General features: G+C 68.4%; 61 protein-coding genes. 35 read left to right on the top strand and 26 right to left on the bottom strand.

Annotation, left to right across the window (positions count from 1 at the left end; translation table 11 throughout):
- The first annotated feature begins 327 nt into the window (after positions 1–327).
- From QRN67_RS18675 to QRN67_RS18665, 3 genes are all read left to right on the top strand, one after another.
- The gene (locus tag QRN67_RS18675; RefSeq protein ID WP_081271497.1) at positions 328–612 is read left to right on the top strand and encodes a DUF427 domain-containing protein; all 285 of its coding nucleotides are present in this window, start codon (positions 328–330) and stop codon (positions 610–612) included.
- Complete coding sequence (locus QRN67_RS18670) at positions 609–1,364, top strand: 2OG-Fe dioxygenase family protein (RefSeq protein ID WP_106935093.1); 756 nt, start codon at positions 609–611, stop codon at positions 1,362–1,364. Before QRN67_RS18675 ends, QRN67_RS18670 begins: the two co-directional genes overlap by 4 nt.
- A 141-nt stretch (positions 1,365–1,505) precedes the next feature.
- Entirely contained in the window at positions 1,506–1,946 is a 441-nt protein-coding gene (locus QRN67_RS18665) for a universal stress protein (protein WP_007833935.1), read from the top strand.
- Positions 1,947–1,954: 8 nt separating this feature from the next.
- Here QRN67_RS18665 and QRN67_RS18660 read toward each other — a convergent pair whose 3' ends face one another.
- A complete protein-coding gene (locus tag QRN67_RS18660; protein WP_285413060.1) occupies positions 1,955–2,626 on the bottom strand; it encodes an RluA family pseudouridine synthase in 672 nt (223 codons plus the stop codon).
- Between the two features lie 206 nt (positions 2,627–2,832).
- Here QRN67_RS18660 and QRN67_RS18655 point away from each other — a divergent pair, with 206 nt between their 5' ends.
- On the top strand, positions 2,833–4,038 hold the full coding sequence (locus tag QRN67_RS18655) for an MFS transporter (RefSeq protein WP_081271499.1): 1,206 nt from the start codon (positions 2,833–2,835) through the stop codon (positions 4,036–4,038).
- A 14-nt stretch (positions 4,039–4,052) separates the two neighbouring features.
- Here the strand turns inward: QRN67_RS18655 and QRN67_RS18650 are convergent, their stop codons facing one another.
- The 3 genes from QRN67_RS18650 to QRN67_RS18640 are packed head-to-tail and all read right to left on the bottom strand — an operon-like array spanning position 4,053 to position 4,790.
- On the bottom strand, positions 4,053–4,340 hold the full coding sequence (locus QRN67_RS18650) for a 2Fe-2S iron-sulfur cluster-binding protein (RefSeq protein WP_081271500.1): 288 nt from the start codon (positions 4,338–4,340) through the stop codon (positions 4,053–4,055).
- A 10-nt stretch (positions 4,341–4,350) separates the two neighbouring features.
- Complete coding sequence (locus QRN67_RS18645; RefSeq protein WP_106935091.1) at positions 4,351–4,644, bottom strand: VF530 family protein; 294 nt, start codon at positions 4,642–4,644, stop codon at positions 4,351–4,353.
- Positions 4,641–4,790, bottom strand: a complete 150-nt coding sequence (locus QRN67_RS18640) for a hypothetical protein (RefSeq protein ID WP_172839976.1) — start codon at positions 4,788–4,790, stop codon at positions 4,641–4,643. The genes QRN67_RS18645 and QRN67_RS18640 overlap by 4 nt, the downstream gene beginning before the upstream one ends.
- Before the next feature lie 87 nt (positions 4,791–4,877).
- On the opposite strand from QRN67_RS18640, the gene QRN67_RS18635 reads away from it, so the two are divergent.
- The 3 genes from QRN67_RS18635 (at position 4,878) to QRN67_RS18625 (ending at position 7,080) form a co-directional block, all read left to right on the top strand.
- Entirely contained in the window at positions 4,878–5,396 is a 519-nt protein-coding gene (locus QRN67_RS18635) for a GNAT family N-acetyltransferase (RefSeq protein WP_081271502.1), read from the top strand.
- Between the two features lie 11 nt (positions 5,397–5,407).
- The gene (locus QRN67_RS18630; RefSeq protein WP_285413058.1) at positions 5,408–6,091 is read left to right on the top strand and encodes a PepSY-associated TM helix domain-containing protein; all 684 of its coding nucleotides are present in this window, start codon (positions 5,408–5,410) and stop codon (positions 6,089–6,091) included.
- Positions 6,092–6,171: 80 nt separating this feature from the next.
- Entirely contained in the window at positions 6,172–7,080 is a 909-nt protein-coding gene (locus QRN67_RS18625) for a DUF808 domain-containing protein (protein WP_081271504.1), read from the top strand.
- 37 nt (positions 7,081–7,117) lie between these two features.
- Here QRN67_RS18625 and QRN67_RS18620 read toward each other — a convergent pair whose 3' ends face one another.
- Together QRN67_RS18620 and QRN67_RS18615 are read right to left on the bottom strand one after the other, a co-directional pair.
- A complete protein-coding gene (locus QRN67_RS18620; protein WP_106935089.1) occupies positions 7,118–7,330 on the bottom strand; it encodes a hypothetical protein in 213 nt (70 codons plus the stop codon).
- A gap of 29 nt (positions 7,331–7,359) precedes the next feature.
- Complete coding sequence (locus QRN67_RS18615) at positions 7,360–8,556, bottom strand: YncE family protein (protein WP_285413057.1); 1,197 nt, start codon at positions 8,554–8,556, stop codon at positions 7,360–7,362.
- Positions 8,557–8,663: 107 nt separating this feature from the next.
- Between QRN67_RS18615 and QRN67_RS18610 the strand changes: the two genes are divergently transcribed.
- The 3 genes from QRN67_RS18610 (at position 8,664) to QRN67_RS18600 (ending at position 10,242) form a co-directional block, all read left to right on the top strand.
- Positions 8,664–8,936 carry a DUF2164 domain-containing protein gene (locus QRN67_RS18610; protein ID WP_081271507.1) on the top strand — a complete coding sequence of 91 codons (273 nt, stop codon included), beginning with the start codon at positions 8,664–8,666 and terminating at the stop codon, positions 8,934–8,936.
- A 138-nt stretch (positions 8,937–9,074) separates the two neighbouring features.
- Positions 9,075–9,428, top strand: coding sequence for a hypothetical protein (locus tag QRN67_RS18605; protein ID WP_285413056.1), 354 nt, complete (start codon positions 9,075–9,077; stop codon positions 9,426–9,428).
- A 16-nt stretch (positions 9,429–9,444) separates the two neighbouring features.
- Complete coding sequence (locus QRN67_RS18600; protein ID WP_285413055.1) at positions 9,445–10,242, top strand: enoyl-CoA hydratase/isomerase family protein; 798 nt, start codon at positions 9,445–9,447, stop codon at positions 10,240–10,242.
- A 22-nt stretch (positions 10,243–10,264) separates the two neighbouring features.
- Here QRN67_RS18600 and QRN67_RS18595 read toward each other — a convergent pair whose 3' ends face one another.
- Together QRN67_RS18595 and QRN67_RS18590 are read right to left on the bottom strand one after the other, a co-directional pair.
- Entirely contained in the window at positions 10,265–11,368 is a 1,104-nt protein-coding gene (locus QRN67_RS18595) for a M14 family metallopeptidase (protein WP_285413054.1), read from the bottom strand.
- 41 nt (positions 11,369–11,409) lie between these two features.
- Complete coding sequence (locus tag QRN67_RS18590; protein ID WP_285413053.1) at positions 11,410–12,732, bottom strand: MFS transporter; 1,323 nt, start codon at positions 12,730–12,732, stop codon at positions 11,410–11,412.
- 134 nt (positions 12,733–12,866) lie between these two features.
- Between QRN67_RS18590 and QRN67_RS18585 the strand changes: the two genes are divergently transcribed.
- Positions 12,867–13,769, top strand: coding sequence for a LysR family transcriptional regulator (locus QRN67_RS18585; protein WP_081271512.1), 903 nt, complete (start codon positions 12,867–12,869; stop codon positions 13,767–13,769).
- On the opposite strand, the gene QRN67_RS18580 is transcribed toward QRN67_RS18585, so the two are convergent.
- On the bottom strand, positions 13,766–14,413 hold the full coding sequence (locus tag QRN67_RS18580) for a glutathione S-transferase (RefSeq protein WP_285413051.1): 648 nt from the start codon (positions 14,411–14,413) through the stop codon (positions 13,766–13,768). The genes QRN67_RS18585 and QRN67_RS18580 overlap by 4 nt on opposite strands.
- Positions 14,414–14,493: 80 nt before the next feature.
- On the opposite strand from QRN67_RS18580, the gene QRN67_RS18575 reads away from it, so the two are divergent.
- From QRN67_RS18575 to zigA, 5 genes are all read left to right on the top strand, one after another.
- Positions 14,494–15,363, top strand: coding sequence for a helix-turn-helix domain-containing protein (locus QRN67_RS18575; RefSeq protein ID WP_285413050.1), 870 nt, complete (start codon positions 14,494–14,496; stop codon positions 15,361–15,363).
- A 44-nt stretch (positions 15,364–15,407) separates the two neighbouring features.
- Positions 15,408–15,551, top strand: a complete 144-nt coding sequence (locus tag QRN67_RS18570; protein ID WP_285413049.1) for a hypothetical protein — start codon at positions 15,408–15,410, stop codon at positions 15,549–15,551.
- 27 nt (positions 15,552–15,578) lie between these two features.
- Positions 15,579–16,307 carry an SDR family oxidoreductase gene (locus tag QRN67_RS18565; RefSeq protein WP_285413048.1) on the top strand — a complete coding sequence of 243 codons (729 nt, stop codon included), beginning with the start codon at positions 15,579–15,581 and terminating at the stop codon, positions 16,305–16,307.
- Between the two features lie 128 nt (positions 16,308–16,435).
- Positions 16,436–17,149, top strand: a complete 714-nt coding sequence (locus tag QRN67_RS18560) for a DUF899 family protein (protein WP_285413047.1) — start codon at positions 16,436–16,438, stop codon at positions 17,147–17,149.
- Between the two features lie 69 nt (positions 17,150–17,218).
- Positions 17,219–18,412: a zinc metallochaperone GTPase ZigA gene (zigA, locus tag QRN67_RS18555; RefSeq protein ID WP_285413046.1), complete on the top strand. Its 1,194-nt coding sequence runs from the start codon at positions 17,219–17,221 to the stop codon at positions 18,410–18,412.
- Positions 18,413–18,422: 10 nt separating this feature from the next.
- Here the strand turns inward: zigA and QRN67_RS18550 are convergent, their stop codons facing one another.
- On the bottom strand, positions 18,423–18,911 hold the full coding sequence (locus tag QRN67_RS18550) for a Fur family transcriptional regulator (RefSeq protein ID WP_106935079.1): 489 nt from the start codon (positions 18,909–18,911) through the stop codon (positions 18,423–18,425).
- A 168-nt stretch (positions 18,912–19,079) separates the two neighbouring features.
- Between QRN67_RS18550 and QRN67_RS18545 the strand changes: the two genes are divergently transcribed.
- Positions 19,080–20,069, top strand: coding sequence for a Bug family tripartite tricarboxylate transporter substrate binding protein (locus tag QRN67_RS18545; protein WP_285413045.1), 990 nt, complete (start codon positions 19,080–19,082; stop codon positions 20,067–20,069).
- Between the two features lie 12 nt (positions 20,070–20,081).
- On the opposite strand, the gene QRN67_RS18540 is transcribed toward QRN67_RS18545, so the two are convergent.
- Positions 20,082–20,390 (bottom strand): hypothetical protein, encoded by a 309-nt coding sequence (locus QRN67_RS18540; protein WP_159053632.1) that lies wholly within the window; start codon positions 20,388–20,390, stop codon positions 20,082–20,084.
- A gap of 145 nt (positions 20,391–20,535) precedes the next feature.
- On the opposite strand from QRN67_RS18540, the gene QRN67_RS18535 reads away from it, so the two are divergent.
- The 7 genes from QRN67_RS18535 to QRN67_RS18505 all read left to right on the top strand — a co-directional run bounded on the left by QRN67_RS18535 (position 20,536) and on the right by QRN67_RS18505 (position 25,948).
- Entirely contained in the window at positions 20,536–21,198 is a 663-nt protein-coding gene (locus tag QRN67_RS18535) for an alpha/beta hydrolase (protein ID WP_285413044.1), read from the top strand.
- A 13-nt stretch (positions 21,199–21,211) separates the two neighbouring features.
- Positions 21,212–21,529, top strand: a complete 318-nt coding sequence (locus QRN67_RS18530; RefSeq protein ID WP_285413043.1) for a putative quinol monooxygenase — start codon at positions 21,212–21,214, stop codon at positions 21,527–21,529.
- Positions 21,530–21,704: 175 nt separating this feature from the next.
- Complete coding sequence (gene gshA / locus QRN67_RS18525; protein WP_285413042.1) at positions 21,705–23,270, top strand: glutamate--cysteine ligase; 1,566 nt, start codon at positions 21,705–21,707, stop codon at positions 23,268–23,270.
- 197 nt (positions 23,271–23,467) lie between these two features.
- Positions 23,468–23,848 carry a response regulator gene (locus QRN67_RS18520; protein WP_081271524.1) on the top strand — a complete coding sequence of 127 codons (381 nt, stop codon included), beginning with the start codon at positions 23,468–23,470 and terminating at the stop codon, positions 23,846–23,848.
- 142 nt (positions 23,849–23,990) lie between these two features.
- On the top strand, positions 23,991–24,920 hold the full coding sequence (locus QRN67_RS18515) for an SDR family NAD(P)-dependent oxidoreductase (protein ID WP_285413040.1): 930 nt from the start codon (positions 23,991–23,993) through the stop codon (positions 24,918–24,920).
- Between the two features lie 127 nt (positions 24,921–25,047).
- A complete protein-coding gene (locus tag QRN67_RS18510; protein WP_081271526.1) occupies positions 25,048–25,470 on the top strand; it encodes a nuclear transport factor 2 family protein in 423 nt (140 codons plus the stop codon).
- Positions 25,460–25,948: a MerR family transcriptional regulator gene (locus QRN67_RS18505; protein WP_285413039.1), complete on the top strand. Its 489-nt coding sequence runs from the start codon at positions 25,460–25,462 to the stop codon at positions 25,946–25,948. The genes QRN67_RS18510 and QRN67_RS18505 overlap by 11 nt, the downstream gene beginning before the upstream one ends.
- Here QRN67_RS18505 and QRN67_RS18500 read toward each other — a convergent pair.
- Entirely contained in the window at positions 25,935–26,294 is a 360-nt protein-coding gene (locus tag QRN67_RS18500; protein WP_285413037.1) for an HPF/RaiA family ribosome-associated protein, read from the bottom strand. The genes QRN67_RS18505 and QRN67_RS18500 overlap by 14 nt on opposite strands.
- Before the next feature lie 116 nt (positions 26,295–26,410).
- Positions 26,411–26,839: a CBS domain-containing protein gene (locus QRN67_RS18495; protein ID WP_081271529.1), complete on the bottom strand. Its 429-nt coding sequence runs from the start codon at positions 26,837–26,839 to the stop codon at positions 26,411–26,413.
- 348 nt (positions 26,840–27,187) lie between these two features.
- Here QRN67_RS18495 and ylqF point away from each other — a divergent pair, with 348 nt between their 5' ends.
- Entirely contained in the window at positions 27,188–28,150 is a 963-nt protein-coding gene (ylqF, locus tag QRN67_RS18490; protein WP_285413036.1) for a ribosome biogenesis GTPase YlqF, read from the top strand.
- Between the two features lie 6 nt (positions 28,151–28,156).
- On the opposite strand, the gene QRN67_RS18485 is transcribed toward ylqF, so the two are convergent.
- Together QRN67_RS18485 and QRN67_RS18480 are read right to left on the bottom strand one after the other, a co-directional pair.
- Positions 28,157–28,996, bottom strand: a complete 840-nt coding sequence (locus tag QRN67_RS18485) for a hypothetical protein (RefSeq protein WP_285413034.1) — start codon at positions 28,994–28,996, stop codon at positions 28,157–28,159.
- 120 nt (positions 28,997–29,116) lie between these two features.
- On the bottom strand, positions 29,117–30,760 hold the full coding sequence (locus tag QRN67_RS18480) for a DUF4139 domain-containing protein (protein WP_285413033.1): 1,644 nt from the start codon (positions 30,758–30,760) through the stop codon (positions 29,117–29,119).
- A 196-nt stretch (positions 30,761–30,956) separates the two neighbouring features.
- On the opposite strand from QRN67_RS18480, the gene QRN67_RS18475 reads away from it, so the two are divergent.
- The gene (locus tag QRN67_RS18475; protein ID WP_081271546.1) at positions 30,957–31,382 is read left to right on the top strand and encodes a PaaI family thioesterase; all 426 of its coding nucleotides are present in this window, start codon (positions 30,957–30,959) and stop codon (positions 31,380–31,382) included.
- Here QRN67_RS18475 and QRN67_RS18470 read toward each other — a convergent pair.
- Positions 31,312–32,535, bottom strand: a complete 1,224-nt coding sequence (locus QRN67_RS18470; RefSeq protein WP_285413030.1) for an acyltransferase family protein — start codon at positions 32,533–32,535, stop codon at positions 31,312–31,314. The two genes, QRN67_RS18475 and QRN67_RS18470, sit on opposite strands and share 71 nt — an antisense overlap.
- A gap of 154 nt (positions 32,536–32,689) precedes the next feature.
- Between QRN67_RS18470 and QRN67_RS18465 the strand changes: the two genes are divergently transcribed.
- The 5 genes from QRN67_RS18465 (at position 32,690) to QRN67_RS18445 (ending at position 37,563) form a co-directional block, all read left to right on the top strand.
- Positions 32,690–33,592 (top strand): LytTR family DNA-binding domain-containing protein, encoded by a 903-nt coding sequence (locus QRN67_RS18465; protein WP_285413029.1) that lies wholly within the window; start codon positions 32,690–32,692, stop codon positions 33,590–33,592.
- Positions 33,593–33,744: 152 nt separating this feature from the next.
- Positions 33,745–34,947, top strand: coding sequence for an ammonium transporter (locus QRN67_RS18460; RefSeq protein ID WP_285413028.1), 1,203 nt, complete (start codon positions 33,745–33,747; stop codon positions 34,945–34,947).
- Positions 34,948–34,977: 30 nt separating this feature from the next.
- Positions 34,978–36,180, top strand: coding sequence for a Fic family protein (locus tag QRN67_RS18455; RefSeq protein WP_285413026.1), 1,203 nt, complete (start codon positions 34,978–34,980; stop codon positions 36,178–36,180).
- A gap of 38 nt (positions 36,181–36,218) precedes the next feature.
- Positions 36,219–37,154 (top strand): M14 family metallopeptidase, encoded by a 936-nt coding sequence (locus QRN67_RS18450; RefSeq protein ID WP_285413025.1) that lies wholly within the window; start codon positions 36,219–36,221, stop codon positions 37,152–37,154.
- Positions 37,155–37,167: 13 nt separating this feature from the next.
- Entirely contained in the window at positions 37,168–37,563 is a 396-nt protein-coding gene (locus QRN67_RS18445; RefSeq protein ID WP_285413024.1) for a DoxX family protein, read from the top strand.
- Here QRN67_RS18445 and QRN67_RS18440 read toward each other — a convergent pair.
- From QRN67_RS18440 to QRN67_RS18425, 4 genes are read right to left on the bottom strand one after another with little or no spacing between them, the layout of a single operon-like run.
- Positions 37,560–37,781: a HepT-like ribonuclease domain-containing protein gene (locus tag QRN67_RS18440; protein WP_106935066.1), complete on the bottom strand. Its 222-nt coding sequence runs from the start codon at positions 37,779–37,781 to the stop codon at positions 37,560–37,562. The genes QRN67_RS18445 and QRN67_RS18440 overlap by 4 nt on opposite strands.
- The gene (locus tag QRN67_RS18435) at positions 37,778–38,068 is read right to left on the bottom strand and encodes a nucleotidyltransferase family protein (protein ID WP_285413022.1); all 291 of its coding nucleotides are present in this window, start codon (positions 38,066–38,068) and stop codon (positions 37,778–37,780) included. Before QRN67_RS18435 ends, QRN67_RS18440 begins: the two co-directional genes overlap by 4 nt.
- Positions 38,069–38,107: 39 nt before the next feature.
- The gene (locus QRN67_RS18430; protein WP_285413021.1) at positions 38,108–39,019 is read right to left on the bottom strand and encodes a M23 family metallopeptidase; all 912 of its coding nucleotides are present in this window, start codon (positions 39,017–39,019) and stop codon (positions 38,108–38,110) included.
- Between the two features lie 39 nt (positions 39,020–39,058).
- On the bottom strand, positions 39,059–39,610 hold the full coding sequence (locus QRN67_RS18425) for a pseudouridine synthase (RefSeq protein WP_106935064.1): 552 nt from the start codon (positions 39,608–39,610) through the stop codon (positions 39,059–39,061).
- A 44-nt stretch (positions 39,611–39,654) separates the two neighbouring features.
- Between QRN67_RS18425 and QRN67_RS18420 the strand changes: the two genes are divergently transcribed.
- Positions 39,655–40,005, top strand: coding sequence for a hypothetical protein (locus QRN67_RS18420; protein WP_285413020.1), 351 nt, complete (start codon positions 39,655–39,657; stop codon positions 40,003–40,005).
- A 63-nt stretch (positions 40,006–40,068) separates the two neighbouring features.
- Here the strand turns inward: QRN67_RS18420 and QRN67_RS18415 are convergent, their stop codons facing one another.
- Entirely contained in the window at positions 40,069–41,883 is a 1,815-nt protein-coding gene (locus tag QRN67_RS18415; RefSeq protein ID WP_081271539.1) for a glutamine--tRNA ligase/YqeY domain fusion protein, read from the bottom strand.
- A gap of 147 nt (positions 41,884–42,030) precedes the next feature.
- Between QRN67_RS18415 and QRN67_RS18410 the strand changes: the two genes are divergently transcribed.
- Positions 42,031–42,378: a hypothetical protein gene (locus QRN67_RS18410; RefSeq protein ID WP_081271540.1), complete on the top strand. Its 348-nt coding sequence runs from the start codon at positions 42,031–42,033 to the stop codon at positions 42,376–42,378.
- An 84-nt stretch (positions 42,379–42,462) separates the two neighbouring features.
- On the opposite strand, the gene QRN67_RS18405 is transcribed toward QRN67_RS18410, so the two are convergent.
- Genes QRN67_RS18405 through QRN67_RS18385 form a run of 5 tightly spaced genes read right to left on the bottom strand, consistent with a single transcriptional unit; the run spans position 42,463 to position 46,178 of the window.
- On the bottom strand, positions 42,463–43,299 hold the full coding sequence (locus tag QRN67_RS18405; protein WP_285413018.1) for a LytR/AlgR family response regulator transcription factor: 837 nt from the start codon (positions 43,297–43,299) through the stop codon (positions 42,463–42,465).
- Positions 43,300–43,308: 9 nt separating this feature from the next.
- Complete coding sequence (locus QRN67_RS18400) at positions 43,309–44,322, bottom strand: sensor histidine kinase (RefSeq protein ID WP_285413017.1); 1,014 nt, start codon at positions 44,320–44,322, stop codon at positions 43,309–43,311.
- Between the two features lie 53 nt (positions 44,323–44,375).
- The gene (locus tag QRN67_RS18395) at positions 44,376–44,672 is read right to left on the bottom strand and encodes a 2TM domain-containing protein (RefSeq protein WP_285413016.1); all 297 of its coding nucleotides are present in this window, start codon (positions 44,670–44,672) and stop codon (positions 44,376–44,378) included.
- On the bottom strand, positions 44,669–45,625 hold the full coding sequence (locus QRN67_RS18390; protein WP_285413015.1) for a sterol desaturase family protein: 957 nt from the start codon (positions 45,623–45,625) through the stop codon (positions 44,669–44,671). The genes QRN67_RS18395 and QRN67_RS18390 overlap by 4 nt, the downstream gene beginning before the upstream one ends.
- Positions 45,626–45,656: 31 nt before the next feature.
- The gene (locus QRN67_RS18385) at positions 45,657–46,178 is read right to left on the bottom strand and encodes a DUF6622 family protein (protein WP_285413014.1); all 522 of its coding nucleotides are present in this window, start codon (positions 46,176–46,178) and stop codon (positions 45,657–45,659) included.
- Between the two features lie 258 nt (positions 46,179–46,436).
- Between QRN67_RS18385 and QRN67_RS18380 the strand changes: the two genes are divergently transcribed.
- The gene (locus QRN67_RS18380; RefSeq protein ID WP_106935060.1) at positions 46,437–47,948 is read left to right on the top strand and encodes an efflux RND transporter periplasmic adaptor subunit; all 1,512 of its coding nucleotides are present in this window, start codon (positions 46,437–46,439) and stop codon (positions 47,946–47,948) included.
- 54 nt (positions 47,949–48,002) lie between these two features.
- A complete protein-coding gene (locus tag QRN67_RS18375) occupies positions 48,003–51,119 on the top strand; it encodes an efflux RND transporter permease subunit (RefSeq protein ID WP_285413013.1) in 3,117 nt (1,038 codons plus the stop codon).
- The last annotated feature ends 84 nt before the right edge of the window (positions 51,120–51,203 follow it).

The following is a 51,203-nucleotide window of genomic DNA, read 5'->3' as shown; positions in this document are numbered from 1 at the left end:
CGCAGACGTAGGCGGGATCAGGGCCGCAGCTGTTTGAGCGAAGCGAGTTCTGCGGACCCCCGTCTACGTCGAGCACCGCAGGTTGCCCGCAGCGAAGCGAAGGGACGCAGACAGCAGGGTCGCCTTTTCTTTGGCTACTTTCTTTTGGCGAAGCAAAAGAAAGTAGCTCGGCCGCCGGGCCGAGACCCGGCCCCGGGAAAAAACTGCACAACCAGCCCAGATACGACCCCAGAAAAAGCTACCGTCCGAAGCAGCGGCACAATACCCAAGCCCCGTGCGGCAGCGCAACGGCCAGCGCCCGCAACCCCTCCCCTTGGAGACCAAGACATGAAAGCAACCTGGAACGGCGTCACCATCGCCGAAAGCGACGACACCGTGCTCGTCGAAGGCAACCACTATTTCCCGATGAGTTCGCTCAACCGCGACGTCGTCACCTTCAGCAACCACAAGACCACCTGCCCCTGGAAGGGCACCGCGAGCTACTACTCGTTGCTGGTCAACGGCGAGCTCAACACCGACGCCGCCTGGTACTACGCCGACCCCAAGCCCGAAGCAGAAGAGGTTCGCGACCGCGTCGCGTTCTGGAAGGACGTGAAGGTCAGCGCGCAGTGACCGCGGCTGCCTTCACACCTCCGTTCATCGCCCCCGCCGACCTGCCGGACGCACTGCGCGGCCAGGGCTATGCGGTGCTGAGCCCCCAGGGCGTCAGCGAATGGCTCGGCGCACCTCTGTCGCAGCTCGAGGCGCTGCACGCCGACTGGAACGAACTCCCGCCCGATGAATACCTGAAGGACGGTGGCCGCTACCGCACGCGGCGCCATGCCTGCTTCACCGTCGAGGCCGACGACCACGCCACGCTGGCGCGGGTGCCGCATCGCGCGCACTGGCAGCCGGTCGAATACAACGCGCTGCACGGCGGCATGCAGCGCTGGTTCGCTCCGATGCTCGACGCCACCGTGGCGCAGCCTGTGTGGCAGCGCCTGCTGCAGCAACTGGGCAAGACCAGCAGCGACATGCGCGGCGCGCCGCAGCGCTGGTTCGTGGAAGCGCACCAGTTCCGCATCGACACCGCCGGCGGCATCGGCCGCCCGACGCCCGAGGGCGCGCACCGCGACGGCGTCGACCTGGTGGCTGTCGCACTCATCGGCCGCCAGGGCATCAAGGGCGGCGAGACGCGGGTGTTCGAGGCCAACGGCCGGCGCGGCGAACGCTTCACCATGACCGAGCCGTGGACCCTGCTGCTGCTCGACGACGCGCGTGTGATCCACGAGTCCACGCCCATTCAGCCGCTCGAAGAGGGCGGCGAAGGCTGGCGCGACACGCTCGTGATCACCTGCCGGGCCAAGGGTTTTCAGGGCGACTGAGCCCGCGCGGCGCGGCGTGCGAGAGCGCGTTGCGCCGCCGCTGGTACGAGTCCTACAGTCCGGCCACCCGAACAGCGGTTAAATTCGAGCCCCGGCTCTTTGTGAGCCTGGTCTGTCTGCGAACGAAAGCGAGGTCCCGCCATGTTCAATCACATCCTGGTTCCGATCGACGGCTCCGAAACTTCCATGCTCGCCGTCAGCAAGGCCAGCGGCCTCGCGCTGGCCTTCGGAAGCCGCATCACGTTGATACACGTGATCGACAACTATCCCTTCATCGGCGTGGGCGCGGACTATGCGCTCGGCCAGAACGAATACCTCGCCGCCGCAACGGCAAGCGCCAACGCGGCACTCGCGCGCGGCGTGGCGGCGCTGGCGGCCGAAGGCCTGCACAGCGACCAGCGCGTGATCGACGGCCACGTGGTGCACGAAGGCATCGTCGACACGGCCATCGCCATCGCGGCCGACCTCATCGTGATGGGTTCGCACGGCCGCAGCGGCATCGAGAAACTGCTGCTCGGCAGCGTCACGCAGCGCGTGCTGCAGGACGCGAACATGCCGGTGCTGGTCGTCAAGGGCGGCTGAGTTCTTCTTCAGCCACGCGAGGCAACGAAATCCGGCGGCCGACTGAAGCGGAGCTCCTGCTGCGTCACCGGATGCACGAAGCCCAGCTCGCTCGCATGCAGCAGCAGGCGCGGCGCACGTGCCCGCAAGGCGGCATCGCCATAGAGCGCATCTCCCAATATCGGATGGCCGATCGACAGCAGGTGCACGCGCAGCTGGTGCGATCGGCCGGTCAGCGGCTCCAGCAGCACGTGCGTGGCGGCAGCAGCAGCCGGTTCGCCGGGCCAGGCTGAAATCGCCTTCCAGCGCGTGACGCTCGGCTTGCCCGCCGGGTCGACCTTCTGCAGCGGCCGGCGCGGCCAGTCGGCCATCAATGGGGCGTCGATCACCGACCATTCCTCGCGCAGCGGCATCGCGCCGTCGACCACGGCTTCGTAGCGCTTGTGCACGCGGCGCTCGGCAAATGCGGCACTCAGGGCGCGCTGCATCTCGATGCCGCGGGCCATCACCACTAGGCCGCTGGTGCCCATGTCGAGCCGGTGCACGATCAGCGCGTCGGGCCATTGGCGAATGGCGCGCGCGCTCAGGCAGTCCTGCTTGTCCTCGCCGCGGCCGGGCACGCAGAGCAGGCCGGCGGGCTTGTCGAACACCAGGAGGTGGTCGTCTTCGTGAACGGGGTGCAGGGGGGCGGGCAGGGTCATGGAGGCACCGAGTTTAGAGAGCGGGCCCACGGAGGTGCAGGGACGGTCGCCTCGCCTCACGGCCCGCTCATGAAGCCTCGGCTATCCTTGAGCGGATGTCCGGCCCCGACCCCGCTCCCGCTTCCTTGCCCCCCGCAGCCTCCGCCGTTCCGGCCGGCGCGGCTTCCTCCCCCAGCTTTTCCGACCTGACCCGCGAACGTCCCTTCATGCAGATGTGGACGGCGCGGCTTTTCGGCACCGCCGCCTCGCAGATGCTGCTGGTGGCCATCGGCTGGCACATGTACGACCTCACCGGCAGCGCCTGGGACCTGGGCCTGGTCGGCCTCTACCAGTTCGTGCCCGCGCTGCTGCTGGCGCTGCTGGCGGGCCACATCGTCGACCGTCATCACCGGGGGCGCATCGTCGCGGCCTGCTTCGCGGTGCAGGGGCTGGTCGCGCTGGTGCTGCTGCTGGCGGTGATGGGCAAGCACGACACGCGCGGGCTGCTGCTGGGCCTGTCGCTGGTGCTGGGCGCGGTGCGTGCCTTCCAGATGCCGGCGCAGCAGGCGCTGACGCCGCTGCTGGTGCCGCCGACCATGCTGGCGCGCGCGATGGCCTTCAGCTCGGCCGGCATGCAGGGCGCGATCATCGGCGGGCCCGCGCTGGGCGGGCTGCTGTTCGTGGCCGGCATGGCGGTGGTCTACGGCGCCAGCGTGGTGTGCTTTGCGCTGGCCTGCGCGCTGGTGCTGCGCCTGCGCTATGCCTACACGCCGGCCGCGCGCGAGCCGGTCACGCTGGCCACGGTGTTCGCGGGCGTCGACTTCATCTGGAAGCGCAAGCCGGTGCTCGGCGCGGTCTCGCTCGACCTGTTCGCGGTGCTGCTGGGCGGCGCGGTGGCGCTGCTGCCCATCTACGCCAAGGACATCCTGCACACCGGCCCCTGGGGGCTGGGCCTGCTGCGCGGCGCGCCCGCCGTGGGCGCGCTGGTGATGTCGATCGCGCTCACGCGCCGGCCGGTCGAGCGCCACGTGGGGCGCACCCTGCTGATGGCCATTGCGCTGTTCGGCCTGTGCATGGTGGTGTTCGGCATCTCCAAGAGCTTCGTCGTGTCGCTGATCGCGCTGGCGGTGTCTGGCGGGGCCGACATGGTCAACGTGGTGATCCGCCAGACGCTGGTGCAGCTGGAAACGCCCGACGCCATGCGCGGGCGCGTGAGCGCCGTGAATTCGATCTTCATCGGCGCCAGCAACCAGCTCGGCGAGTTCGAGTCGGGCGCCACGGCGGCGCTGCTGGGGCCGGTCGGCTCCGTGGTGGTGGGCGGCGTGGGCACCATGCTGGTGGCGCTCACCTGGTTCAAGCTGTTCCCCTCGCTGGCGCAGCGCGACCGGCTGACGGTGGCGGCGCCTGCCGCTGCCAGGCCCGTGTCTTCGTAGCCTGGCCGGCGAACTCAGTCCGGGAAGAGGGCGCGCGCGCCCGGCACGTCGAGCGTGAGGTCGCCCAGCGCCTGCGCCACGCAGGGCAGGATCCAGCCTTCTTCTTTTTCGTCGATGCTCAGGCCCGGCCACTCGATGGTGTGGCGGGTCTCGCCCGACAGCCGCCGGCAGATGCAGGTGCGGCAGGTGCCGTTGCGGCATGAGCTGGGCAGCTCGATGCCCGCGGCCTCGGCGGCCTGCAGCAGCGTGGTGCCGGCGTCGGCCTCGAAGCCGAGGCCCGACGGTTCGAGTCGAACCTTCATCGTTGCGGGATCAGGGAGTGTTTGGATTCTGCTGCTGCTGCTGCTGCTGTTCGCGGCGTTGCTCGCGCAGCATGAAGAGGTACAGGCTCTCGACCTTCTCGCGCGCCCAGGGCGTCTTGCGCAGGAACTTGAGGCTGGAGCTCACGCTCGGGTCGATCGCGAAACAGCGGATGGGAACCAGCTCCGAGAGCTGTTCCCATCCATAGTGGCCGGCCAGTGCCGTCACGATGGCTTCCAGCGTGAGCCCGTGCAGCGGATTGCGCGGCTGCGCGGGCCTGGCCGGGGCCGGTGCTGCGTCGGTCACTTGTTCTTGAGCTTGCCGCGCGGGATCACTGCGGTGGTGACCGTGCGGACCGGTTCGATGCCGCCGGTGCCGACGGGCTTGGGCGGCGAGGTGTCCTTCTTCGGTTTCTTCGCTTCCTTGGTGCTGCGTTGCTGACCCTTGGCCATGTCGATTTCTCCTGTTGTTACGACGGATGCAGCGGGCAGTTTAGCGGTGCGGCGACAATACGCGGTTCCATTGATTTCCCCGCATTCATGTCAGATTACGAAGTTCGCCCCGCCACCCTGCGCGACGCCAAGGCCGTCGCCGAAGTCCACGCCCTGGCCGCCAAGGCTGCCTACGAAGGCATCCTCCCCGAAGAAGAGCTGCGCACCCTGGCCCCGGCGTCGCGGGAAGCCAAGTGGCGCGAAGCCATCGAATACAGCGAACCCCAGGTGCACGTGGTCACGCACGGCGGCCAGATCGTCGGCTTCGTCGGCTTCGACCGCTCGCGCGACCCCAAGACCCCGCCCACCACCGGCGAAATCTGGGCCATCTACGTCAAGCCCGAGCACTGGGGCAAGGGCGCCGGCGTGGCCCTGTGGGATGCCGCGCGCGAAGGCCTGGAAGAAGAGGGCTGCACCACGGTCACCATCTGGGTGCCCATTCGCAACGATCGCGCCATGCGCTTCCACGAACTCGCCGGCTTCAAGCGCGAGATGAAGACCGCCAAGACCACCGCCTTCGGCACCGTGCGTGTCGAGGAAATCCGGCTCAAGCGCGACGTTTCCTGATACCCGCTGCCATGGACCACGACAGCAGCACCCTTGGCCACGCCGCGCGCGTGCGCTCCCACCAGCGCCGCACGGCCGCCGTGCAGTGGATCCGCCGCATGCACGGCTGGATCGGCCTCTGGGGCGCGGTGCTGGGGCTGCTGTTCGGTTTCAGCGGCATCTGGCTCAACCACCGCAACGTGCTGAAGCTGCCGCAGGCGCAGGAACGCACCCGCGCCCAGCTGGCGCTGCCCGAGCCCGCGCCCGAGACTCCCGAGGCCATGAGCCGATGGCTGCAGGAGGCACTGCGCATGAGCGGGCCGCCCAACTCCACCCGTATCGAGCCCGCCAAACCCGTGGCATGGGCCGACAAGAGCGACCACGGCGCCCCCGCGCTCACGCAGCCGGCGCACTGGGTCTTCAATTTCGGCGGCCCGAACGAAATGGTGCAGGCCGAGTACTGGCAGGGCAACCGCTCCGTGGGCGTGGCCACCACGCACAACGGCTTCGTCGCCACGCTCACCAACATGCACAAGGGCGGCGGCATGCCGCTGCCGTGGATCCTGCTGGTCGACACGCTGGCCGGCAGCCTGATCTTCCTGTCGGTGTCTGGCGTGGCGCTGTGGATGCTCACGCACCGCCGCCGCCGCGTGGGCCTGGCGGTGTTCGGCGCCTCGCTGGTGGCGGTGCTGGCACTGGCGCTGAGCGCGCTCTGAACCGGCCCCATATGGGTATTGAGGGGCGGGTCCAGGGCAACGGCTAAGCTCGCCGCTTCTCTTTTCTTCCCGACCTGCCCATGGCCTCCAGCCTGCTCCTGCTGCTCGACGACATCGCGACCGTCCTGGACGACGTGTCTGTTCTTACCAAAGTGGCCGCCAAGAAAACGGCCGGCGTGCTGGGCGACGACCTTGCGCTCAATGCGCAGCAGGTGTCCGGCGTCAGGGCCGAACGGGAGATTCCCGTGGTGTGGGCCGTGTGCAAGGGCTCGTTCATCAACAAGGCGATCCTGGTGCCGGCCGCCCTGGCCATCGGCACCTGGCTGCCGTGGCTGGTGACGCCGCTGCTTATGGTCGGCGGCGCATTCCTCTGCTTCGAGGGCGCCGAGAAGCTCGCCCACAAGTTCCTGCACAAGAAGGAACACGCCGAAGACACCGGGCGCCATGAACAGGCCGTGGCCGACGCTTCGGTCGACGTGGTCGCGGTCGAGAAGGACAAGATCAAGGGCGCGGTGCGCACCGACTTCATCCTTTCGGCCGAAATCATCGCCATCACGCTGGGCACCGTGCAGGGCCAGCCGTTCACCACGCAGCTCACCGTGCTGGCGGGCATTGCGCTCATCATGACCGTCGGCGTGTACGGCCTGGTGGCCGGCATCGTCAAGCTCGACGACGCCGGCCTCTACCTGAGCCGGCGCGCCAGCGCGGGTGCGCAGGCCCTGGGCCGCGGCATCCTGGTGGCGGCACCCTGGCTCATGAAGGCGCTGTCGGTGGCCGGCACCGCGGCCATGTTCCTCGTGGGCGGCGGCATCCTGGTGCACGGCGTGCCGGCACTCGGCCATGCGGTCGAAGACTGGGCCAAGGCCACCGGCGGCGTGTTCGGCACGCTGGGCTCCATGGGCGTGAACGCCGGCGTGGGCGTGGTGGCCGGCGCCATCGTGCTGGCCGTGGTGGAACTGGTCGGCAAGCTGCGCGGCAAGAAGGCCTGACAGGCGATCCGATCGGGGCCTGGCTGCGCTCCTTGCGCTACTGGCGCGGCTTGCCGCGCTTGAGCAGCTCGACCACCACCAGCACCGCGCCCAGCACCAGCGCGAACCAGCCCACGATATAGGCGCCCGCCACCATCTCGAACCAGCGCGTGCCCTGAAGGAAGCGCGGCGCCAGCAGAACGGCTGCACCGATCACGAGGCAGAGGATGCCGCGTTCGAGCGTGCGGAGTTGTCGTTTGGGTTGCGCCATGGCTTGTTCTTCGTTCGGGAAAAGTGGATTCAGTGCGTCATTGTCCCGCGCATCGCGGCCGGATGGCCTTCCAGCACGAACGACTTGCCCGTCGGCACCAGCGTGTCGCCGTCCAGCCGCAGGATGGTGATGTCCTTGTCGATGAAGTTGCCCACGTAGAGGTACTTGCCATCGGCGCTCCACACCGCGCCTTCCGGCAGGCCGCGCACCACCACCTCGTTGGCGCGCGTGACCTTCTTGCCGTCGATCTTCAGCAGCACCACCGAGCCGTTGCGGTTGTAGAAGTAGGCGTTCTTCGCCGCGTTGCTGCCGCGCAGGATCACCGCCACCGCATGCCTGCCGGTCGGGCTCACGGCCAGGCCCTCGGGCCCGTCGCCGACCACCACCTTGTCGACCACGCGCGGCGGCGCGGCTTCCATGTCGATCACGCTCACGGTGTCGACCTGGCCGTCGGACGCGCCCGAGTTGCCGTTGTCGGCCGTGAGCGCGAGCTTGCCGTCGGGCGTCACGTCGACGTTGTAGGGCCACAGGCCCGCCGCGAGGTCGAGCTTGTTGTAGCTGACCTTCTCGCCGTCCACGTCGAGCAGCGCGATCTTGTGGCCCGGGAACTTGGCCGCCAGCGCGCGCCTGCCGTCGGGCGTGAAGCGCACGTGCGCCACGGAATCGCCCATGGCCACGGTGTCGATCAGCGTGACCTTCTTGCCCGCGATGCGCAGCACGCTCACCGAGTTGTCGGCGCGGTTGGCCACCAGCGCCAGGTTGCCCGAGCGGTTGATCGACAGGCCCGAGGGCTGCTTGCCGACCTGCAGCGTTTCCAGCAGCCTGGGCGGGGTGGTGGTCAGGTCGATCACGAACAGCCGGTTGTCGGGCACCTGCTTGCGCACGCCGTTCTCCTCGACCACGTTGAGCGAGTTGGCGACCAGCGCGAGCGTTTCGCCGGGCGTGATGGCCAGGTTGGTCGGCGGGCCGGCGATGGTGTTGTCGAGCTGCAGCGTGCCCAGCACCTTGGGCGCGAGCGGGTCGGTGCCGATGTCGAGCACCTGCACGGTGTCGCGCCCCATGGGGCCGAGGATGACGGCGCCGGCGTCGTTCCAGGACTGCTTCTCGTCGTTGGCCACCAGCATCAGCTGGCGCTGCGCCACGGTGGGCGTCATGGAGGTGCAGCCGGAAAGCGAGGCGAGGGCGGCCAGGGCAAGGGCCGCGAGCGCGGCGGGGCGGATCTTCATGGTGTCTGTCTCCGGTTGTGTGTTGTTGTGGGCGCATGGTAGCGAACGCCGGGACGCGGCCGCGCCCGGCACAATCGATCGACTCCATCCCTGACAGACACACACCCATGACCATCGAGATTTCGAAGGAAGCGCGCCAGCAGGCCATCACGTCCATAGAGCGCTATTTCCGCGAGAACATGGAAGAGCCGATCGGCAACATCGGCGCCGGCGCGCTGCTCGGCTTCTTCCTCGAGGAAGTCGGCCCGCTGGTCTACAACAAGGCCGTGGCCGAGGTGCAGGAACGGCTGCAGATGCGCATTTCGGAGATCGACCTCGAAGTGCACGAGGACGAGTTCCAGTACTGGCGCAAGTACGACAAGCAGAAGAAGGGAAAGTAGGCGCCGTCGCGCCCGCGCATCGCCGCTCATTCAAAAGTGCTTCAAAACGTTGCAGAATTCACGGCCATGCACCTTCAAAGCCCGTCCCTTCGTTCCGCGCTCGCTCCGGCCTTGCGCATCTTTTCTGCCTTGCCCCTGGTGCTGGCCGCATCCATGGCCACGGCGCAGCAGAATCCCACCGACTTCCCGCTCGATGCGGTCGGCTACCTGAACGAGGAACTGCCGCGCATGGAAGCCGCCATCGCCGCGAAGGACCGCGGCTTCTTCCACGACGCGATGGCGCGCACGGTGGAGTTCTCGGACCGCTGGGGCTTCAAGGTCAAGGCCAATCCCGAGCTTGCGGCCTACCCGATGTGCACGTCGGCGGTCATGGACTACGTGGTGGTCGGCATGTGCAAGCTCACCCCCGGCGACGATGCGTGCGAGCCCGGCCTTGCGGCGCGCTTCGACGGCAACGTTCGGCGCTGCCGCGAGATCGCCGCCAAGAAATAAGAAAGACGGAGCCGCCATGGACTACACCCGCTATCAGACCCTTGCCATCACGCGCCGGGGCGCGAACGGCGCGGTGCTCGACATCCAGATGCGCGCGGCCAACGGCAAGCTGCCGACGGCCGGCCACGACGGCCACCGCGAACTCGCCGAGATCTGGCGCGACGTGTCGGCCGACGACACGGTGCGCTGCGCGGTGCTGCGGGGCGAGGGCCAGGGCTTCTCGGGCGGCGGCGACCTGGCGATGGTGCAGGACATGACCACCGACGACGCGGTGCGCCAGCGCGTGTGGCGCGAGGCGCGCGACCTGGTCTACAACATCATCAACTGCGACAAGCCCATCGTCAGCGCCATGCACGGCCCGGCCGTGGGCGCGGGGCTGGTGGCGGGCCTGCTGGCCGACATTTCCATTGCCACCAAAAACGCGAAGATCGTCGACGGCCATACGCGACTGGGCGTGGCGGCGGGCGACCATGCGGCCATCGTGTGGCCGCTGCTGTGCGGCATGGCCAAGGCCAAGTACCACCTGCTGCTGTGCGAGCCGGTGAGCGGCGAGGAGGCCGAGCGCATCGGCCTCGTGTCGCTCGCGGTAGACGAAGCCGACCTGCTGCCGCGCGCCTACGAGGTGGCCGACCGGCTCGCGGCCGGCAGCCAGAGCGCGATTCGCCTCACCAAGTACGCGCTGAACAACTGGCTGCGCCAGGCCGGCCCGACCTTCGACGCGTCGCTGGCGCTCGAATTCATGGGCTTCGCGGGCGCCGACGTGCGCGAGGGCGTTGCCTCGCTGCGCGAACGGCGCGCGCCGAACTTCGGCTGAAGTCCGGACGCTGCCTGTCTCCTCAGGCTTTGCGCAGGCCTTGTAGCGTCTGCAGCAGCACGACGCGGGTCTGCCCCAGCACCATGCCCTTCCATTCCTCGTTGTCGCAGTAGAACGCATCGCGCAGCTGCTGGCGGATCTCGCGCTTCTGCGATTCGGGCGCCTCTGGGTGGCGGCGCAGCCAGGTGTCGGCGCGCAGGCGGTTCAGCACCTCCAGGTCGGGCAGGGTGCCGAACTCCAGGCCCATGGGCGCGATGCGCGCGTTCGGGCATTCGTCGTAGGCGGTCGAGATGACCGGGCCCGACACGTCGGCCGAGGCCGAGTCGCCCGCGAACGGCGCGAACACGTCGGCGCCCCACCAGGCGTGGGCCAGCGCCAGGTCTTCGGGCGTGTTGCGGCCCGGGTAGATCTTCTCGCCGTGGCCGTAGGGGCCCAGGCCGGTGTGCACGTCGATCCAGCCCAGGTGCGTGGCCGAGGCCGCGTACTTGCGCAGGATCTTGCGGATGGTCCCGTTGCTCCACGACGGCGCGGTGCCGCCGTAGAACAGGCCGTCGGGCGAGGTGTACTGGCCCTTGGTCACGGCCGCGCGGAAGGCGGTCATGCCGTGCTTCTGGATATAGGCGCCCACGGCGGCTTCGTCGGCGGGCGTGGGCGGCCAGCTGTCGGGCAGCACCAGCGGCTCGACTTCGGCGTAGGCGGCGTTCACCGGCAGCGGCGCATTGAAGTCGATGTGGTTGCGGTTCAGGTCGATGTTGTCTTCGTTGGTGCGGTGCAGGTGCGAAAAGCCATGCGGATTGACGGCATGCACCAGCAGCAGCGCCACGCCGGCCTGCTCCAGGCGAGAGAGCAGGTCGGCGTCGTTCAGCGTGGCGATCTGCGCGCCCGAGCCGCTGAAGCCTTCTGGGCCGTGCGTGCCCGAGGTCACGAGCAGCAGCTTCTTCGCGTCGATGGCGCCGATGAGCGCAACGTCGGTGGCCAGCTCTTCGCCGAGCGCGCCGCGGTGCGCATCGAGCACGAACGACTCGACGGCCGCGCCGCGCTGGGCGGCGGCGTCGAGGAACTTGGCGCGGGCTTCGGCATACGTGCCCGAGAAATGCCGCGTGGCGGCGGAGCGTTGTGTCGTCATGAGGCGGGGACTCCTGTGCTTGGAATGTCGGGAAAAACTGTTCAGGCCGAGGCCGCGTGGGCGCCCGCGGCGTCGATGTCGCGGCCCGTATGGTCGCGCAGCCAGAGCAGGCCGAGCAGCGAGACGACCGTCATCGCCACCAGGTACCAGGCCGGCGCCAGCTTGCTGCCCGTGGCGTTCAGCAGCCAGGTGCTGATGAAGGGCGCGAAGCCGCCGAAGAGAGCCACGCCCACGCTGTACACCAGCGACATGCCGCTCGCGCGCACCGCCTTTGGAAACATCTCCGGCAGCATCGTGATGCCGGGCACCGTCTGCACCACCAGGCCGAAGCTGAAGACGCCGAGCACCACGAAAAGAACCGTGGGCGTGGGCGAGGCGTTGAGCCACAGGAAGCCCGGGTAGATGAGCACGGCCAGCGCGATGCGGCTCCACAGGATCAGCGGCTTGCGGCCCACCACGTCGGACAGCTTGCCCACGAAGGGCGCGAAAGCGAAAGAGATGAGGCCGGTGAGCGCCGCGCCGAACAGCGCCACCGAGGGCGTGAACCCGAGCTCGCGCACCGCATAGGTCGGCATGTAGAACGTGACCACGTAGGCCGCCGTGGTGCCGCCCACCAGCGTGAGGATGGCGGCCAGCACCGTCTTGCCGTGCTGCGTGCAGACGATCTTCAGGCTGCTTTCGCGCGGCGCGGCGGCTTCGGCCGGCGAGATGTGCAGCGACTCTTCGAGGTGGCGGCGGATGTACATGCCCACCGGCGCGATCAGCATGCCGATCACGAAGGGCACGCGCCAGCCCCAGCTCTGCATGGATTCGACCGAGAGCGCGGTCGTGAGCACGCCCACCACCACGGCGCCCATCAGCACGCCCAGGCCCTGGCTGGCGAACTGCCAGCTCGCCATGTAGCCGCGGTTGGCCGGCGTGGCGTGTTCGACCAGCAGCGTGGTCGATGCGCCCACCTCGCCGCCGGCCGAGAAACCCTGGATGAGCCGCGCCAGCACGATGACGATCGGCGCCGCGACGCCGATGCTCGCGTAGGTGGGCGTGAACGCGATCAGCGCGCAGCCCAGCGCCATCAGGAAGATGGTGAGCGTCATGGCCTTCTTGCGGCCCGCGCGGTCCGCGTAGGCGCCGATGACGATGCCGCCCAGCGGCCGCATGATGAAGCCCACGCCGAAGCTCGCCACCGTCAGCAGCAGTTGCCCGTAGGAATTGAAGGTCGGAAAGAAGAGCTTGCCGATCACGAGCGCCAGGAAGCCGTAGACGGTGAAATCGAAGAACTCCAGGCCGTTGCCGATGGTGGTGGCAACGATGGTCTGGCGCCGGCGCGCGGGGCTCGATGCCGGCGGGTTGCTTGGGATGCTCATGTCTCTCCAGTGTGTGCTTGCTTTGTATGGATGTCTGCCGAAGGTATGTATGCCCCTGGCCGCGCCGGATGCTAGAGACTCGCCGCTGTCATGAAAAGACAATAATTGGGCCATAAAGATAACTTTTGGTTGTCATGAAACCCAATCAGTTGCACGCCTTCGTGGCGGTGGTCGAGCAAATGAGCATCCGCGCCGCGGCCCGGGTGCTGGGGCTGTCGCAGCCCGCGGTGACGAAGATCGTGCGCGAGCTGGAGCGCGAGGTCGGCGCGCCGCTGGTCGAGCGCAGCGTCAAGGGCGTGCGGCTCACCGAGTTCGGCCAGGCCTTTGCGCCGCGCGCGCGGCTGCTGCTGGCCGACATGCAGCGCGCGCGTGACGAGATTGCGCAGATCCGCGACGGCGCCACCGGCACGGTGTCGATGGCGGTGAGCGCATCGTTCGCGCTCACCGTGCTGCCGCCGGCGTTCAAGGATTTCCACACCCGCCTGCCCGCCGTCGACGTGCAGTTCAGCGAAGCGGTGCTGCCGTGGATGCTGGCGCGTCTGCGCGACGGCTACCTCGACTTCGCGGTGGCGCACGTGGTGCCGGGCACGCTCGATCCGCAGTTCGAGGCGCTGGAGCTGTTTCCGGTGCAGCTGGTGGTGGGCATGCGCAACCGCCATCCGCTGCGCGGTGCGCGCTCGCTGCTCGACCTGTACCCGGCCGAATGGATATTGCCGGGCGACGACCACCGGGGGCGCGAGTCGGTGGCGCCGCTGTTCACGCCGCTCGGGCTTCCGCCGCCCTCGCGCATCATCCAGGGGCAGTCGGTGACGGTGGCGCTGGGGCTGGTCGGGAACATGGATTTGATCGGCCTGTTCGTCGAGCCGCTGGTCAAGCTGACTTTCAAGCGCCACGGCATCCGCCGGGTCGACGTGGACGAGGCACTGCCCATGCTCAATGTGTGCGTGCTGCGGCGCAGGGGACAGTTGTCGACGCCGGCGGCGCAGCACTTCATCGAGTGCATCCAGCGCGCTTCCGCGGCGGTCATGTCCGGCTAGAACCGGACGCCGGCCTCGCCCGCCTTCCACGGCGCGTACTTGTGCATGACGCGTTCGAACAGTTCGGAGCCGGTCCAGCCGTCGAGCCAGGCCAGCAGGCGGGGCCACGGCTGCGCGGCGAACCATGCGGCGTCGACCATCGCGAACTGGCGCACGAACGGCATCAGCGCGGCGTCTGCCAGGGTGGCGTGGCCGCCGGTGAGCTGCGGCGCGGCCGAGAGCCGGTCTTCGAGGCCGCGCAGGAACAGCGCGCCCTGTTCGCGGGCCGGCGCGCCGCCGTCCGTATGGCGGTCGGGGTACTTGTAGCGGTCCAGCAGGGGCTTGAAGCCGTCGTCACATTCGGCGACCAGCGCGAGCATGTCAGCGAGCGTGCCGGCCTCGGGCTGCAGCCAGCGCAGCGGATCGTTGCGGCGCAGGGCCCAGAGCATCACGTCCAGGCTCTGCTCCAGCACCGTGCCGTCGCCGGGCAGCAGCACCGGCACCGTGCCCTTGGGCGAGGCGGCGAGCATTTCCGGGGGCTTGTTCTTCAGCGCCACCTCGCGCAGCTCGCAGGCTTGCTCCGCGGCCGCCAGTGCGAGCCGCGCGCGCATGGCGTACGGGCAGCGGCGGAACGAGTAGATAACGGGCAGGGCGGTGGCGGGCATGCGGCGGACGGTACCGAAAAAGTGGAGAGGCCGATTTTCAGCGACCTGAGGTGGCCTCTTTTTCAACACAATCGGCACCCATGGGCGAACGCCTTTTCCTCCGGCTCGAAGACGACCCCCTGCACGGGCCGGAATCGGCCGTGCCCGCCGGCACGCTGCGCGCGTTGGCGGTGAGTGCCGCGTTGCGCGGGCATGTGTCGCACCTCATGCTGTACCGCGAAACTTTCGCCGACGGCCACGAGATGCGCGAGCGCGTGCTGCCCGACGGCGCGGTGCGGCTGGTCTTCAACTTCGGCGACGCGCCGTCTGCTGGCAGGTGCGACGGGCTGGCGGTGGAGGCCATCGGCGCCTCGGCCGCACCGGCCGTGGTGCGCATGCGGGGCAAGGTCGAGGGGCTCTCCGTCACCCTGCGCCCTGGCGCCGCTGCCTGCTTGCTCGGGCTGCCGGCCGGTGAGATCGGCGGCGGCGCGGTCCATCTCGATGCGCTGTGGCGAGGGGAGGGTTCGGCGCTGCTCGAGCGCATGGCCGAAGCGCCCGGCGACGCCCAGCGTGTCGCGCTGTTGCATGCCGCGCTGCTGTATCGCCTGCGCGGCAGCCGCATCGCGGGCAACGACATCGCCACGCATGCGGCGCGGTTGATCGCTGCGTCCGACGGCCGGCTGCCGTTGCGCGATGTGGCGGCGGCGGTCGGTGTCGGCGAACGTCGGCTGCAGCAGCTTTTTCATGCACACGTCGGCCTGTCGCCGCGCGCCTGGAGCCGGCTCGCGCGGATGCACGGCTGCCTGCGCACGCTGCGGCAGCGGCCGGCGCCGGATTGGGCCGACCTTGCGCTGGAAGGCGGCTTCTACGACCAGTCGCATCTCGTCAACGAGTTCCGCGCGCTGTGCGGCGTCACGCCGACCGAATTCCTCGGGCGAACGGTTTCGGTTTCTTCCAAGACGGGCGGCTGAGCGCGGCCTATCGTCATGCGCTCTCAAGCAAGGAGCCGAAAAAGATGCAGAAAGAAGAAAGCACCGACCGTCCGCTGAAGGACTGCGTGGCTGTGGTCACGGGCGCGAGCCGGGGCGCAGGGCGCGGCATCGCGGTCGAACTGGGCGCGGCCGGCGCCACCGTGTACGTCACCGGACGCAGCACGTGAGACCAGCCTGCCTCCAGCTACGGCCAATTGCTGGCCCTGTCGGACCTGAAGGCGCTGCCCGGCAGCATCGACGACACGGCCGAGGAGGTCACGCGCCAGGGTGGCCGGGGCATTGCCGTGCAATGCGACCACACCCGTGAAGACGAAGTGGCCGCGCTGTTCGATCGCGTGGACCGCGAGCATGGCCGCCTCGACCTGCTCGTCAACAACGCCCGGGGCGGCCACGAGAGTTTCAACGGCGTGTTCGAGGCGCCGTTCTGGGAACATCCGCTATCGAACTGGGACACGATGTTCGACCGCGGCGTGCGCAACCATCTGGTGGCCAGCCGCTGCGCCGCGCCAATGCTGGTTCGGCAGAAGAAGGGGCTGATCGTCACCACCACCTTCTGGGACCGGGGCCGCTACCTGCGCGGCAGCCTGTTCTACGACCTGGCCAAGGCGTCGATGACGCGGCTGGCCTTCGGCATGGCGCATGAACTGAAGCCGCACGGCGTGGCGTCCCTCGCGGTGTCGCCGGGCTGGATGCGCACGGAATTCGTGCTGGCCGGGCACAAGACCGACGAGGCGCGCTGGCAGGAGAAGCCAGAACTCGCGCGCACCGAATCGCCGCGCTATCTAGGCCGGGCGGTGGCCGCGCTGGCTGCCGACCCCGCGGTGATGGACAAGACCGGCGAAGTGCTGCGCGTGGCCGACCTGGCGCGCGCCTACGGCGTCACCGACATCGACGGGCGGCAGGTCGAGGCGTTCGAAATGTAGGGCGGCGTAGGACAACTCCAGGTCCGGCAGGGGAAAAGCGCGTACTGGCGCGGCGCAATGTTCGGGGCCAATATGGCGCCGCGATCTACGTCAATGCCCATCTTTCGGGCTTCAGGAGGTGATCCGCCATGTCTTCCAGTGCAGAGTCCTTGGGCCTTGCTTCGGCCAGCCAGCTCGCAAGGTCCAACCCCGTCCGCTTCCCCGGCGAAAGCGCCGAGTACCGCAAGGCGCGCACCGAACTGCTCGCCGAAGAAATCGATCTGCGCCGCCGCATCGAGCGCGTGGCGGAGATGCGCCGCGCGCTGCCGCCGGGCGGCGTCGTGCCGCAGGACTACCTGTTCCAGGGCATCGACGGCCCGGTGAAATTCTCCGAGCTTTTCGGAAAGCACGGCACCCTCATCACCTACAACTGGATGTTCGGCCCGAAGCGGGAGCGGCCATGCCCCATGTGCACCTCGCTGCTCAGCGCCTACGACGGCGAAATGCCCGACATCCTGCAGCGCGTGGCGTTCGCGGTGATCGCCACCTCGCCCATCGACCGCATGGCGGCCTTTGCACGGGAACGCGGCTGGCGCCACCTGCCGCTGTACTCGTCGGGCGGCAACGATTTCAACCGCGACTACGCCGGAGAGAAGCCCGACGGCGGCGACAACCCGGCGTTCAACGTGTTCCGGCGCGACGGCGAGACCATCCGCCATTTCTGGGCGGCCGAGATGAGCCCCGGCACTGCCGACCCGGGGCAGGACCCGCGCGGCGCGCCCGACGCCATGCCGATCTGGAACCTGCTGGACATGACGCCCGAAGGGCGGGGCAAGGACTGGTATCCCCAACTCCAATACTGAGCGGCAAACGCAACCAAGTTGCGTTGATCCATATAATGCAATTCTGTTGCATATATGGAAGCTGCCCCCATGGCCGATCGCCTCCCCGTCACCGTGCTCTCCGGCTTTCTCGGTGCCGGCAAGACCACGCTGCTGAACCACATCCTCCACAACCGCGAAGGCCGCCGCGTGGCGGTCATCGTCAACGACATGAGCGATGTCAACATCGACGCCGCGCTGGTGCGCGACGGCGGCGCGCAGCTGTCGCGCACCGACGAGAAGCTGGTCGAGATGAGCAACGGCTGCATCTGCTGCACCCTGCGCGAAGACCTGCTGGTGGAGGTGGGCCGGCTCGCGAAGGAGGGGCGCTTCGACCAGTTGGTGATCGAGTCCACCGGCATCTCCGAGCCGCTGCCCGTGGCGGAGACCTTCACCTTCGCCGGTGAAGACGGCAAGAGCCTGGCCGACGTGGCGCGGCTCGACACCATGGTGACGGTGGTCGATGCCTTCAACTTCCTGCGCGACTACAGCTCGGCCGACAGCCTCGGCAGTCGCGGACAGTCGCTCGGCGACGAGGACACGCGCACCGTGGTCGACCTGCTGATCGAGCAGATCGAGTTCTGCGACGTGCTGGTGGTCAACAAGATCGACCTCGTCACCGTCGAGGAACGGGAGCGGCTGATGGCGATCCTGCGCAGCCTGAATCCGCGCGCCCGCATCGAAGTGTCGGAGTTCGGCCGCGTGGCGCTCGACCGGGTGCTGGACACCGGCCTGTTCGACTTCGACGAGGCCGAGCAGGCGCCCGGCTGGCTCGCCGAGCTGCGCGGCGAACACGTGCCCGAGACCGAGGAATACGGCATCCGCAGCTTCGTCTACCGTTCGCGCCTGCCGTTCCACCCGATGCGATTCTGGAAGCTGGTGCAGAGCGAGTGGGAGGGCGTGGTGCGCTCCAAGGGCTTCTTCTGGCTCGCGAGCCGCGCCACCCGCGCGGGCTCGTGGTCGCAGGCCGGCGGCGCCTGCCGCTACGGTGCAGCGGGCTTCTGGTGGGCGGCGGTGCCGCGCGAGCACTGGCCGACCGACCCGGAGGCGCTGGAGCTGATCCGCAGGAACTGGGACCCCGCCACGGGCGACGCGCGGCAGGAGCTGGTGCTGATCGGCATCGGCATGGATGAAGACGCGCTGCGCGCGCGGCTCGACGCCTGCCTGCTGACGGAAAACGAGATGCGCTTCGGCGCCTCGTGGTGGCAGAACTTTCCCGATCCCTTCCCGTCCTGGAACGCGTGAACGGCTGGAGCTACCTTGCGCACTCTCCGCAGGTGCCGTGCAGCGTGAGCGCGGTGTTGCGGGTGTCGATGCCCTGCTTGCGCAGCGCCTTGCCCAGCCGGCCCATCACCTTCGGCAGTTCCGGGTCGGACGGCAGGGCCAGCACCTTGTGGCACTGGTCGCATTCGAAGGTGTTGCCCGAGGCGGCCTCGACATGGCGCGAGAAGCGGTTGACCCGGTCGGCGCCCACGCGGCGGTCGCACAGGCCGGCCTCGACCAGCCGGTCGAGCACGCGGTAGACCGTGACGCGGTCGGGCGCCTCGCCGGCGGTGGCCGTGTAGGCGGCGGCCACTTCCTCGTGGGTCAGCGGCTGGGAGCTGCGTTCGAGCAGTTCGAGCACGGTCTGCGCGGCGCGCGTCACGCGCAGGCCGCTGTCGCGCAGCAGCCGTTCGCTGTCGAACGGCGCCGCGGCGGCGCTGGCGGCAAGAGGGGGCTTCGGTTGCGGGGTGGTGGTCTTCATGCGAAACGCCATTGTGTTGCATCCGGGGTGCCCGCGTCCCCATCGGGGGCGCCGGCAAGCCGGGGCATATGCCCGAACGCAGCTAAGCATCTGACAAATGGGTCGTTTGCCTGCGGGCGGGAGCGCTCCAGAATCGCGCGCTTTGTCTTCCGCCAACGAAAGTTCACCATGCGCGCCCGTTTCCTGCTGACTCCGATGTTCGCCCTGGGCGCGTTGTGGGCCGGCCTGTCGCTTCCCCTGGCCGCGCAGGCGCAGCAGCCTGCCTATCCGTCGAAGCCCGTGCACATCACGGTCGCCAACACCCCCGGCAGCTCGCCCGACGTGCTGGCGCGCTTTCTGGGGCAGCGGCTGTCGGAGCAATGGAAGCAGCCGGTGGTGATCGACAACCGCGCCGGCGCGGCGGGCATCCTGGCGGCCGACGGACTGGCCAAGGCCCAGCCAGACGGCTATTCGCTGCTGGTGGGGGCCGACGGGCCGATCACCATCCTCCCCAACATCCAGGCCGGCCTGCCCTACGACGCGCGGCGCGACCTCGTGCCGGTGGTGTCGCTCGGGCAGATCGACTTCGTGCTGGTGGCCAACCCGAAGACGGGCTTTCGCACGGTGGCCGACTTCGTGCGCGCGGCCAAGGCCCATCCGGGCCGCATCAACTACGCCTCGGCCGGCAACGGCAGTCCCCAGCAGCTCAGCATGGAACTGCTCAAGCAGAAGACGGGCATCTACGTCACCCACATTCCGTACCGCGGCGGCCCGCTGGGCATGCAGGACGTGATCGCGGGGCAGGTCGACGTGATGTTCATCGCCGTGGGCCCGGCGTTGCCGCAGATCCGCAGCGGCCGGCTGGTGGCGCTGGGCACCAGCGGCGAGAAGCGCCATGCGCTGCTGCCCGAGGTGCCCACGGTGGGCGAGACTTACGCGGGCTACCGCTCGGGCACCTGGTTCGGGCTGTTCGCGCCGGCCCGCACGCCGCAGCCCGTGGTCGACGCCATCGCGGCCGAGGCCGGGCGCATCGTGCAGACACCGGCCGCCCGCGCCGAACTCGCGGCACAGGGCATCGAGGCCACCGGCCATCCGCAGCGCCAGTTCCAGGCGCAGGTGTCGAGCGAGTACGAGCGCTATGCGCAGATCGTGAAGGCGGTCGGCATCAAGGCCGAATAGCGCCTCGCCCGTTCACTTGACGGACCGGGCCAGCGCCTTGGCGAAGGCGTCCACGTCCTGCTCGGTGCACGCCTCGGCCGCCAGCGGGGCATGGCCCTGCGCCACGGCGGCAAGCGCGACGGCCTTCTTCGGGCACAGGCCGAGGCAGCTGCACTGCACCACGCGCAGCCGCACCGGCAGGTGCGACAGGCCGTGCTTCAGTTCCTTGCGGACCTGCTTGGCCCTCAGCTTCGTGGGGCCGTCCTTGCGTTCTTCGCAGTCGCCACAGACCAGCACGACGCCGGCCAGCTTGGTCTCTACCAGGGGAGGGGAATGGCTCACGCGGGTTTCCTTGGTGTCTTTTCAGGCCATGTTGGGCACGGCGCAACCGTGTGCAAGTCAGCCAACCGGCCGTTTCCATGCCTCTGGCAGGCCCCGAATGCGCTAAGGTCCTGTCATTCGCGTTCCTGAATACCTTTGCCCGACCATGTCCCGTCCCCCCATCGAGATAGAAACCGCCCCCAACCCCACCGCCACGGTGATCGTGATGCACGGCCTCGGCGCCGACGGCAACGACTTCGTGCCGATCGCCAATGAACTCGATCTGGCGGCCGTGGGCTCCGTACGCTTCGTGTTCCCCAACGCACCCGTCATTCCCGTGACCATCAACGGCGGCTACCAGATGCCGGCCTGGTACGACATTGCCGTGGCCGATCTCGCGGCGCGCGAAGACGAGGCCGGCCTGCGCCGCTCGCAGGCCACCATCGAGGCGCTCATTGCCAGCGAGAAGGCCCGTGGCATCGCCGCCGGCCGCATCGTGGTGGCGGGCTTCTCGCAAGGCTGCGCCATGGCCCTCATGACGGGCCTGCGCCACACCGAGCGGCTGGCGGGCATCGTCGGCCTCTCGGGCTACCTGCCGATCGCGGCCACCACCGCGGCCGAGCGCCACGCCGCCAACCACGAAACGCCGGTGTTCCTGGCGCACGGCCGGCAGGACCCGGTGGTGCCGCTGGCCGCCGCCGTGCGCTCGCGCGACGCGCTCACCGCCCTGGGCTACCCCGTCGAGTGGCACGAATACGCCATGGCGCATTCGGTGTGCATGGAAGAAATTGCCGACCTGAACCGCTTTCTGCTGCGGGTGCTCGGCTGAAGGAGACGACCCCATGATCCTGGTCATCGGACACGCGCTGGCAAAGCCCGACACCCTGCAGGCGATGCTGGCCATCAGCACCGAGCACGTGCAGCGCTCGCGCGCCGAGCCGGGCTGCATCTCGCATGAAGTGACGACCGACGCGCTGCAGCCGCTGCGCCTGACTTTCGTGGAGCGCTGGAGCGACATGGCCGCGCTGCAGGCGCACTTCCGGGTGGACGCCTCGCGCGCCTTCGCCAAGGCGCTGGCGGCCATGGCCGACGGCATGCCGGAGATGCATGTCTACCAGTCCGAGGAGATCGACCCCTCGGCGGGCCGCGCCAAGGCCTGATTCCGGCCCGCATCGAGCAACGGTCGAGCCGTTCAACCCGCGTGGCAGCTATGCGTGAAGCTATCAAAAAAATAGCGCCCGGCAGGCTAGCCGAATGCGGGATTCCCTGCACAAGCAACGCGCGCGCGCCCGTGCTACCTTCCAGCCCCTCAGAAGATTGATGGGTCATAACAATATGAGCAACAGATTGCAGGAGAGGTTGGGTGCTCTTTCAGCGACACGACTGAAAGGCATGCGACGCGGAATCGAGAAGGAAAGCCTGCGGGCGCTGCCGGACGGCAAGCTCGCGCTCACGCCGCATCCGCTGGCGCTGGGCTCCGCGCTCACGCATCCGCACATCACGACCGACTTCAGCGAATCGCAGCTCGAACTCATCACGGGCGTGCACGGCGGCGTCGAAGCGGCACTGGAAGAGCTCACGCGGGTGCACCAGTTCACCTACCGCGTGCTCGATACGCTGGGCGACGAGCGCCTGTGGGTGTCGAGCATGCCCTGCGGCCTGCCGACCGACGAGACCATTCCGATCGGCCGCTATGGCTCGTCGAACGTGGGCCGCGCCAAGAGCGTCTACCGAATGGGCCTGAGCCACCGCTACGGCCGGCGCATGCAGACCATTTCGGGCATCCACTACAACTGGTCGCTGCCCGAGGTGTCCAGCGAACAGTACTTCGCGCTGATCCGCAACTTCCGCCGCCACGCCTTTTTGCTGCTGTACCTGTTCGGCGCTTCGCCGGCGCTGTGTTCGAGCTTCGTGGCGGGCCGCCCGCACGAGCTGCAGCCGCTGGGCGACGGCAGCATGTTCATGCCGCACGGCACCTCGCTGCGCATGGGCCGGCTGGGCTACCAGAGCGACGCGCAGGCTTCGCTGGCCGTGAGCTACAACAGCCTCGAGGGCTATGGCGCCTCGCTGCAGGATGCGCTCACGCGCCCGTGGCCGGCCTACGAGGCCATCGGCATCCGCAACCTGGGCGGCGACTACAACCAGCTCGCCACCAGCCTGCTGCAGATCGAGAACGAGTTCTACGGCACCATCCGCCCCAAGCGCGTCATCAACCCCGGCGAGCGCCCGCTGCATGCGCTGCGCGAGCGAGGCGTGGAGTATGTCGAAGTGCGCCTGATGGACCTCGACCCCTTCGAGACCGTCGGCATCAATGCGCAGACCATGCGCTTCATCGACGTGTTCCTGCTGCACTGCCTGCTGAGCGACAGCCCCGACGACACGCCGCAGGAAATCGCCGACCTCGCGCGCAACCAGCACCTCACCGCCGCGCGCGGGCGCGAGCCGGGCCTGCGTCTTGCGCGCGGCGGCAGCGAAGTGACGCTGGCCGACTGGGGCGTGGAGCTGGCCGAACAGTGCCTGCCGATTGCCGCTGCGCTCGACGCGGCGCACGGCGGCAGCGGCACGCAGCATGTCGATGCCGTGCGTGCCGCGCTGGCCGCGCTGAAGGACCCCGACAGCCTGCCTTCGGCCCGCGTGCTGGCGGCGATCGAGCAGCAGCACGGCAATTCCTTCGTCGGCTTCGTGCGCGCCCAGTCGGAGCAGACCCGTGCCGCGCTGCTGGCCATGCCGTTCTCGGCCGAGCAGCAGGCCGCGTTCGAGCGGATGACTGCCGAGTCGATCCAGGAGCAGAAGCGCATCGAGGCGGCCGACACCATGCCCTTCGAGATCTACCGCGAGCAGTACGTGTCGCCCTCGCGGCTGGGCATGACGCGCGGCCGCGTGGTGGCGCTGGCGGCCTAGGCTTTTGGCCCCGATGCGGCGGGGCGCCTGAGCGGCCCCGCGCCTCGCATGCCGACAGGCGTGCTGGCCGATGGCCTACAGGCATTGGCCCGCATGGCTCACCGTGGGCGTCGCCCGGGTTGCGACGATGTGGGCATGCACCGACCATCTTCGTCATCCAGTACTTGCCGGCCAGCCGCCGAGCCGGCGCTGTCGCCATGAGCTTCAGGGCCTACCTCGTCGAAGACAGCCCCGTGATCCGCGAGAACCTCGTCGGTTTCCTGCAGGACGTGGCCGATGCCGAGGTCGTGGCCTCCGCCAGCACAGAAGACGAGGCCGTGACCTGGCTGCGCCTGCACAGCGAAGACTGGGACCTGACCATCGTCGACCTGTTCCTCAAGCGCGGCAACGGCCTCGGCGTGATCCAGGCCTGCCGCAACCGCGCGCCGCACCAGAAGGTGGTGGTGCTCAGCAACTACGCCACCACCGACATGCGCCAGCGCTCGGAGCAGCTGGGCGCCGACGCCTTCTTCGACAAGTCCGCCGAGCTCGACCAGCTGGTCGCGTACTGCGAGCAGGTGCGCTCCGCCCACGGTTGAGCACGGTCGAACCGGGGCCGGCCGGCTGACGCGCGCAAGACTGCGCACCGGCGCATTTCTGGGGTAAAACGCCACGCTGCCGCCTTCCGGGCGGCAACGACGAACAACGGCAAGCAACTCCCTAGGAAAGCGACAAAGAGACATGAGCAGCAGCAACAGCAGCATCGACTTCAAGGGCCGCGTGGCCATCGTGACCGGCGCGGGCGGCGGGCTCGGCCGCCAGCATGCGCTGGCGCTGGCTGCGCGCGGCGCCAAGGTGGTGGTGAACGACCTGGGCGGCGCGCGCGACGGTTCCGGCGGTTCGGTGAGCGCCGCGCAGGCGGTGGTCGATGAGATCAAGGCGGCCGGCGGCGAAGCCATTGCCAACGGCGCTTCGGTGACCGACTTCGAGGCGGTGCAGGCCATGGTCAAGGAAGCGGTCGACGCATGGGGCCGCGTCGACATCCTCGTCAACAACGCCGGCATCCTGCGCGACAAGAGCTTCGCCAAGATGGAGCTGGCCGACTTCAAGCTGGTGGTCGACGTGCACCTGATGGGCGCCGTGAACTGCACCAAGGCCGTCTGGGCGCTCATGAACGAGCAGAAGTACGGCCGCATCGTGATGACCACCTCGTCGTCCGGCCTGTACGGCAATTTCGGCCAGAGCAACTACGGCGCCGCCAAGCTGGCGCTGGTGGGCCTGATGCAGACGCTGAGCATCGAAGGCGCGAAGAACGACATCCGCGTGAACTGCCTGGCTCCCACCGCCGCCACCCGCATGACCGAGGACCTGTTCCCCAAGGAAATGCTCGAGGCCTTCCGCCCCGAGGCCGTGGTGCCCGCCATGCTGGTGCTGGCCGCGCAGGACGCGCCGAACCGCACCATCCTCTGTGCCGGCGCCGGCACCTTCGAGGCAGCGCACATCACGCTGACGCAAGGCGCCTGGCTGGGCATCGAGGCCGACACGCCGGAGCAGCTGGCCGCGCGCCTGTCGGAGGTGACCGAGCGCGAGGGCGAGATCGTGCCGCAGAGCGGCGCGGCGCAGGGCTCCAACGAAGTGGCCAAGGGCATGGCCAACGCGAAGCGGGGCTGACGGCACCGTCTGCCGCCTGTTCTGTTCATGGCGCGCTTGACCTCGAGTGCACTCGAGCATTTCCAATGAATTCTCCGGGCGCCTTCTGGGCGCTCGGTTCATTCATTCAACGCAAGGAAATCAAGCCATGAACACGATCGACAACAAGGCCCTCGTCCAGCACATCCACGACGAGCTGGACAAGGGCAACGGCCAGGCCTTCGTCGACAGCCTCGCCGACGACGCGAGCTGGAAGCTCGAAGGCAGCACTGCGTGGTCGCGCACCTACCAGGGCAAGAAGGCGATCCGCGAGGAATTGCTGGACCCGCTCTTCGCGCAGTTCGCGGCGCCCTACCGCAGCAGGACGGAGCGCGTCATCGCCGAGGGCGACCGCGTGGTGGTGCTGTTCAGCGGCGACGTGCCCACCAAGGCCGGCAAGCGCTACAACAACCGCTATTGCTACGTCTACCGACTTGAAGGAGGCAAGGTGAAAGAGCTGACCGAATACTTCGACACAGCGCTCGTGCAGGAGGCGCTGCAGCCGCCTCCCGCCCCCGCCCATGCCGGCTGAGAGCAGGGGCACGCCCTTCCATATCGGCGAGCTGGCGGCCCGCACCGGCCGCACGGTGCACGCCATCCGCTGGTACGAGACACAGGGGCTGGTGCCCGGCGTGGCGCGCGACGAGGGCGGACGGCGCCTCTACGGCGAGCCGCACGTCGGCTGGCTCGACCTGATGGAAAGGCTGCGCCGCACCGGCATGTCGATTGCCGAGATGCGCGAGTACACGGCGCTGGCGGTGCAGGGCAAGTCCACGCTGCGCCAGCGGCGCGACATGCTGGCAGCGCACCGCGAACGCGTGACCGGCACCATCGCCGAATGGAAGAGGGCGCTCACGCTGGTCGAAAGCAAGATCGTTTTTTATGACGAGTGGATGGCCAGCGGCCACCGGCCGCCGTCGATTCCGGCCGAGTCGGGCGGCACGGCAACGGCCGCGCGGCCTCGCGCGCGCCGGCGCAAAGCCGCCGCCGCGCCGCCTACTCCGCAATAAAGCTGGGATCGGTGCGGATCGAGCCGCGGTCCCGGTGGTTGTGAAGGCGGCCCAGCGTGCTGTCGAGCAGCCGCTTGAGCTTGTCGGCGGCGCCGCGGAAGGCTTCGTCGAGGGTGGCGGCGTGCTGCTTCACCGCCAGCGGCTGGAGGTGCGCCAAGCGCGCCTCCATCACGCAGCACTTGTCGGCGCCGCCGGTCTTGTCGTGGTTCTCGTCGCTCAGGTGTACTTCGACGCGTGTCACGTCGTCGACGAAACGGCTCAGGTGCTGCTTGATCTCGGTGTCGGCCCAGCGCTCCAGCGCGTCCTTGTTGGTGATGCCGTTGCTCGTGTTGACCTGAATCTGCATGCAATCTCCCTGCTGGATGGATGAACGAAGCCTCACTGTGCGCCCGGATGTGACGCATCGTGCGTAGGTCTATTCCCTACCCACGCGCCGGGCAGGGTCCGCAATGCGGCGGTTTCTCAGCTCTGGATGTATGTGGTCAGCTGCTCGATGGTGGCCTCGTGGTCCGAGATGATGTCGTCCATCAGGTCCTGGATCGAGATCATGCCGACCACCTTCTCGCCGTCGACCACCGGCAGGTGGCGGAACTTGCGCTGGCTCATGAGCGTCATGCAGGCGCGCGTGCGGGTTTGCGGGGTGACGGTCATCACATCGGGCGTCATGATCTCCGAAACGCGCACTTCCTTCGAGTTCTTGCCCTGCAGCGCCACCTTGCGGGTGTAGTCGCGCTCTGAAAGAAAACCGACCAGCTTCTCGCCCTCCATCACCATCAGCGCGCCCACCTCGAAGCGCGCGAGGGTGGCCAGCGCGTCGAACACGGTGGCGTTGGGAGAGGTGCGCCAGGCCGCGGAATCGTGACGCTTGAGCAGTTCGGAGACGGGTTTCATCGCGGTAACTCCATAAAAAAGTTTTCGACTCGACCGACGCTCATGCGCCGCGCTCGTTCAAATGATAGGGGCGGACGCGCCTCGGGCGTCGCAAAACCCTCTAGGGGATTGCGCGTGTGTGCAACCCGCGCGCAATGCGCCAAAAATCAATGCTGTGCCGGCGCCGGCGCCGGCGCCGGCGCCGACGCGAACACGCGGCTCAGCGGGGTAGGCAGAATCGCCGAGCGCAGCTATCGAAAACGTAGCGCGCAGCTAGCGTTCAGGTTCCCGGTTCACAATTCGCACCCCGGCCCGAAGGCCGGTCCGTTTCCCCGAATTCCAGTCAGCGCGAAAAGAAAGAGCCTACCGATGGCGATCCAGTGGTTCCCCGGTCACATGTATGCGACCCAGAAGGCCATCACCGAGCGGGTGAAAGACATCGACGTGGTCATAGAACTGCTCGACGCACGCCTGCCCGGTTCCAGCGCCAACCCCATGCTGGCGGAGCTCACGGCCGGGCGGCCCAGCCTCAAGGTGCTCAACAAGCAGGACCTGGCCGACCCCGAGCGCACCGTGCAGTGGCTCGCGCACTACAACGCGCTGCCCGACACCCGCGCCATCGGCCTGGACGCGAGCCAGACCACGCCCGCGCAGCAACTGGTGAAGGCCTGCCACCAGCTCTCGCCCAACCGCGGCGGCATGGCCAAGCCGATGCGCGTGCTGATCTGCGGCATTCCCAACGTGGGCAAGTCGACGCTCATCAACACGCTGACCGGCGGGCGCAAGGCCAAGACCGGCGACGAGGCCGGCATCACCAAGCTCGAACAGCGCATCACGCTGGCCGACGACTTCTACCTGTGGGACACACCCGGCATGCTGTGGCCGCGCATCATCGTGCCCAAGAGCGGCTACAACCTGGCCGCCAGCGGCGCCGTGGGGCGCAACGCCTTCGACGAGGAAGAGGTGGCGCTCGAGCTGCTCAACTACCTCAAGGTGCACTACGGCGCCGGCGTGGCCGCGCGCTTCAAGCTGGTGGAGCTCGACGCCGCCACCATGGCCGAGATGAAGGACGAGGCGCTGCTCGACACCATCGGCCGCAAGCGCGGTGCGCTGCTGGGCAAGGGGCGCGTCAACCTGCAGAAGGCGGCGGAAATCGTCATGCACGAATTCCGCGCCGGCAACCTCGGGCGCATCACGCTCGAAACACCGGAAGAGTTTGCCGAATGGCTGGCCGATGGGCAGCGCCGAGACGCCGAGCGGGCCGCGAAGAAGGCCGCGCGCAAGCAGAAGGGCAAGCCGAAGCCAGAGACGGTGCCCGGGCAGGAAGCCTGAGCGCCCTCAGTCCAGCGCGAACAACGCCGCCGCCGCCTCGTTGAGCGCCACCGTGCGGCGCGAATCCGGATGCGGGCCGGCGGCCTTCAGCGCGCGCTGGTAGAGCGCGACGCGCGTGGCCGAGACCGGGCGGCACAGCGGCCGGCTCACGAAGCGCGAGAAGCTGCGCCCCGGCACCACGTAGCGCCCCGGGTTGAGCCGCGCGAAGCGGATGTACGCCTGCAGCGCATAGAGCATGTCGGCATGAAGCGCGTCCATGCGCTGCTCGGCGTCCTTGCCGATCTGCGCGCGGCCCTTGGCGTCCTTCTTCAGCGGCAGGCCGAGGATGTCGGCCATGTCGATCTCGAAGTGGGTGAAGTCGCCGTACGGGCGCTTGCAGTCGATCATGAAGGTGCGCCAGTTCGCGCGCTGCAGCAGGCGGATGTGCTCGTCGGTCACGTCGAAGGCATCGCGCTGGCCGAAAGGCGGCTGGAAGGCGTAGTGCCCCTGCGCGAAGCTCGCGTGCAGGAAGAAGGCCGAGGCCACGTTGGTGAAGCGCTCGACCGCCGCAGAGGAGGCGCCGTCGAGCGCTTCGCCGAACTGCTCGAGCGTCAGGTCGGGCGGCACGATGCCGGGTGCGCCGGATTCGCAGTCGACCCACTCGGCCTTGCTGCGGCGGAACCAGTCGATGTCTTCCTGCGTGATTTCCACGCTGCCGATGGCGGTGGCCGGCAGGGCGGGTTCCGGCGGCGCGGCGGCGGCAGCTGCGGGCGCGCTTTTCCGTTCGCAGCCCGAGACGGCGAGCAGGGCGGACGCCGCGCACGCGGCCGACAAGGCCAGCGCGCCTCGCCGATGAATCCTTCTCACGCTTTTTCTCCCATGGATGAGCGATTGGGTCCATGAGGATGCCACGCCGGCCTGACTCGGATCTGAGGAGCGGCCCGCAAGCCCGAGGTTCATGCGCGCTCGGTCCGCGGGCGAGGGCGCTCAGCGCATCTGCAGCCGCGCGTCCTTCGGGTAGCCGATGGTGTAGTCGGCCGCCACGCGGGCGGACTTGCCGGGGTCCAGGTCGAAGCGCCACATCGTGAGGCCGGGCTGCTTGTTCCACGACAGGTCGTCGGGCCTGGGCGCGAACTGCGAGCTCACGCGCACCTGCTCGTCGACCGACACCGGCGCGGCTTCCAGCACCTCCACCGTGACCGGCGTGCGGTGGCGGTTCTCGACGACGTAGGCGCGCTGCACCTTGCGCTCGGCGCGCGAGCCGGCGAAGCCGCCGGTGCCCTGGTTGTCGCGCTCGGGCTCGGCCTGCACGCGCACCAGTTCGTCGCGGCCGAAGGACAGCGTCAGGCGGGCATCGGTGGGCGGGCTCCAGCGGCCGTTGCCGACGAAGGCGCCGTCGCGGTACAGCAGCATCGGGCCGGCCGGCCAGACGCCGTCGGGCTGCGCCATGTCGGCGACCAGGAAGGCGCTGGCATCCACGCGCGGGCTGGTGCGGGCGACCAGCCTGGCGGTGTCTTCATGCTGGCCCAGCGCCAGGGTCACGCGCTGGCCGTTGGAGGGCACGTCGATGCTTTGCGGCACTGAAAACTCGGTGGCGAAGCTGCTGTCGAACACGCTCACGTCGAACAGCGGCGCACGGCGCTCCCGCAACTGCCTGGCGCTCTCGGGGGCCATGGCTATCGGCGCGGCGGGCATCGGCGCCAGCTCTTCGTTGCGCGTGCGCGCCGGCGGCGGCGGCGGCTCCACGCCGATGCGCCATGCCGATGGCAGCCTCCCGGTGGTTTCGCGGCGCGGCTGGCCGGTGGAGAGCACCAGCTTCACGCCGCGCCAGTCTTCGCCCGTGGCCTGTGCCACCAGCGCCTGGCGCTCGATGCGGACCTTGCCGGTGCCGCTGTCGAGCAGCGCGCGGTAGCTGGGCGTCCAGCCGGGGCCGTTGACCTGGTAGCTGAGCCTGACGTCGGCGTCCGCGCTGGCCGCCAGCGTGACCGTCACGGCCATCACCTGCTCGCCGCTGCCCTGGGTGCGGGTGCGTTCGGCGAGCAGCGGGTTGAGCTGGCGGTCGATGTCGGTCTGCCGGCGCTGGATCTGGTGTTGCTTGAGCAGCGAGTCCTGCCCGGTGCGGCGCATCGCCTCGGTCATGGCGACGAGGTTGCGCGCATCCATGGGTGCGCGGGCCCCCTGGGGCGCATCGCCGGCGCTGCCGGCCAGGCCCTTGAGGTAGCCGTTGACCATGCCGAGCGCATCGCTCTCGGCCTGCAGCGCGGCCTTCTGGTCCTCGAGTTCGCGGATGCGGCCGTCGAGCGCGCTGCTCGCGCACTGCGCGGAAAGCTCGCGCGCCTCGCCGAGCACCGAGGTCTCGCCGACGCGCACCGATGCGTCGGCCGACACCTGCAGGCTCTGCACGTCCAGCCCGGCGGGCAGGCAGGCGAAGGTAACCGAACGGCTGCCGGCCGCCACCCGCGCCACGCGATCGATGGTGGCGCTGCCGGGATAGACCTTGACCTGGGTGATGCGCGAGCCGGAAAAGCCGGCCGGCTGCGTGGCGGCTTGCCCCTGCGCGCTGAGACTCAGCACCAGCAGGACGGCGGCGCCGGCGGTGGCGCGAAGGAAGACGGAGGTCGATGCTTTCATGGGATGCCTTCGAAGAAAGTGGGACAGACCCCCACTGCTACGGACGGGCCGCGCGAGCGGGGTTAAGGCATCACAAGAAAATTTTCGGCCGCTGTCGCCAAGGCAACCGCCGGCGCGTGGGCGGTCACGCGCGCGACGACGAATGCGAGGGGCGGTTCGTAGAGTGGCCTGCATCGCTTTCAAGGGACTGCACGCCATGCTCGACACCATCCAGGCCATCAACAAGACCGCCGCCTTCAACCGCTGGGCCGGCTTCGAAGTCACGAGCGCCGCCAACGGCGAGGCCGAGCTGCGCATGGACTTCCGCGAGGAAGACATGGGCCAGTACGCAGGCTTCCTGCATGCGGGGATGATCGGCGCGCTGCTCGACACCGTGAGCGGCTTCGCGGCCGCCAGCGTGGCGGGCCGCGTGCTGGCGTCGCATTTCTCGGTGAACTGCATCTCGCCCGCCGTGGGCCGCGCCTTCGTGGCGCGGGGGCGGGTGGTGAAGGCCGGGCGCAAGCAGGTGTTTGCGGCGGCCGAGCTCTATGCGCAGGGCGAGGGCGATGCCCTCAAGCTCGTGGCGACGGGGAACGCCATTCTGGTTCCGGTGGAAGAGGCTGCCGCGAAGCCGGCCGCCTGAGCTTCAGCCCGAACAGCGGCCGCAGCAAGTTGACGCGGCGGATCAGCCCGTCGGTCAGCGCCCAGCAGCCGAAGATGGTGAGCGCCACCAGCAGCGCGGGCTCTACCACCGGCCCGAGCGCGAGCGGGGCCAGCAGCACCGCGCCGATGATGATCAGCGTCTGGTGCAGCACGTACCACGGGTACACCGACTCGTTGGCCCAGCGCAGCCAGGGCCAGGGCCGGTTCAGGTACCGGTGCCCGTAGCCCAGGATGGCCGAGACAGTCAGCCACAGGTAGAGCACGCGCAGCACGTCCATCGACAGCCCCGAGGGCGGCCCGCTGGTGACGGCGCGCAACGTGAAGAAAACGGCGATCACCGCGAGCGCCAGCGCAAGGGACACCCGGCGCAGCCGCTCCAGTTCCTTCCAGACGCCGGTGTCCACGCCCATCCAGTAGCCGTAGAGGAACATCGTGAAGTAGATGCTGTGCAGGTGGAAGTCGCGCACCAGGTTGTGGGTGGCCGGAAAGCGCGAGGCCAGCAGCATCGTCCACAGCAGCAGCGGCACCGTCGGCAGCAACAGCAGCTTCCAGCCGCGCAGTCCGTTGAAGCCGCGCCGCACCCGCTGCCCGGCGGCGGACTTCCATAGCGGCAGCGTCAGCGCCACGATTGCCGTGTAGGTGAACAGGTAAGGCAGGTACCAGAGGTGGTTCCAGGTGATGCCGAACTCCGCGCCGTCGAAGGCCTGCTTCGGCCACGGCGCGCTCATCGACAGGTAGCGCAGCAGGAAGGCGCCGAAGCCCGGCGCCACCATGCCGTTGGCCACGCCCTGCGCATAGGCCTGGTAGGGCACGATCACCGCCATGCCGAAGGCCAGCGGCAGCATCAGCCGCAGGCCCCGGCTGCGCAGCAGCGCCCAGGTGCCCTGGCCGCGGCTCAGGAAGCCCAGCGACACGCCGGAGATGAGGAACACCAGGTCCATGCGCCAGAGGTTGAGCATGGCCATCGGCCAGCGCAGCCATTCGGCCTCGTGAGGGCTCTTGAGGTGCCAGTGCCAGCCGGCCACGTAGTACATGCCCACGTGATAGAGGATGACGAACAGGAATGCCAGCGCGCGCAGGGCGTCGATGTCGTGGCGGCGATGGTCTGGCGGGATGTCGGCGGCGGTGTGCATCTTGGGGCCTCGAATTTGGAAGGCCGCGATGTTCGGCCGCACGGCCCCGCGGCGGCGCGCCGCCGGGACGGATTGCCCCCGCTTTGTGACGAGCGGTGGCCCCCAGGGACGAAATTCGCCGGCCCCAGGGGGCGATTTCGCGAGAATTCCGGGCATGGGCGATCCACGCAAGAACCTCTACGAACGCTACGAGCCGATCCGCCGCTATGTCGAGGTGGGCTTCTGGATCGTGCTGATGACGCTGCAGGCCGCGTTCAGCACCCTGGTCGCGATCGCCGATGTCGGCAATCGCGCGGTGCCGCATGCCCGCTGGGAAGTCGTCACCTGGGAGGTGTCGAGCCACTTCGTGCTGTTGCTGCTGGTGCCGGCACTGGTGGCCATCGAGCGCTGGCTGGCGCCGCTGGCGAGCAGGCACTGGGTCCGGTTCCTGGCCTGGCACCTGGCGGCCAGCGTGGCGGTCAGCGTGGTCCATGTGGCCGGCATGTTCGGGCTGCGCTCGCTGGTCTATTCGATGGTTGGCGAGCACTACGGCTTTTCCAACTGGACCGCCCAGTGGGGCTATGAGTACCTGAAGGACGTGCGGGGGTACGCCAGCATGATCTTCGGCATCTGGGTCTACCGGCGGTTCCTGCTGCGGCTGCAGGGAGAGGCCCGGGTGCTCGATGCGCCGGAGGAAGGGGCGACAGAGGCGGCGCCCTCCGTGCCGGAGACGGCCCCACCGCCGCCCCCGCGCCCCGAACGATTCCTCGTGCGAAAGCTGCGCCGCGAATTCCTCATCGCCGCCACCGACATCGACTGGCTGCAGGCCGAAGGCAACTACGTGGGCCTGCACGTCAACGGCCACGACTACCTGCTCCGCGCCACGCTCACCGACTTCCTGACCCAACTCGACCCCGACCGCTTCGCGCGCGTGCACCGCAGCCACGCCGTGAACCTGGGCCGCGTCAAGGAAATCGAGCCGCTGGACGGCGGCGACGCCAGGCTGCACATGCACGACGGCACCACGGTGCCCTGCAGCCGCCGCTACCGGGACGCACTGCGCGCCGGCGCGGGCTGATCCGGTGCGTGGCCGGGCTGGGAAAGCCCGTTATTGGTTCTTTCTGCACCATCAGAGAGCTTTCAGGCACTTTTTTTGCTTGCTTATGGCGCCGCTCCGAGCAATTCGGGTGCGTTGCACCAAATCAAAACAAAAAACTGCAAGAAGCTTCAATGAACGCACTCAAACAGGGCGCTGACGCGCTCTTCATCCTTCTCGGCGCGATCATGGTGTTGGCCATGCATGCCGGTTTTGCCTTTCTGGAGCTCGGCACCGTCCGAAAGAAGAACCAGGTCAATGCGCTGGTGAAGATCCTGGTCGACTTCTCGGTGTCGACCATCGTGTACTTCCTGGTGGGCTACGGCGTGGCCTATGGCACGCATTTCTTCGTGAGCGCCATCGAACTGTCGGCAAGAAGCGGCTACGAGTTGGTCAAGTTCTTCTTCCTGCTGACCTTTGCCGCAGCCATTCCGGCCATCATCTCGGGCGGCATCGCGGAGCGCGCCAAGTTCTGGCCGCAGCTCATCGCCACGGCGGTGATCGTCGGCTTCGTCTACCCGCTGTACGAAGGCATCGCGTGGAACAAGCACTTCGGCATCCAGGGCTGGATAGCGTCGCTCACCGGCCACGAGTTCCATGACTTCGCGGGCTCGGTGGTGGTGCATGCCGTGGGCGGCTGGCTCGCGCTGCCGGCCGTGCTGCTGCTGGGCGCGCGGCGCAACCGCTACCGGGGCGACGGCTCGCTGAGCGCACACCCGCCGTCGAACATTCCGTTCCTGGCGCTCGGCGCATGGGTGCTGTGCGTGGGCTGGTTCGGCTTCAACGTGATGAGCGCGCAGAGCATCGACAAGATCTCCGGCCTCGTCGCCGTCAACTCGCTGATGGCGATGGTCGGCGGCACGCTGGTCGCGCTGGCCATGGGCAAGAACGACCCCGGCTTCGTCTACAACGGCCCGCTCGCGGGGCTGGTGGCCATCTGCGCCGGCTCCGACCTGATGCACCCGCTGGGCGCGCTGGTGGTGGGCGGCGTGGCCGGCGCGATCTTCGTCAAGATGTTCACGCTGGTGCAGAACAGATGGAAGATCGACGACGTGCTCGGCGTGTGGCCGCTGCACGGCCTGTGCGGCACCTGGGGCGGCATCGCGGCAGGCATCTTCGGCACGCAGGCGCTGGGCGGCATGGGCGGTGTGAACGTGTGGGCGCAGCTCATTGGCACGCTGCTGGGCGTCGTCTGGGCCGGCCTGGCAGGGTGGGCGGTGTACGGCGCGCTGAAGAAGGCGGTCGGGCTGCGGCTGACGCAGGAAGAGGAATACGACGGGGCGGACCTTTCGATCCACCATATTTCGGCGACGCCGGAGCGTGAAGTGAACTGGTAGTCCCGTCTTGCTGAAGCGTATTGTGAGCAAATGCGCTTCATTTTTGAAGCGTATTTGCCTAAGATGCGCTTCATGTGGATTTGGCAAAACAGGAAATGGCCTCGGTTCGAGGTGGACGCGCATGCTTTGCAGCCCGCGCTGGCCGCGGCGCGGCTGGCACAGGGGCGCATGCTGGGCGTGGCCAGCAACCTTCAACTGGTCGACCTTGCCGAACTTCAGCTCGATGAGTGGACACAAGAGGCCATCGCCACCGCGCAGATCGAGGGCGAGACCCTGCAGGTCAATTCGGTGCGTGCTTCCGCTGCCCGGCGGCTGGGGCTGACGCCCGCAAGCCGCGTCCCTCGGGACGAACGCACCGAAGCCACGCTCGACATCGTCGAAGCGGCCCTTGCGCGCTGGCGCGAACCGCTGTTTGAAGAGGCCCTGTTCGATTGGCATGCAGCCCTGTTTCCGAACGGGCGCAGCGGCATCACGCGCATCGTCACCGGGGGGTACCGTGTGCACGAAGAGCCGATGCAGATCGTCACCCCAAGGCTTGGCAAGCCAGACGTGCTGCACTACGAGGCACCGCCTTCGCGCGAAGTGCCGGGCCTCATGAAGGCGCTGCTCGAATGGTTCGAGGCAGGCCGCGAGCAGCCGATGATGGACGGCATCGTCCGCAGCGCCATTGCGCACCTGTGGTTCGAGACCATCCATCCCTTTGAAGACGGCAACGGCCGCATCGGCCGTGCGCTGAGCGACCTGGCGCTCGCACAGGACCTGCGCAGCAATCAGCGGCTTTTCAGCATGTCGCAGCAACTGTGGCTCGACAGAGGGGGCTACTACAGCCAGTTGCAGGTGGCCAGCGCGCAGGACGGCATGGATGTCACGGCGTGGGTGCGCTGGTTTGCAGGCTGTGTCGAGAAAGCCTGTTTGTCGACCGTGGCGCACATCCAGGCGGCAGGCGCCAAGACCAACTTCTGGGTTGCGCTGGATGCCGCGCACCCCGCGCTCACGCCGAGTCAGCGCAAGGTGCTGAACAAGCTGTACGACGCGGGACCCGGCGGGTTTCTTGGCGGCATGAGTACGGAGAAATACGTGGCCATTGCCGGCGTATCGCGTGCCACGGCCTACCGCGAACTGACCGAGCTTGTCGCATCAGGGCTGCTCGAGCGAAACGGGCAAGGCAAGGCGACGCGGTATGCGCTCGTTGACTTGGCGCCGCGGTCTGAAGCAGGAATGCCCGGCCTGTAGCAAACTTGCCGGCTGCTTCGCTCACTCCCCACAGCCCCATGACCCAACTGCCTCCCGCCCTCGAAGTCCTCCCCCGCGACCTCTCCGCCTACCGCAAGGGCAACGTCGGCATCGACTACGTGCACCGCTTCGAGTCGGGCAAGCCCGGCCCGCACGTGCTGATCAACGCGCTCACGCACGGCAACGAGATCTGCGGCATGACCGCCGCCACGCACCTGCTCGACAACAACGTGCGCCCGAAGATCGGCACGCTCACCGTGGCCTTCGCCAACATCGAGGCCTACGAGTCGTTCAAGGAAGAGGCGCCCTTCGACAGCCGCCAGATCGTGCACAACCTGAACCGCATCTGGTCGCCCGAGTGGCTCGACGGCACGGAAGACAGCCCCGAGCTGCGCCGCGCGCGCATCCTGCGCCCGGTGGTGGAGGCGGCCGACCACATCCTCGACATCCATTCGACCAGCCAGCCCGTGGTGCCGTTCTGGGTGTACCCGGCGTTCGAGCGCAACGCCAAGGTCGCGCTGGCCATCGGACGCCCGTCGGTGCACCTGGTGATGCCCGACGGCCTGGGCTCGGGCACGCCGCTGATCCAGTACGGCAGCCATGGCGGCCCGGACGGCAAGGGCGTGGCGATGGTGGTCGAGTGCGGCCAGCACTTCCTGCGCTCGGCGTCGGAGCTCGCGACCGCCGTCACCTACGACTTCCTCGCGTATTTCGGCCTCGTCGACAAGGACCCGGCCACGCCGCCGCCCGAGGCGCAACGCCGCTTCCAGCTGCTGCAGACCTACGTCATCAAGTCGGAAGACTTCGCCTTCGTGCGCCCGCTGATCGGCTTCGAGACCTTTGCCAAGGGCGAGCTGATCGCCACCAACGGCGACGAAGAGATTCGCGCGCTGTGCGACGACTGCACGATCTTCATGCCCGCGCAACGCACGATCGTCGGGCGCGAAGCGGTGTACCTGACCAAGCCGCTGTGAGGCCGGCTGTTCGATGACCACGATGCCCGCCATGAGCCGCTGGCGCTTGGCGGGCCTGGTGTTCGTCTTCCTGTGGTTCGCCATCGGCGGCGTCGCGCATTTCGTGGCGACCGAAGCCGAGATGCAAATCGTGCCGCCCTGGATTCCGTGGCCGCGCGAGACCGTGTGGGTGAGCGGCGTTTTCGAACTGCTGGGCGCGGCCGGTTTGCTGTGGCGGCCGACGCGCCGGGCTGCGGGAGTCGGGCTGTTCCTGCTGACTCTTGCGGTGACGCCCGCGAATGTCTACATGCTGCAGCGGGCGGACTTGTTCGCGAACGTGCCTTACTGGGCGCTGGTGGCGCGGCTGCCTTTGCAGGTGTTGTTGCTGGTGGTGATTGCTTGGAGTACGGCGCGGCCGAAGGCGACTTAGGCGAGCGGGGTCGACTTGGCTATCTGCACGCGAAGCGGCCGCAAATCGTTCTGCACTGTCTGCCAGACGATGGTGTGATCGACAGTGAAATAGCCATGCGAGAGCGCGTTTCGCATTTCGTATGCGATGCGCCAGGGAATTTCAGGGTGCATCGACGAAAACTCCGGATGAATATGGCCCAGATAGTCCACGACTCGCCGCGGATCGCTGCGACTCATAGAGGCACCGCTTCGCGCAGAACACGATCACGGAACTTGGGAGGCAGGCCGGCAGGGGTGAGTACATCCACCTCGATGCCAAGCAGGGTTTTCAGTTCGTAGCGAATGGCGCCAATGTCCATGAGCGTAGTTTGCTCGGTGGGGTCCACCAGCAGATCCAGGTCGCTGTCTGCACCGTCCTCGCCGCGCGATACGGAGCCGAACACCCGAACTCCGCTGACATGGTGACTCAGCGCGATCTCGCGAATGCGAGCACGATGCAGGGACAAGGCTTCCGAAGGGCGCATGGTCGCAGTGTAGTGCTGTGCGGCAATGCCTCGAACGCCTCAAGCCGCAACGAACAAAGCCGGATCCACCATCGCCCGGTTGAGCATCACCGACCAGTGCAGGTGCGGCCCGGTCACCCGCCCGGTCGCGCCGACCGCGGCCAGCTTCTCGCCGGTCTTCAGCACGTCGCCGACCTTCACGTCGACCCGGCTGAGGTGGCAGTACATCGTGAGCAGTCCGCCGCCGTGGTCCAGCCACACGGTGCCGCCGTTGAAGAAATAGTCGCCCGTGTCGATCACCTTGCCGGGCAGCGGCGCCAGCACCGGCGTGCCGGTGCCCGCCGCGATGTCCATGCCGCTGTGCGGATTGCGCGACTGGCCGTTGAACACCCGGCGCAGGCCGAACGAGCTGGAGCGGCGGCCCGGCACGGGCACGCGCATCTGCAGCGCTGCGTCGGGGCGCATGTCGGTGAGCGTGGCCATCACGGCGCTCAGGTGTTCGCGTTCGCGCTCGTAGCGGGCCTGGTCTTCGGGGGCCAGGTCGACGGTGCGCGGGGCGACCGTCAGGCGTTGCTCGCGGTATTGCTTGGGGGCGACGGTGTAGGCGATCTGCCTTTCCGGGCGGCCTTCGGGGCGCACGGTGATGCTGGCCTCACCTGGCCCGGCGGCGAGGGGAATGCCGACCACCGCGGTCCATTCGATGGCGTCGCCCAGCACGAGCAGAGGTATGTCGCCTGCAAAGGCAGCAGGCCGCTTTGCAGCCGGCCCGAGCGACAGGCGGGCCACGCCGCCCGGCACCTGGGATGCGTGCGGCCAGACATCGGCGTGCGCGGGTTGCTGCGCTTTCTTTGGCGAGGCGGCGTTGGCCAGCTGTGAAGCAGGCATCGCGAGCAGGCCGAGGCCGCCGAGCAGGGCAGAGCGGCGATTCAGCATGGAAGGCGCGCGGTCGGAAAAGTCGAAATTGATTGGCATGAATAGATGTCGTTGAAGGTTCTTCGATGCGGGACAGGGTCAGCCGAGCCAGCTCCCCGGCGCCAGCCCTTCGAGCGTGTGCGGCCCGATGGCGGCGCGGATCAGCCGCAGCGTCGGCAGCCCGACGGCCGCCGTCATGCGCCGCACCTGGCGGTTGCGGCCCTCGCGGATCGCCAGTTCGAGCCAAGCGGTGGGGATGCTCTTGCGCTCCCTGATGGGCGGCTGGCGCTCCCACACTTGCGGCGGCGGGTCGAGCAGGCGCGCCCTGGCGGGGCGCGTGGGGCCGTCGTTCAGTTGAACGCCGTTGCACAGCGCAGCAAGCGCCTCTTCGGTCGGCGTGCCTTCCACCTGCACCCAGTAGATCTTTTCCATCTTGAAGCGCGGATCAGCGATGCGTGCCTGCAGCTTGCCGTCGTCGGTGAGCAGCAGCAGGCCTTCGCTGTCGGCGTCGAGCCGGCCGGCCACGTAGACGCCGGGGATGTCGATGAAATCTTTCAAGCCGCGCCAGCGGCCCTCGGGCGTGAACTGGCTGAGGACGCCATAGGGCTTGTTGAAGCGGATCAGGCGGGAAGAAGGGCTCGGAAGGTTCATGAGCCGACAGGATAGCCCGGGTCTGTCCTGCAACATTCGCTGCGGTGGGCGGCTCCAATGGGTTCATCACCAAGGAGAACCCGGAAATGACGATGCGAAGCTCTATTCATCTCGCTTGCGTGGCGGCGGCGGGTTTTCTGATGGCGGCCTGCAGCAGCACGTCCCTGCGCGTCGGCGGCGCGCCCGAGGCGAGCGTCAAGAATTGCGTTGCCGCCGCCGCGCGTGAATTGCGGGTGCCACCGGCCAGCATCGTGGTGGACAGCGGTTCGACGCCGCGCGACGGGGTCTACACGATCAACCTGAAGGTCGGGCCGCAAGCGCGGCCCGCCGTTTGCACCACGGACGAGAACAGCGCGGTGCTGGGCGTGGTCTACAAGCGGCCGGGCGCGTACTGACAAAAGAAAAAAAGCCGGAGCCATCGAGGCCCCGGCTTTCGCCTTGGAGGGACGCGGGCCGCCCTACTTGCCCCAGCTGTCCCGCATGCCCGCTGCGCGGTTGAACACCAGCTTGCCGTCGGCGCCGCCCTTCGAATCGCGCACGAAGTACCCGTGCCGCTCGAACTGGATGCCGACGCCCGGCTCGGCCTTTGCCAGCGAGGGCTCGACGAACGCCGAGCACACTTCCAGGCTGGTCTTGTTCAGTTCGTCCAGCAGCTCGCCGCTGCCCGGGTTGGCTTCCGCGAAGAGCCGTTCGTACAGCCGCACTTCGGCCTGCACCGCATCGGCGGCCGCCACCCAGGTGATGTTGCCCTTCACCTTGATCGCGTCCGCGCCGGGCGTGCCGCTCTTGGTGTCGGGCACCAGCGTGGCCTGCACTTCGACGAGCTTGCCGTCGGCGTCCTTGGTGCCGCCGGTGCATTCGATGACGTGGCCGTACTTCAGCCGCACCTTGTTGCCGGGAAACAGGCGGAAGAAGCCCTTGGGCTGAACTTCTTCGTAGTCGGTGCGCTCGATCCACACTTCGCGGCCGAGCTTGAATTCGCGCTTGCCCATTTCGGGGTGGTGCGGATGCACGGGGGCCGAGCAGTCGTCGAGCGAGTCGTCGCCGCCCATCAGCTCGCCCCAGTTGGTGATGACGAGCTTGACCGGATCGAGCACGGCCATGGCGCGCGGAGCGACGGGGTCGAGGGTGTCGCGCAGCGCGGCCTCGAGGCTGGCGTAGTCGATCCAGCCGCCCGACTTGGTGGTGCCGCTGCGCTCGCAGAACAGGCGCAGCGCCTCGGGCGTGTAGCCGCGGCGGCGCAGGCCGGCGATGGTGGGCATGCGCGGGTCGTCCCAGCCGTCGACGTATTTCTCCTCGACCAGCTGGCGCAGCTTGCGCTTGCTGGTCATCACGTGGGTGACGTTGAGGCGCGCGAATTCATATTGGCGCGGGTGCGGGCTGGCGACGAGGCCGCCTTCGGCGAGGCGGTCGAGCAGCCAGTCGTAGAAGGGGCGCTGGTCTTCGAACTCGAGCGTGCAGATGCTGTGGGTGATCTGCTCCAGCGCGTCTTCGATGGGGTGCGCGTAGGTGTACATCGGGTAGATGCACCACTTGTCGCCGGTGTTGTGGTGGTGGGCACGGCGCACGCGGTACAGCGCGGGGTCGCGCATGTTGATGTTGGTGCTGGCCATGTCGATCTTGGCGCGCAGGATGGCGGCGCCGTCGGCGACCTGGCCGTCGCGCATGGCACGGAAACGCGCCAGGTTTTCCTCGGGCGTGCGGGTGCGGAAGGGGCTGTCGGTGCCGGGCGTGTTGAAGTCGCCGCGGTTCGCGCGCACTTCGTCGGCGGTCTGCTCGTCCACGTAGGCGAGGCCGGCGCCGATGAGGTATTCGGCGGCCTCGTACATGAAGTCGAAGTAGTTGCTCGCGAAGTACTCGTGCTCCTGCAGCGTGCCGGGCGCGCTGGGGCGGTCGGCCAGGTAGGTTTCGTAGCCGAGCCATTTCACCGCGTCGCGGATGGAGTCGACGTATTCCTGGTCTTCCTTCTCGGGGTTGGTGTCGTCGAAGCGCAGGTGGCACACGCCGCCGTATTCCTTGGCCAGCTCGAAGTTGAGCCAGATGCTCTTGGCGTGGCCGATGTGCAGGTAGCCATTGGGTTCGGGCGGGAAGCGCATGCGCACCTTGGCCGGATCGGCCATGCCCTGGGCGTGGTGGGCGGCGCTGCCGGGCGATCCGCCCCACTTGCGGCCTGCGTAGGCGCCCTGTGCGAGGTCGTTCTCGATCACGTGGCGCAGGAAATTGCTCGGTGCAGCGGTCGTTTTGGCGCCGTTTTTGTCGGTCGGGGAGGTCATTGCGGCATTCTAGAGGGCGCCCTTTGGGCGTTACCTTTGGCAACTCTCTTCACATTGGCGGGTGCACCCCGTTTGCATTTGCCGCGTTCAATACGTACATGGGCGGTTCAGACCCGAACGCAGCGCCCCAAACAAGGAGTCCACATCATGAGCCTCACACGTTCTACTTTCTTCAAATGGGCCGCCGCAGGTGTCGTGGCAGCCGGTGCACTGTTTGCGGCCACCTCGGCCAGCGCTCGCAGCGACGTGAGTTGGTCGATCGGCGTCGGCGTGCCAGGCGTGGCTGTCGGCGTGGGCAACCCGGGCTATTACCCGGCTCCGGCCCCTGTGTACGTGCCGCCGGCACCCGTCTACTACGCGCCGCCGGCCCCGGTCTATTACAACCCGCCGCCGGTGTATTACCGTCCGGCCCCGGTCTACTACGGCCCGCCGGCCTATTACGGCCCGCGCTACTACGGTCGTGGCTACTACCGCGGTCATGGCCACTGGCGCTAATTAGCAACGGCTTTTGTGACTGAATGAAAAACCGGCCCTCGCGAGGGCCGGTTTTTTTTCATGGGTGCGGCGGAAGCCGGCTTTTCACATGGCGCGAAACAGGTGGGCGTAAAGGCGGCTGACCGGTATCTTCTCGGCGCGCCCGCGCAGCATGAGGTGCATCTTGCCGGCCTCGTCGCGGTGCACCGACTCGATGGCCGCGCTGCGCACCACCACCGCCCGGTGCACCTGCCAGAAGGTGTCGGCGTCGAGCTGGGGCAGCAGCTGCTTCAGCGGCGTGCGGATCAGGTATTCGTGCGTGGCGGTCAGCACGCGCAGGTATTTGTCCGCGGCTTCGAAATACAGAACCTCGTCGATGGGCACCATGCGCACGGTGCTGCCGCCGGCGTCGCTGGCGGCAATCATGCGCAGCGGGGCGGCCGGCGGTGCGACGGCTTCGGCGCCCGCGCCCGCGGCGCTCAGCACCTGGCGCCATTGGGCGAGGGTGCGCTCGAGGGCCTCGTCGGCCACGGCGGGCGTGGCCGCGGGCTGCCGGGCGGCCAGCGCCTGCTGCAGCCGGGCCACGGTCTTGCGCAGCCGCTGCGGTTGCACCGGCTTGAGCACGTAGTCGATGGCCTGGGCCTCGAAGGCGCGCGCGGCGTATTCGTCATAGGCCGTGACGAACACCAGCTGCGGCATCGGCGCCTGGTCGGCAGGCCAGCAGTCGGCCAGTTCGGCGACGGCGCCCAGGCCGTCCAGGCCGGGCATGCGGATGTCGAAGAACAGCACCTGCGGCAGCAGGCGCAGCGCCTCGCGCACGGCGCTGCGGCCGTCTCCCGCGATGGCGACGACCTGCAGTTCGGGCCAGGCGGCGGCCAGTTCGGCCTTGAGGGCTTGTGCGAGCAGGGGCTCGTCTTCGGCAATGAGGGCTGTCGGGGTCATCCTGGAATCTCAAACGGGCAGGGGGAAATTCAAAGTTGCGCAGGTGCCGCCAGTGCCGCCGGGCGCCAGGCGAAGGGCGCCTTGCGCGCCATACACGGTGGCCAGCCGCTCGCGCACCTGCTCCAGCCCGAAACTGCTGCCCTCGGAGGGCGGCGCGCCATCGAGGCCGACGCCGGTGTCTATCACTTCGATGACCAGCTGGCCTGCGTCCCGGCGCGCACGCACGGTGATTTCCCCGCCTTCCACCTTGGGCTCGAGCCCGTGGCGGATGCTGTTCTCGACCAGCGGCTGCAGCAGCAGCGGCGGCACGGGAACGTCGCGCAATGCTTCGGGCAGGTCGAGCGTGTAGCGCAGGCGCTCGCCCATGCGCACCGACATCAGTTCGAGGTAGTCGGCCAGCCGGTCGAATTCTGCCGACAGCGGATGCGACAGCGTCCTCGAGCCGCTGAGCGTCATGCGCAGGTAGCTGTTGAGCCGGTCGAGCATGGCCACGGCGCGCGCCGGGTCGACGGTGATCAGCACCCGCAGGTTGGCCAGGGTGTTGAACAGCATGTGCGGCTCCAGCTGCGTTTCGAGCAGCTTGAGCCGTGCCTCGGTGGCGTTGCGCTGGGCCACCTCGATCTGGCTCTGCATGTGCTTGCTCTTGCCGAGGCTGTAGAAGAAGAAGCACATGCAGACCGTGGCGACGATGGTGATGACGGCGGCGGTGGCCAGCTTGTGGCCCCGGATGTCGAGAAAGTCGAACGCGGGCGCACCGACCCATGCGTCGCCGATGAGGTTGCCGACGAAAAAGCCGACGAACACGCCCGCCACCACCAGCAGCAGGCCCCAGGGGCCGCCGGGCCAGTGGATTTCATGGTGCCCGGTGAGGAGAAGCCGGCCGCAGTCGATGAACAACCAGCTCACCGTGCCGATCGACAGCGAATAGACCAGGTGCGCGGCCCAGCCGCCGCCTTCGGTGATGGTGAGCGCCGTGGCAATGAGGCAGCAGAAGACCGCGGTGATCAGGCCATGCCGGAGCATGTCCCGCAGGTTTGCCGACCCGAACCGGGGAAGTGGCGGGGCCTGCTCCAGGCTCACCCGCGGTCCCCGGCGCCCAGCGCGCGGCGCTCGCGTTCCACCAGGCGGTCGTAGAAGCCGCCGCCGGGCGCGATGAACCAGACCACCGCGCCGTGGATCAGCAGCCCCAGGCCCCAGCCCATGAGCGGATACATGGCCCAGCTGCGCCCGTTGGCGGCCGAGATCGTGACCAGGCCCACATTCACCAGCACGTAGACGAAAGCGTGGATGTACCAGCCCATCTTGGCGCCGGCCCGGCGGCGGGCGAGGCGTTCGACGTCGGAGGGCCGGGTGGTGTCGGAGGAGGGATTCATGACAGCTCCTTGTTGTACTGGACAGGAATGAAATCAGGGGTCGTCGACGGGGCCGGAGGCGTTGCCTGCAGGGCCGCGCGCCGTCTCAGTTCTTCCGTGGTGTCGCCGGGGCCGTCGGGCTTCCAGCCCGGCGGCTTCACGAGATAGCCCACGAAGGCGCGCACCGATCGCGCCGAGGCCAGGTCGCGGAACAGCGAGCGCCAGTGCGTGAACTCGATCTCGAGGATGTTGTTCGTGGTGATCGGGTTCACCAGCCCGTAGCGGCAGGGCAGGTCGGCGCGCTCGGGAATGTAGGTGCCGAACAGCCGGTCGAACACGATCAGCACGCCGCCGTAGTTGCCGTCGAGGTATTCCAGGTTCGACGCATGGTGCACGCGGTGTGCCGAGGGCGTGTTCAGAAACCATTCCAGCGGGCCGAGGCGCGGAATCCATGTCGCGTGGATCCAGAACTGGTACAGCAGGTTGAGCGTGAGCATCAGCAGGATCACCTTCGGCGGCATGCCCAGCAGCGGGGCCAGCATGAAGAAGGCCAGGGTGCCGGTGAGGCGGCCGGTCCAGCCGAAGCGGTAGGCGGCCGACAGGTTCAGCTGGTTCGGCGAATGGTGGATGGCATGGGTGCACCAGAACCAGCGCACCCGGTGCGCCGCGCGGTGGTACCAGTAATAGCAGAACTCCTGGCCGATGAAGCAGGCGGCCCAGCCGGTCCAGTGGTCCATCGGCAGCGTGAACAGGCGGTGGGCATAGAACCAGTCCATGGCGCCGGTCCAGAAGGCCAGCGGCAACAGCCAGCGCAGCGGGTATTCGCGCACCAGGAAGTCGACCACCGAGACGCCGGACGCCTTCCAGTCGTAGCTGCGGCAGCCGTTGCGCAGGGAAAGCACCAGCGCTTCGGCGATGGAGGCGACGAGCACCACCGTGACGGAGATCTTGAGAATGAGCAAGAGCGCGTTCATGGTGGCAGTTCCTTGGGGCCGGTTGCCGATATTAGGCGGCGCGCACGCCGGCCGACATGGCGTCAGTACGGATGGCGAGCTTCCACAGGCGTGCCGCGCGGGCCACGAAGACGCCGGTGAAGGCGCCGTACAGCGTCGGCACCACGATGCCGAAGGCAGCCTGGTGGCCCAGCTCGGGGTGCATGGCCAGGGCCGCGCCCACCACGTACTTGGTCAGGAAGATGCCCATCATGAGCATCAGCGGCACCGGGCTGCCGGCCACGTGGAAGCGGCGCTCGGCGGCGTCGTAGCGGGTGGCCGCGGGCAGCGGGCGCTGCAGCACCAGCGCCAGCAGCACGGCAGCGGCCAGTGCCCAGCCGAGCAGCGCGCCGAACGATTCGCCGAAGACCGAGATCACGCCGTAAAGCGACAGGCCGCCCATGGCGACTGGCATCAGCGTGACCCGGGACAGGCTCACTTCGTTGGTGAGCAGCTGCCTGGCGCCGAGCCAGAGCAGGAGGAAGAAAACGGCGAACACCCACTTGGGCGTATGGAGGATGACTTGCATCAGCATGGTGGCGCTCCGTTGAAAGATGAAGAAAAGCCGAAGGGCGGGAGAAAAATCGATGGAGCGGACTTTGCCGGGCCCGACCCCTGCCGGCCACCGGCGTGCGACGAAATGCCGGGCGGCGGCGCGAACTGCGCCAGGCGGGCGTGAACTGCTGCGGCACCGGCGGCAGCTTTACCGACGCTTTACGGCGCAGCAAACTCCGCGGCTACCATTCCGCGCTGTACTCTAGGTCGAACCTCGCCCCCTTCGCACGCACAGCCCATGGAACAAGAAAAACCACCCGAGCCCCTGCCCGCCAACGTGTCTCCCACACATCCACAGGTGCGCAGGCGTCGCTGGGTCGGGGCGTTGCTGACGCTGCTGTTGCTCGCGGCCCTGGGGGGCGGTGCGTGGTACCTGATCCAGCGCGCGAAGACGCCCGCGGGTGCGCCGGGCGCGGCCCCTGGCGGGCGCCCGGGCGGTGCGGGTGGCCCGGGTGCACGCGGCGGCGGTGGCGGCGGTCCCGGCGGCCCCGGCGGCGCGGCCGTCAGCACGGTCGGCATCGCGACGGCCAGGCAGGCCGACATCCCGGTGCAGCTCGAGGCGCTGGGCACGGTCACGCCGCTGGCCAACGTGGTGGTGCAGCCCCAGGTGTCGGGCGTGCTCACCGCGGTGCTCTTCCAGGAAGGGCAGATGGTCAGGAAGGGCGACGTGCTGGCCACCATCGATCCGCAGCCGTTCCAGAACGCGCTGGCGCAGGCCAGCGGTGCACGCCAGCGCGACGAGGCCCAGCTGGCGGCGGCGCGCGTCACGTTGTCGCGCTACCAGACCCTGCTCGGGCAGGACTCCATCGCGCGGCAGGACGTCGACACCCAGGCCGCGCTGGTCAAGCAGCTCGAAGGCACCGTGGCCATCGACCGCGCCAACGAGAACACCGCGAAGCTCAACCTCACCTGGAGCCGCATCACCGCGCCGGTGAGCGGGCGCATCGGCCTGCGGCCGGTGGACGCGGGCAACTACATCTCGACCGGCGCCACCAACGGCATCGCCACCATCACCCAGATCGCGCCGATCGACGTCGAATTCGCGATACCGCAAGACCGCGTGCCCGAAGTGCAGGACCGCCTGGCCCAGGGCGCGAAGCTCGACGCCACCGCCTTCGACCGCACGCGCACGCGCAGGCTCGCCACCGGCACCTTCGCCACGCTCGACAACCTGGTCGACACCGCGACCGGCACCGTCAAGGCCAAGGCCCGCTTCTCCAATGCCGACAACGCGCTGTTCCCGAACCAGTTCGTCAACCTGCGGCTGCTGCTGCGCACCGTGAGCGGCGCGGTGGTGGTGCCGGTGACGGCACTGCGCCACGGGCCCAACGGCGACTACGTGTACGTGCTGAAGGACGACAGCACCGTGGCGCAGCGCACGGTGACGCGCGGCGAGTCGAGCGTCGACAACGTCGCGATCACCTCCGGCCTCGCGGCCGGCGAGCAGGTCGTGACCGAGGGCGGCGACCGCCTGAAGGACGGCGCGCGGGTGCAGACCACGGTCGACCGGCCGGCGGCACCGCCGGCGGGCGCGGCCTCCGGGGAGCGCCGCGGGCATCGCGGCGAGCGCGGCGGTGCTGGCGGAGGTGGCCGGCGAGAAGGTGGCGCGGGCGGCGCGGGCGGCGCGGAAGGCGCGGGCACGCGGCAGCGGCCGGCTTCAACCGACTCGGCCACCCCATCTGTGCCTCCGGCCGCGCCCGCGGTGCAGCCGGGCACGCCGCCCGCCGCGCCCGGCGGCACGATGCGCTGACCGATAGCGCTCCAGACAGACAGACAGACAGACCGACCGCAAGCGCCGCGACCGATGAGTCCCTCACGCCCGTTCATTCTTCGACCGGTGGCGACTTCGCTGCTGATGGTCGCCATCGTGCTGGCCGGCCTGGTGGCGTTCCGCTTCCTGCCGCTGTCGGCCCTGCCGCAGGTCGACTACCCGACCATCCAGGTGCAGACGCTCTACCCCGGGGGCAGCCCCGAGGTCATGAGCAACACCGTCACCGCGCCGATGGAACGCCAGTTCGGCCAGATGTCGGGGCTCGACCGCATGAGCTCGACCAGCGCGGCCGGCGTGTCGATCATCACGCTGCAGTTCTCGCTCGGCCAGACGCTGGACGTGGCCGAGCAGGAGGTGCAGGCCGCCATCAACGCCGGCGGCTCGCTGCTGCCGGCCGACCTGCCGGCGCCGCCGGTGTACGCCAAGGTCAACCCGGCCGACGCGCCGGTGCTCACGCTGTCCATCACCTCCGACACGCTGCCGCTCACCGAGGTGCAGAACCTGGTCAACACCCGGCTCGCGCAGAAGATCAGCCAGGTCTCCGGCGTGGGGCTGGTGTCGCTGAGCGGCGGGCAGCGCCCGGCGGTGCGCATCCAGGCCAACACGCAGGCGCTGGCCACCAACGGCATCGGGCTGGACACGCTGCGCACCGCCATCGCGGCGGCCAACTCCAACGGCGCCAAGGGCAGCTTCGACGGCCCCAAGCGCTCCTACACCATCAACTCGAACGACCAGCTGCTCACGGTCGAGGACTACAAGAACCTCATCGTCTCGTACAAGAACGGCGCGCCGATCCGCATGGTCGACGTGGCCCAGGTGGTCAACAGCGCCGAGAACACCCAGCTCAGCGCCTGGGCCGGCAGCAAGGTCGACGGCAGCACCAGGCTGACCCCGGCCATCATCATGAACGTGCAGCGCCAGCCCGGCGCCAACGTGATCGCCACGGTCGACGCCATCAAGGCGCAGCTGCCCGAGCTGCAGGCCGGCCTGCCCACCGGGCTGAACATCTCCGTGCTGAGCGACCGCACGGCCGGCATCCGCGCCTCGGTGGAGCACGTCGAGATGGAGCTGGTGCTGGCCGTGGTGCTGGTGGTGCTGGTGATCTTCGCCTTCCTGGGCAGCCTGCGCGCCACCGTCATCGCCAGCATCGCGGTGCCCATTTCGCTCATCGGCACCTTCGGGCTGATGTACCTGCTGGGCTACAGCCTGAACAACCTGAGCCTGATGGCGCTGACCATCGCCACCGGCTTCGTGGTGGACGACGCGATCGTGATGATCGAGAACATCGCGCGCTACATCGAGGAGGGCGAAAAACCGCTGCAGGCCGCCTTCAAGGGCGCCACGCAGATCGGCTTCACCATCATCTCGCTGACGGTGTCGCTCATCGCGGTGCTGATTCCGCTGCTGTTCATGGGCGACGTGGTGGGCCGGCTGTTCCGCGAGTTCGCGGTGACGCTGGCCATCACCATCCTGATTTCGGCGGTGGTGTCGCTCACGCTGGTGCCGATGATGTCGGCGCGCTGGCTAAAGCACGAGCCGAAGCGCGACACCGCCAGCCAGGGCATCGGCGCGCGCGCGCAGCGCTTCTTCGACGGCGTGATGGTGCGCTACGACCGCTCGCTGCACTGGGTGATCGACCACCAGCCGCTCACGCTGCTGGTCGCGCTGCTCACCATGGTGCTCACGGTGGTGCTGTACCTCTCGATTCCGAAGGGCCTGTTCCCGACGCAGGACACCGGGCAGCTGCAGGCGCGCATCCAGGCCGCGCAGGACGTGTCCTTCGACCGCATGGCGCAGCTGCAGCAGCAGGCGGCGCACGCGATCCTCGAAGACGCCGACGTGGAGAACCTCAGCTCCTTCGTGGGCGTGGACGCGGCCAACAACACCATGCTTCACACCGGCAGCATGCTGATCAACCTGAAGCCCGGCCACGACAACCAGCAGAAGATCATGGACCGGCTGCGCGAGCGCGTGCGCGGCGTGGCCGGCGTCACGCTCTACCTGCAGCCCACGCAAGACCTGACCATCGACGCCGAGACCGGCCCGACCGAATACCGCGTGTCGCTCGAAGGCGTGGACAGCGCCGCCATCACCCAATGGATGACGAAGCTGGTGGCGCGGCTGCAGACCTCCGACAAGGTGCGCAACGTGAGCAGCGACGCGGGCGCGCAGGGCCTGGCGGCCTTCGTGAACGTGAACCGCGACACGGCCGCGCGACTGTCGATCACCGCGAGCACGGTGGACGACGCGCTCTACAGCGCCTTCGGCCAGCGCATCGTCTCGACCATCTTCACCGAGACCAACCAGTACCGGGTGATCCTCGAGGCCATGCCGGGCATGGTGAACACGCCGCAGAGCCTGGGCCAGCTCAGCCTGATTGCCGGCTCGGGCACGGCCACGCCGCTTTCGGCCATTGCCAACATCAGCGAGCAGCAGGCACCGCTGCAGATCACGCACGTGGCGCAGTACCCGGCCAGCACGCTGAACTTCGACACCGCGCCGGGCGTGTCGCTCGGCTCCTCGGTCGACGCCATCCGCGCGGCGGCCAAGGAAATCGGGTTGCCCAGCAGCATCACCATGAGCTTCCTGGGCGCCTCGGGCGCTTACGAGCGCTCGCTGTCGAACCAGCTCTGGCTCATTCTGGCGGCGGTGGTGTGCGTCTACATCGTGCTGGGCGTGCTGTATGAAAGCTACGTGCATCCGCTCACCATTTTGTCGACGCTGCCCTCGGCCGGCGTGGGGGCGCTGCTGGCGCTCATGATCACCGGCAACGACCTGGGGGTGATCGGCATCATCGGCATCATCCTGCTGATCGGCATCGTCAAGAAGAACGCGATCATGATGATCGACTTCGCCATCGACGCCGAGCGCAACCAGGGCAAGTCTGCGCGCGAGGCGATCCACCAGGCAGCGCTGCTGCGCTTGCGGCCCATTCTCATGACCACGCTGGCCGCGCTGTTCGCCGCCGTGCCGCTGATGCTGAGCTTCGGCGACGGCGCCGAGCTGCGGCGCCCGCTGGGCCTGGCCATCTTCGGCGGGCTGATCGTGAGCCAGCTGCTCACGTTGTTCACCACGCCGGTGATCTATCTCGCGTTCGACCGGCTGGGTGGGGGAAGCACCCGGCGCACGATCGAGGAGGAAGCGGCTTGAACCGTTTGGCTGCTTGCCGGTTTGTTTTTCCGGGGCCGGGACTCGCCCCGGCGGGCGACTCACTTTCTTTTGCTTCGCCAAAAG

It is taken from the genome of Variovorax sp. efr-133-TYG-130, from assembly GCF_030208835.1.
GTDB lineage: Bacteria > Pseudomonadota > Gammaproteobacteria > Burkholderiales > Burkholderiaceae_C > Variovorax.
The sequence above is the reverse complement of the archived record's forward strand: the minus strand, read 5'-3'. Positions and strand labels throughout refer to the sequence as shown.

Excerpts from the sequence above, each read along its gene's own strand:
- QRN67_RS18675 (WP_081271497.1), top strand. The coding sequence starts at position 328 with ATGAAAGCAACCTGGAACGGCGTCACCATCGCCGAAAGCGACGACACC.
- QRN67_RS18665 (WP_007833935.1), top strand. The coding sequence starts at position 1,506 with ATGTTCAATCACATCCTGGTTCCGATCGACGGCTCCGAAACTTCCATG.
- QRN67_RS18660 (WP_285413060.1), bottom strand. The coding sequence starts at position 2,626 with ATGACCCTGCCCGCCCCCCTGCACCCCGTTCACGAAGACGACCACCTC.
- QRN67_RS18655 (WP_081271499.1), top strand. The coding sequence starts at position 2,833 with ATGCAGATGTGGACGGCGCGGCTTTTCGGCACCGCCGCCTCGCAGATG.
- QRN67_RS18650 (WP_081271500.1), bottom strand. The coding sequence starts at position 4,340 with ATGAAGGTTCGACTCGAACCGTCGGGCCTCGGCTTCGAGGCCGACGCC.
- QRN67_RS18640 (WP_172839976.1), bottom strand. The coding sequence starts at position 4,790 with ATGGCCAAGGGTCAGCAACGCAGCACCAAGGAAGCGAAGAAACCGAAG.
- QRN67_RS18635 (WP_081271502.1), top strand. The coding sequence starts at position 4,878 with ATGTCAGATTACGAAGTTCGCCCCGCCACCCTGCGCGACGCCAAGGCC.
- QRN67_RS18630 (WP_285413058.1), top strand. The coding sequence starts at position 5,408 with ATGGACCACGACAGCAGCACCCTTGGCCACGCCGCGCGCGTGCGCTCC.
- QRN67_RS18625 (WP_081271504.1), top strand. The coding sequence starts at position 6,172 with ATGGCCTCCAGCCTGCTCCTGCTGCTCGACGACATCGCGACCGTCCTG.
- QRN67_RS18620 (WP_106935089.1), bottom strand. The coding sequence starts at position 7,330 with ATGGCGCAACCCAAACGACAACTCCGCACGCTCGAACGCGGCATCCTC.
- QRN67_RS18615 (WP_285413057.1), bottom strand. The coding sequence starts at position 8,556 with ATGAAGATCCGCCCCGCCGCGCTCGCGGCCCTTGCCCTGGCCGCCCTC.
- QRN67_RS18610 (WP_081271507.1), top strand. The coding sequence starts at position 8,664 with ATGACCATCGAGATTTCGAAGGAAGCGCGCCAGCAGGCCATCACGTCC.
- QRN67_RS18600 (WP_285413055.1), top strand. The coding sequence starts at position 9,445 with ATGGACTACACCCGCTATCAGACCCTTGCCATCACGCGCCGGGGCGCG.
- QRN67_RS18595 (WP_285413054.1), bottom strand. The coding sequence starts at position 11,368 with ATGACGACACAACGCTCCGCCGCCACGCGGCATTTCTCGGGCACGTAT.
- QRN67_RS18590 (WP_285413053.1), bottom strand. The coding sequence starts at position 12,732 with ATGAGCATCCCAAGCAACCCGCCGGCATCGAGCCCCGCGCGCCGGCGC.
- QRN67_RS18585 (WP_081271512.1), top strand. The coding sequence starts at position 12,867 with ATGAAACCCAATCAGTTGCACGCCTTCGTGGCGGTGGTCGAGCAAATG.
- QRN67_RS18580 (WP_285413051.1), bottom strand. The coding sequence starts at position 14,413 with ATGCCCGCCACCGCCCTGCCCGTTATCTACTCGTTCCGCCGCTGCCCG.
- QRN67_RS18575 (WP_285413050.1), top strand. The coding sequence starts at position 14,494 with ATGGGCGAACGCCTTTTCCTCCGGCTCGAAGACGACCCCCTGCACGGG.
- QRN67_RS18570 (WP_285413049.1), top strand. The coding sequence starts at position 15,408 with ATGCAGAAAGAAGAAAGCACCGACCGTCCGCTGAAGGACTGCGTGGCT.
- QRN67_RS18560 (WP_285413047.1), top strand. The coding sequence starts at position 16,436 with ATGTCTTCCAGTGCAGAGTCCTTGGGCCTTGCTTCGGCCAGCCAGCTC.
- zigA (WP_285413046.1), top strand. The coding sequence starts at position 17,219 with ATGGCCGATCGCCTCCCCGTCACCGTGCTCTCCGGCTTTCTCGGTGCC.
- QRN67_RS18550 (WP_106935079.1), bottom strand. The coding sequence starts at position 18,911 with ATGAAGACCACCACCCCGCAACCGAAGCCCCCTCTTGCCGCCAGCGCC.
- QRN67_RS18545 (WP_285413045.1), top strand. The coding sequence starts at position 19,080 with ATGCGCGCCCGTTTCCTGCTGACTCCGATGTTCGCCCTGGGCGCGTTG.
- QRN67_RS18535 (WP_285413044.1), top strand. The coding sequence starts at position 20,536 with ATGTCCCGTCCCCCCATCGAGATAGAAACCGCCCCCAACCCCACCGCC.
- QRN67_RS18530 (WP_285413043.1), top strand. The coding sequence starts at position 21,212 with ATGATCCTGGTCATCGGACACGCGCTGGCAAAGCCCGACACCCTGCAG.
- gshA (WP_285413042.1), top strand. The coding sequence starts at position 21,705 with ATGAGCAACAGATTGCAGGAGAGGTTGGGTGCTCTTTCAGCGACACGA.
- QRN67_RS18520 (WP_081271524.1), top strand. The coding sequence starts at position 23,468 with ATGAGCTTCAGGGCCTACCTCGTCGAAGACAGCCCCGTGATCCGCGAG.
- QRN67_RS18515 (WP_285413040.1), top strand. The coding sequence starts at position 23,991 with ATGAGCAGCAGCAACAGCAGCATCGACTTCAAGGGCCGCGTGGCCATC.
- QRN67_RS18510 (WP_081271526.1), top strand. The coding sequence starts at position 25,048 with ATGAACACGATCGACAACAAGGCCCTCGTCCAGCACATCCACGACGAG.
- QRN67_RS18505 (WP_285413039.1), top strand. The coding sequence starts at position 25,460 with ATGCCGGCTGAGAGCAGGGGCACGCCCTTCCATATCGGCGAGCTGGCG.
- QRN67_RS18500 (WP_285413037.1), bottom strand. The coding sequence starts at position 26,294 with ATGCAGATTCAGGTCAACACGAGCAACGGCATCACCAACAAGGACGCG.
- QRN67_RS18495 (WP_081271529.1), bottom strand. The coding sequence starts at position 26,839 with ATGAAACCCGTCTCCGAACTGCTCAAGCGTCACGATTCCGCGGCCTGG.
- ylqF (WP_285413036.1), top strand. The coding sequence starts at position 27,188 with ATGGCGATCCAGTGGTTCCCCGGTCACATGTATGCGACCCAGAAGGCC.
- QRN67_RS18480 (WP_285413033.1), bottom strand. The coding sequence starts at position 30,760 with ATGAAAGCATCGACCTCCGTCTTCCTTCGCGCCACCGCCGGCGCCGCC.
- QRN67_RS18475 (WP_081271546.1), top strand. The coding sequence starts at position 30,957 with ATGCTCGACACCATCCAGGCCATCAACAAGACCGCCGCCTTCAACCGC.
- QRN67_RS18470 (WP_285413030.1), bottom strand. The coding sequence starts at position 32,535 with ATGCACACCGCCGCCGACATCCCGCCAGACCATCGCCGCCACGACATC.
- QRN67_RS18465 (WP_285413029.1), top strand. The coding sequence starts at position 32,690 with ATGGGCGATCCACGCAAGAACCTCTACGAACGCTACGAGCCGATCCGC.
- QRN67_RS18460 (WP_285413028.1), top strand. The coding sequence starts at position 33,745 with ATGAACGCACTCAAACAGGGCGCTGACGCGCTCTTCATCCTTCTCGGC.
- QRN67_RS18455 (WP_285413026.1), top strand. The coding sequence starts at position 34,978 with ATGCGCTTCATTTTTGAAGCGTATTTGCCTAAGATGCGCTTCATGTGG.
- QRN67_RS18450 (WP_285413025.1), top strand. The coding sequence starts at position 36,219 with ATGACCCAACTGCCTCCCGCCCTCGAAGTCCTCCCCCGCGACCTCTCC.
- QRN67_RS18445 (WP_285413024.1), top strand. The coding sequence starts at position 37,168 with ATGACCACGATGCCCGCCATGAGCCGCTGGCGCTTGGCGGGCCTGGTG.
- QRN67_RS18440 (WP_106935066.1), bottom strand. The coding sequence starts at position 37,781 with ATGAGTCGCAGCGATCCGCGGCGAGTCGTGGACTATCTGGGCCATATT.
- QRN67_RS18435 (WP_285413022.1), bottom strand. The coding sequence starts at position 38,068 with ATGCGCCCTTCGGAAGCCTTGTCCCTGCATCGTGCTCGCATTCGCGAG.
- QRN67_RS18430 (WP_285413021.1), bottom strand. The coding sequence starts at position 39,019 with ATGCCAATCAATTTCGACTTTTCCGACCGCGCGCCTTCCATGCTGAAT.
- QRN67_RS18425 (WP_106935064.1), bottom strand. The coding sequence starts at position 39,610 with ATGAACCTTCCGAGCCCTTCTTCCCGCCTGATCCGCTTCAACAAGCCC.
- QRN67_RS18415 (WP_081271539.1), bottom strand. The coding sequence starts at position 41,883 with ATGACCTCCCCGACCGACAAAAACGGCGCCAAAACGACCGCTGCACCG.
- QRN67_RS18410 (WP_081271540.1), top strand. The coding sequence starts at position 42,031 with ATGAGCCTCACACGTTCTACTTTCTTCAAATGGGCCGCCGCAGGTGTC.
- QRN67_RS18405 (WP_285413018.1), bottom strand. The coding sequence starts at position 43,299 with ATGACCCCGACAGCCCTCATTGCCGAAGACGAGCCCCTGCTCGCACAA.
- QRN67_RS18400 (WP_285413017.1), bottom strand. The coding sequence starts at position 44,322 with ATGCTCCGGCATGGCCTGATCACCGCGGTCTTCTGCTGCCTCATTGCC.
- QRN67_RS18395 (WP_285413016.1), bottom strand. The coding sequence starts at position 44,672 with ATGAATCCCTCCTCCGACACCACCCGGCCCTCCGACGTCGAACGCCTC.
- QRN67_RS18390 (WP_285413015.1), bottom strand. The coding sequence starts at position 45,625 with ATGAACGCGCTCTTGCTCATTCTCAAGATCTCCGTCACGGTGGTGCTC.
- QRN67_RS18385 (WP_285413014.1), bottom strand. The coding sequence starts at position 46,178 with ATGCTGATGCAAGTCATCCTCCATACGCCCAAGTGGGTGTTCGCCGTT.
- QRN67_RS18380 (WP_106935060.1), top strand. The coding sequence starts at position 46,437 with ATGGAACAAGAAAAACCACCCGAGCCCCTGCCCGCCAACGTGTCTCCC.
- QRN67_RS18375 (WP_285413013.1), top strand. The coding sequence starts at position 48,003 with ATGAGTCCCTCACGCCCGTTCATTCTTCGACCGGTGGCGACTTCGCTG.